This window comes from Nitrospirota bacterium, from assembly GCA_016235245.1.
In the GTDB taxonomy this organism is placed as follows: Bacteria; Nitrospirota; Thermodesulfovibrionia; order Thermodesulfovibrionales; family UBA6898; genus UBA6898.
Window position 1 is genome coordinate 1 of sequence record JACRLO010000004.1, and the last position, 57671, is coordinate 57671.

Here is a 57671-nt window from a genome sequence, read left to right on the forward strand (position 1 = left end):
ACGGCATCAATAAACTTCCGGATGGTGGTCCGTGATATATACATAGAAAAATATACGGGACGAGGGGGCCTGGGGCAACTCCCCAGCTCGGAAGTTTATGATGTCCTGCGTCTAAAGTTCCGAGCTGGGGAGTTGAACATCATGAGTTCACTCACCAGGTCTCCCTCTGTCCCTATTAAAGTAAGCATTGCCGGGCCGATTTCATCTGGCCGAGGGCATTATAAAAAATATATGGGTGGTATTACGCACAGGTGCAGATATACCACTATATATAGGAATGTCTCTGTTTTGAAAAAAGAGGGGAAAGTCATTGCCTTCCCCTTGAATTATTATAAGTCCTTTCTGTTTGATTTAGTTCCGAAAATCTGTCATCGGCCTTAAGCTCTTCTATAATGGCCTGTCTGCCGATCTCTCTTAATGGCCTTAGTTCATCTCCGAATCGGACGATTGCGAGCCGCTGCAGTTCCTCATTCTTCAGATTATCGTATGGCCAGCCCATAAGATTACCTCCTAATACGGGAATGCCCCGCCGTGGAGCCAGTCATTAAAGCGTTCGGCTATCGGCATGGCCACCTTCTTTTCGTCTATTGTTGCGTTATACTGTTGCCAGCCCTCGTAGCATGGAGCTATCTTGACGACGCCTCCGTTTGAGAGCCATACCTTCACCATTCTCTCGTGCCTTCTTGTCTGCCCTATGAACTGAAGATATTTGATATACAGATTCATAAGCACCTCAGTTTTCCGTGATTGCGGCATGAAGCGAAATATGCTTCTCCATGATCACCAGTGGCGGACAGGATTTCAATGCCTCGGTGCAGGCATTGTAAAAGCTCCACATAGTCCGGGGTCTGAAGTCGTCATAAGATGGGGTGAGCCATTCCTTCTTTACGACCGGCAACTGTCTCGGGGTCAAAATACCGTGACCGAACATCAGGCCGATCATCTTGAAAGCCTCGGTATTGTCGATCATCCTTCCCTTCAGTGTCTCTGAATCCTCTACGATCTTCCGAAAATTCTGCTGGCTCCGGTACAGCGTCGAGATTGCTGCGTCTTCCAGTCCCTGCCAGACGTTTGCGGTATGTTTTCGCATAATCGTGATGTCTCCTGTAAGGGCAAGGTTATCGCAGACAAACACCTGTGCGCCGATGGCAATACCGATTGCCATACTCTTGTCATAGGAATTCCTGAACCCTATCGAGAGCCCAAGCTCTGTATGGTCGTTTCTGAATGCCAGGACTCCGAACATCTGCTGCCCGTCCCTCGCAAGGGCATACTGCTCATTTGAGAGCGTGAATCCCTTGAGGATATCCCTTCCGATGGTCGAAAGCGTATCCGCAAGGTTGTTGTGAGGCACAGGGATATAGCTATCCGTTGCCTCTGGTACCGGGACGAGTGCAAGGTCGTCCCTTGTTACGATCTGTCCTCCTCTGTGAACAAGTAATGACATGTGAACCTCCTATCAGTGGATTTCCAGACAGAAATAGTCTGGGATTAGGGAAAGCTGGTTTTCATCAATTCTGGGGGCCTCTGTAATAAGAAGCCCCTCTTCCTTTACCTCTACCCGAAACCCTGAGACAGATAGCCTTGAGATGTTGTTTGCTTCAAGATACGTCGCTATCCTGAACTCAATATCAGGCAGTTCACCGGCAAGCCTTCGCCGGTGGTACAACTTGCGCACCAACCGGGACAGCTCTGTTCGTGTCATCGACTGCATCCTCCAATGCCTTCTGAATGATCTGGTTGACTAACCTGGTCATAGGAATCTTCATTTCCTTAGACCTTCTGTAGAGAACCGGGATGTACTGCTCGGATATTTTGGGGCTATACATTTTCACCTCGCTTTCTTTTTGGGAATTTATAGATATCCCTTTTCTTTGAGTGATACATATCCATCTCCAATGATCACGTGGTCCAATACCGCAATCCCGATAAGCTCTCCAGCCCCTTTAAGCTTTTCAGTTATCGAAATATCGTCACGGCTTGGAGTTGGGTCTCCTGATGGGTGGTTGTGGATCAGCAACACTGAGGCTGCTAACGAGAGCAATGCGGTTTTGAATACTTCTCTTGGATGGATAAGAGAGCCGGTCATTGTCCCTGCTGATACCCTGTCTATGCAGAGTATTCTGTTTTTAACGTCCAGGTGCAGGGCAATAAAATGCTCCTTTGTCTCCTGTTGCAAAAAGCTGAACATTGCAAAGACTGTTTGAGCATCGCTGATGGTTTTTGAAACATAGTGCTCTGTTCCCTCCTGAACTGTCAGCTTCTCATAGACTGCCTTGATTACCTTGAAGCGTGTGGTGCGGTTATTTTCTAAAAGAACTTTTGGCATACTTCCTCCTAATAGCAGCTGTGGCAATAGGTCTGGATTCTTCCTCCGCCTATTGATACGATGATGAGAGTGTTGGCCAGGTTATGGCCGACAGTACAGAAATGTCCGCAATCGAGCTTTATTCTGTTGCCTGCCAAAATCAGGGCAAGATCACTGGTTGCGATCTCTTTGCTCATGGTTTTCACCTCCTTTTTGGTTTTAATACCCTGATTGCCGGAGACAATATGAAGGAAAGGCGCAAACGTGCGTCGGCGTGGAATCAGACAATGAAGTTCCCTAAGTGTCAAGAGCAATCAATTGGCTCCGGCAATCAGAGTATTAGAAGGGGGTTATTGAAAAGGGTTTTGAATACGTCTTAGTTCATACTGCAGAAGAGGGGATTTTATTTCAGTTGGCGCTTGACAGGATTTTAGGCCTTAGTTAAAACGCCGAGGGGCGGTTAAAAAGTAAAATACTTTTTAACCGCCCCGTCAGACGGGTCCTATAGAACCTTTAGCCTTGAGAAAAGCCTTTTCTTGATCCTGCATTCAGGGCAGGTCCCGAGGAGACCGCTTTCATCATCCTCTGTCTTCCGCCAGATGCGTCCGCAATCCTGGCAGACGCCGGTTTTTGCTTTATTAGATCGATTATTGGGTTCTTGGCCCGCTTCACCGGATATTACCAGTGAAAGGGCCGAGGCTACTGCAGATTCCTCTGCACCCGCTAAAAGGCAGGTTTTTCGGAATATAGCACCAGTTTCCGAGACTGCCGGCGCATGGCCGGTGAAGTATCTGGCCGGATTGGCAATGTCCGGGGTCACGGTTGCCCGATAAAATGGCCGTCCGAGCATCTCGACCTGTTCGGTCCGGATGCATCCATTGGGGTGCTGCTTGTTAAAGAACATGAGCCTTTCGGCCACCGGGACTGTTTGTTTTCTTTTTGTTCCTGTTTTTGTCTTAGGGTTGTGTTCCTGAGACATAACATTTTGGGTTAATGATTAACTGGCCACAATAGCACATCGGTAATTTTTGTCAAGAGCAGAGGCATCAAAAGGAAGTTATAACATGCTATAATTCAACAATTATTTGTCTTAGGCGATGGTATTTGGAGGTTTAGGCATTGGTGACGAAGTATGCGAGGAGAGAAACCCCTTTTAAGCAGCCGAAGAAATTATACGGTTCGATAGTTCTGCCCCTTCCACTTCAAGAAATGAGAAAATTAATTATAGACCCCAATAACGCTAATAGCGGAAAGAGGAATATCACTCTGTGACAACAGTCCTAAATAAATCCAAGCTTAACAATCTAACGAATGAAATCTGGAAGTCTGCGGAGCGACTGAGGGGAAAGTTCAAGGCCTATGAGTATCAGAGCGTGATCCTGCCTATTATTGTAATCCGGCGTCTCGAATGTGTGCTTGTCGAATGGCGAAAAAAGAAGGCTGAGGAAATTCGCCTAAAACGTCCTAAAATCAGCGATAGCGAGCTTGAAGTGCTGGTAAAAAAACTCGAACTCAATCCGAAAGAAATACCCTTCTCTAACAAGACCAAGTGGACATTACAGGACATCACTAAAGAAGACCCTACTCTTATGGAGAAGAACTTTCGCGATTACATCAACGGATTCTCTGATAATATTCAAGACATAATTGAGCATTTTGATTATCGTGCGGTTATTGGAAAGATAGTCAAAAATTCGCGTCTCTCACCGATTCTCAATCAATATGCAACAGAGAAACTCGGGCCGGAACATCTTTCAAACCTTGAGATGGGATATGTCTATGAAGAACTTCTGCGGAGGTTTTCAGAGCAGAGTGGCGAAGAGGCTGGAGAGCATTTTACCCCGCGTGAGGTTATCCGTCTTATGGTGGAACTACTTGATATCCCGATGCCAAAGAAGCATATTTCTTTTTACGATCCTGCCAGCGGCACCGGCGGCATGTTGTCCGTGTCAAAAGAACACATGCTCGACAAGGCGAAAACTGATAAGGAAAGGGAAGATGTAGAACGCTTCGTAACTCTGCATGGTCATGAGCTGCAACCGGCAAACTATGCCATCTGCAAAGCAGACATGCTGATCAAGGATGACAAACAGGCTGAAATCTTCTATGGCAATTCGCTGATCCCGCACTCCAAACAGAGCCGGGAACCAGGCGACCAGCTTGCAGGACCAAACCATAAGTTCGACTATATGCTCAGCAATCCGCCTTTTGGCGTTACCTGGGGCGGCAAAGATGGTTATGAAACTGAGGCAAAGAAATTAAGCACTACACGCTATTCAGCCGGAATGCCGCGCACAAATGATGGTGCTTTATTATTCCTTCAGACAATGTTGGCAAAAATGAAGTCAAAGGAACAGGGCGGAAGCCGTATTGCCATTATCTTCAACGGCTCGCCGCTCAGCAATGGCGACTGCGGTTCTGGTGAAAGCGAAATTCGCCGTTGGATTCTGGAGAATGATTGGCTGGATGCCATTGTGATGCTCCCTGATCAGCTTTTCTACAACACCGGCATTTTTACATACATCTGGCTGTTGACCAATAATAAGCCTGCTTCACACAAGGACAGAGTGATGCTTATCGATGCCCGGCAGCAGTTTGACAAAGAACCGAAATCCTTTGGCAATAAGCGCAACCGTATTCTTGACGAGCACAGACAATGGATCGAAGAACGGTATCACAATGGCTGGGAAGATGGATATAAAGATGAAAACGTGAAGATCTTCAACACAAAAGATTTTGCCTATCATAAAGTTAGCGTAGTGTTCTGGCAGACTGATGAAAATAATAAGCCTGCTTATATCACCGAACCATATACGAAATCTTTTACACCCGCAAACATTAAGAAAGAACAGGAATTTTATGGAAGTGATCTCGATTTTCGCATTAAGCTAAAGTCTGATACTGCTGAACAGGAGATTGTCTTTACTCTTGCCCCCAAAGACGATTTCACAAAGCTTTTCGAAAAGAATATAAGAGAAGCCTTCGCAGATGAAATTAAGGCGTTGACTAAGGACATTAAAGAATCCAGCCATAAGAACAAGGTGATCAAGTCATTTATCAATACTCTGGAAGTTAATGCTGAATACACTCACAGGCACTATGTGTCGGACAATGAATACATACAGCATGGAGAAAATATTGAAGAGTTCCTAAAACGCGAAATCGGCAAGCAGATTATCCGCTGGCAGGACAGCCCACAGCTTGGTTATGAGATTCTGCCGAATAAGTATTTTTATAAGTATAAAGCTCCAGAAAAGGCGGAAATATTGCTCAAAGAATTTTGGGAGCTTGAGAAGGAAGCGACTCACAAGTTAGCAAGTCTCGGAGGGAAATGAGTATGCAGCAGGCTAATGACTTATGGATCGGTTCCGTTCCAAAGGAGTGGCTGTCTTTTCGCATTAAAGATGTTACACAGCTTTCACCCGGCCTTTCCAGCAAAGCCCCTCAATTAACTGAGCCCTGCACAGTGGTTCCTATGGAGTCTGTTTCGGAAAAAGGACAAATTGATACAAGCACAATTGAAGAATATGATTTTATATCAGGAGGCCTCCCTAATTTCGAAGCTGGTGATGTCATTTTTGCAAAGATTACCCCATGTATGGAGAACGGCAAAGGTGCGTATGTTGAAAGCTTGCCCACAAGATATGCATTTGGCAGCACAGAGTTCCATGTTCTTCGTCCAGGGTATAAGATTGATAGTAAATTTCTTTATTACTACACATTTAATTCAGTATTCAGAGAATACGCAGCGGTTAATATGACTGGTGCTGCCGGGCAGAAACGTGTTTCATCAAGATTCCTTAACTATACAAGAATATTTCTGCCTTCTGTTCCGGAACAGCGACGCATTGCCGCCTATCTCGACAAAACCTGCGTGGCAATTGATACAGCGATAGAAAAGAAGCAGAAGCAGCTTGAAACGCTCGATGCGCTACGCAAGTCAATTATTCACAAGGCTGTGACGCGCGGGCTTGATGATTTTGTGGAATTGAAAGATTCGGGGGTAGAATGGATTGGAAAAGTTCCAAAACATTGGCGAGTTGAAAAATTAAAAAGATTCCTTGAGCGTCCATTGATGTACGGCACTAACGAAGCGGCGGAATTGGACGACACGGAGTTTCCACGATATATTCGAATAACTGATTTTGATGATTATGGTTCACTGAGAGATGATACTTTTAAGTCATTACCACCGGATAAAGCTGAAGGCTATTACTTGTTTGAAGGAGATGTGCTATTTGCTCGAAGCGGAGCAACTGTTGGAAAGACCTTTTTGTTTAAGGGATACAATGGAAAAGCCTGCTTTGCCGGTTATCTGATTAAGGCACAGACTAACAAACATAAGCTCCTCCCCGAATACCTTTACTACTTCACTAAATCCCCTTCTTATGATTCTTGGAAAAGTGTAATTTTCACACAAGCAACCATTCAGAATATCAGCGCAACCAAATATGCTTACTTGCCTATTGCTGTGCCACCAATAACCGAGCAACGGCGAATTCTTGATTACCTTGCTGGTAAAATGAACATGCTTCATGTACTGCAAGAAAATCTGAGTGGCCAACTTTCTGCCCTTGAGCAATACCGAAAATACCTTATCCATGAATGCGTTACCGGCAAGCGGCGGATTACTGAGGCTCATCTGAAGGAGATAGAAGCTCATGTTTGAGGGGCCTGAGAAGAAATTTCAGAGACACATCTTTGAATACCTTGTCCGCAACCATAAATATGCTGTGCTCGAACAGGCTGAAATTACAAACACAGAATACTATTTTGCAGAAGATCACCTGATTGCTTTTATAAAGGCAACGCAGAAGGAAACCTTTGAGGCGCTGGAGCGTGACTATGGCACTGACGCACGAGATGAAATATTCAGGGCGCTGAAAGACGAACTTAAGGTTACTCCTTTATGGATGATTGTCCGCAATGGACTGAAGGTACGAGAGCTGGAGTTTAAGCTCTACTATCCAAAACCACGATCAAGCGAGAGCGTTGCAAATCTGCATTATGAACAGAACCGGCTTACAGTTAAGCCCGAACTTATTATCAAAGACGCCAAGCGCCCTGACTTTGTTTTTTTTCTGAACGGCCTACCGATAATTACCATGGAGCTCAAGCACGAGAAAAATCAGATCGTGCATGATGCTGTTAAGCAATACAGCGAAAGAGACCATAGCGATAGGATCTTTCAACTGCCTTTTCTTCATATCGCTGCTGATACCTCGGATGTCATGGTAGCAACTGATCCTACCAAAGAGAACAATTTTCGCTGGTACAATAGCGGACTTACTAACAAGGCGGATAATGAGAAAGAATATCCGATTGAATTCCTATATAAAGATGTGCTGTCAACAGTTTCAATTTTAGAGGCGATATCCTTTTTCCTCGTCTATGTACCAAAGCAGGAAGCCGAAGAAGACAAGCCGGAACACGCTTCCTTTACAATATTCCCGCGTTATCATCAATCACGCATGGTTCAGAAGGTGGCGCAGGATGCGCTTGACCACTTTACAGCAACCGGTGAATTGGGGAAGAAATACCTCATAGATCATTCAGCAGGCTCCGGCAAGACGCTATCTATATGTTGGCTCGCAGACCGCTTTCACAGCCTTTACAAGCCCGATAGCAACGAAAAAGCTCTTGATATGATCTTCCTCCTCTCTGACCGGAAATCCCTCGACAAGAACATCAGGGATGATTTCGACAAATTCACCCACTTGAAGGATGTTGTAGGCTATGCAAAGAAGGCAAGGAACCTGAAAGATTTCCTGAAGAAAGGCCAGTCGATAGTTGTCAGCACGCTTCAGAAATTTGAATGGATTCTCGGCGAAATAGAGAATGACCCCGAACTGAAGAAATTGAGGGTAGCATTCCTTATTGATGAAGCCCATCGCTCACAGGAGGGGAAGCTTGGCGTTGCAATCAGAGTGCCGTTTAGAAAACCTGATGAGCCTGATGAAGAACCCCCCGAAGCAGAAACTGACCCTGAGGAAGAAGTGGCACGGATCATCCGGGCACATGAGGGGAACCAGCTTTTTGTTGCCTTTACTGCAACACCATCGGCAGCAACAGTCCAGCTCTTCGGAAATCCTTTTGACTCCTATTCAGAGGCAGAGGCAATTGCTGAAGGTTATATTGTTGACGTTGCTACCAACATCATATCGTACAAAACACTTTATAACCTTCACTGCGTGTTTGTTCCTGGCGATGCTGAGGAGAAACTTTATCCCAAAGGCGTGGTTAGTAAGGCGCTCAAGAATGTTGCTTTTCAGGATGAGGGACTTATCCAATATAAGGCCGAGGTAATGATGAGGATTTTCGAGGAGAAAGTAAAGGCTCTCATCGGCGGACGGTCGAAGGCTATGATCGTTTCGACATCCCGCATTGCAGGGCTCCGCTATTTTCAGATCCTTAAGGATAAGCTCAAGGAAAGAAACTGCGACTACAAGGTGTTATATGCTTTTTCTGATTTTGTGCATCCTGAGACAAATGAGCAGATAACAGAGTATGCCGTAAACGGGCTGCGGCCGGGTGAACTTATAGAAGACAGGTTTAAGGGAGACGACTACCGTCTCATGGTTGTGGCAAGCAAATTTCAAACTGGATTTGACGAGCCTCTTCTTGCAGGTATGTTTCTCGATAAGGCGGTTATAGACCGCAATGCAGTTCAGACAGTTTCCCGACTAAACCGCTGTCATGAGAATAAGGACACGGTTGTCGTGGTCGATTTTACCAATAATGCTCAAGCCATTCTAAAAGCGTTTGCTAAATACCGCAAGGGAACTCCTTTTGAGAGCAGTGAACCAGATGAAAAGCAGTGTGTGAGGTATTATGAGGAGATTATCGCACAGGGCATTTATAGTCAGGCTGAAGCGGAAAATATTGTCGCACTCATTGCTGAAAACAATGACCCCCAACTGGCGTTTACGGTTAATGCTCTGCGCATAAAATTTCAGGAGCGCATTCAGGTGATGGACGACCGCAAGAAGTTTGTCTATCTCCTCGCGCGCTTTGTAAAGAGCTATCATTTCTTGTCCTGCTTTTTTCAATATCCAAAAAATATCGGCGTGTTTTCAGCCTTTGCTGAATACGTTGGCCCTCAGTTGATAAAACAGGGCTCTGTTTCGGAGTTAATGAAACAGATACGCCGGACAAGTGTTGTCAAAGCGAGCGTTAAGTACAAGGGCGAAGTATCAGCGCCCGGAACTGTAAAGCTCATAAAAGGCAAAAAGGGTGGCAGCGGGCCTCCTTTGAAGAAGGTCTCAGTGCAGGACATGATTGATGAGATTCGGAAAACCTTCACGATCTCGGACGATGAAGCTCTCTACATAAAACAAGTGACCGAAGAGAAGATGCATGATGAAGAAATACAGACAACAATAGCCACGCACCAGGGAGACGTCTTCTATTTAGAGAATACCTATTCCGGACAGGTAAACCATTCGATTCAGGATTCCTATGAAGAGAAAGGTCGTTATGAGGAACTTGCAGACTCGAAATATATTGACCCTGGCGCTATTTTCGATATGATGGCGCTGACGGTAATCTATTATGGTCTTCAACACGCAAAGGCTGCGAGAAGATAATGAGCAAGAATATCAAGCATCTGCCGGAAAAAGAGCGCCCCAGGGAGAAGCTTCAGCAAAAAGGCGCAGAGGCGTTATCTGATGTTGAATTAATGGCTATTCTTTTGGGCAGCGGGACCAAAGGCCATGATGTAATGAAAGTATCAGGACGCATTTTGAAGGTATTGGATGGCAATCCAAATCAGTTGAGCCTCGAAGAACTACAAAAAATAGAAGGTGTTGGCCTTGCAAAGGCTACTTTGATCGCTGCCTCTCTTGAATTTGCCCGGCGAAGAATTCGACCGGAAGGATTAAGAATTTCGACGCCTGCAGACGTACTTCCGCTCATTCAACATTATGCCGACCGAAAGCAGGAACATTTCATCTGTATTTCGATCAATGGCGCTAATGAAGTGATAAAGAGCCGGATTGTTTCTGTCGGACTTGTAAATAAGACCCAGGTGCATCCAAGAGAGGTATTTGCTGATCCTATTACTGATAGAGCCTCTGCAATCATAGTGGCTCACAATCATCCGGCTGGCTCCTTGGAACCAAGCGCTGAAGATAAGGAAATAACCGAGCAATTGAAAGCCGCCGGCGAGACCCTTGGAATCAGACTTCTCGACCATATCATTTTCAACCAAAAAGGTTATTACAGTTTCTTGGAGAAAGGGGAATTTAATTAAGGTCTGCCAATTACATTCCATGAATGCATTATGCATCACTGTGTTAGATAATAACGAATACCTGTACGGAGAACAAATAGCAACTCGATTTGTTCATTTATGAAAACTGAGGCAAGAATTAAGGAAAATGGAAAGCAAAACAGGAAAAAGTGATGACAAAATGACGACGCATCCTTTTTCGTCGGACAGGCCAATCTCTTTTAAAAAGGACGACCTGTTAGGCGTCGCCAGTTTCGCTGAATCATTGGCATCTGCAATAAAAGGCTGGAAAGGCAAGGATAGTCTTGTCATTGCCCTTTATGGGCCATGGGGCAGTGGGAAATCATCAATAAAGAATATTGCAATCGATGCACTCAGGGCAGAAAAGAGTGACTGTCCACTGATTGTTGAATTCAATCCCTGGCAATGGGCAGGGCAAGAACAGCTCGCACAGTCTTTTTTCCATGAAATAGGGGTTGCCCTAAAAAGAACGGGAAAAGGCGACACCGATAAGAAGCGCGCAGCCAACTGGAAGCGCTATGCCGCATATCTTAAAGTGGGCTCATTTCTTGCCGGCAGTATTAATAAATTCATTATAGGGCTATTGGTTCTAATCGGCATGGTAGGCATCGGCGGCGTTATTTCCAATCTGCCATGGTTGAATGCTGTGATTGTCATTGTCAGCTGTGTGGCCTTAGTCTTTGCCGGGCTCCTAAAATGGAGCAGCTCATTTGCGGAAAAAATAGCAGCACTTTTTGATACCAGATACGAGGCATCGATGGACGGCCTCTTTGATGTTAAGAAGAAGCTTTCGGCAAGCTTGGCCGAATTGAGAAATCCGGTTGTAGTTGCTATTGATGATGTTGACCGTCTTTCTGCGAATGAAATCAAATACCTGTTTCAATTGGTCAAGGCTAACGCTGATTTCCCCAATATGGTCTATTTGCTTTTATTTCAGAGGGATATCGTTGAAAAAAGTCTTCAAGATTCACCGATCAGTGGTCGGGAATTTATAGAGAAGATCGTTCAGGTCGGGTTCAATATCCCCCTGATGGAGCGCTCTCGCATGGAGAAAGTTCTTCTTGGTGGTCTCAATGATCTTCTGAGTGACAACGTGCTTGGACAGCGGTTTGAGCAGCAGCGCTGGGGGAATATCTTTATTGCCGGCGTGAGACATTACTTTGAGACACTGCGGGATGTGCATCGATTTCTTTCAACGTTGTCATTTCATATATCGCTGTTTCGCAATAAGGGCAGTTTCGATGTCAACCCCATTGACTTGATCGCCATAGAAGTGCTCAGAGTTTTTGAGCCTGATCTGTACAAGAAACTCTTTGAGGTTAAACATATCTTGACTGAACAGCGTGAACGAAGCAGTAGCACTGAAAATGAACATCGGCAGACGATTGAGACGATTATGCAGCTCGTGCCTGAGACCAAACGGCAATATGCACAAGAGATAATAAAACAGTTATTTCCACCTGCAGAATGGGTATTTGGAGGGCATGGCTACGGATCTGGCTTCGACGAGCGGTGGTATCGAGATTTAAGGGTTTGTCATCCGAACGTATTCGATCGGTATTTCCATTTTGCGATACCAGAAGGCGATGTTTCTCAAGCTGAAATTGACAAACTTCTTTCAATCACAGGCAACAAAGGCGAGCTGCTCACGGAACTGAAATCTCTGAATCAACGCAATCTTCTTGTTATCGCACTTGATAGGTTAGAAGCATATGCAGAAGGCATAACCATAGAGAAGGCAATACCATTTATAACAGCCCTGATGGACATTGGCGACGAGCTACCAGAGGAGCAACCCGATTTTTTCTCCTTTACTGCCGATAAACATATAGCACGAATAGTCTATTGGCATCTGAAACAGGAGAAGGACATCAGGAAGAGAGGAGCGATCTTAAAAGAAGCCTTGAGTCTCTCTGAGGGGCTCTACCTGCCCATAATGAGGATATCGTTAGAAGAAAGTAAATATGAAAAACAAGATGAGCAGGATTCGTATTTAGTTGATCGCGATGATTTCGAAGAATTGAAGAAAGTCTGCATTGAGAAGATTCGAAAGGCTGGCAATTCCTCCGTACTGAATAATCATCCTAAACTGTTAAGCATACTTTATCATTGGCTTAAATGGGCCTCTCCGGACGAGCCTAAGAAATGGGTTGAAGATCTGATTCAAAATGGTGAGGGGCTGTTGTTGTTTCTCACGAGCTTGCTGCATTCATCAGTGTCTCATAGCATGGGAGATCATGTTTCAAGGACGAACTGGAAAATAAGCATTAAAAACGTTGAAGACTTTGTTTCGCCTGACATGGTTGCTAAACAAATTATGAGACTTAATGTTGATAAGCTCTCTGAAAAGGAGCAGCGGGCAGTTAATGCGTTTCAGAAGGCTCTGAAGCGAAGGCAAGAAGGCAAACCTGATGATGAGTGGGGTTTTGATGAAGACTGATTCCGGTTGGTCGAATAATGAAGAACATCATTGCGGGCAGACTATCAAGAATAATGATAAAATTAAGATGAAGATATTCGGAGGCAGGGAATGAAAGAAACAATATATCTTGAAACTTCTGTCGTAAGCTATTACACAGCTAAGCCAAGTCGCGACATAATAGTACTTGCTCATCAGGAAATCACAAGGGAATGGTGGGACAGGGCGCTCAAAAAATATGATGCGGTTATTTCTGAAATTGTTATTGAGGAGGCAAGAGCCGGGGATATTGAAGCTGCGAAGAAACGGTTGGCAATATTAAAAAGGTTCGAGCATCTTGAACTTAACCCTATGGTAGATAAAATGGCCCAGATCTACTTGGACAAACTTAAACTGCCGATGAAGGCTTTCCGCGATGCTGTTCATCTTGCTGTTGCCTCGGTTCACAGTGTTGATTATCTTGTAACCTGGAATTGCGCTCATATTGCAAACGGAGAAATTATTAAAAAACTTATGAAGATCAATACTTCTTATGGCATCAGGACCCCTGTGATATGCACACCTGAGGAATTAATGCCCAAAATGAAAGGAGAATAATATTATGTGGAAAGATCCAATAGTTGAAGAGGTTCGCAAAGCCGGTGAAGAACTGGCAAAGAAATCGAACTATAATCTGCAGAGCATGCTTCAAAGCCTGCGGGACAGCGAAAAGAAGAGCAAGGCTAAAGTGAGACCCATGGTCAAGGCAAAGCTCAAGAAAGCAGGCTAACACGCCAATATAGGGAGCGTGCCCAGCGGGCTTGCCGCTTATTGATGGAGGTAAAGGTAGCTTTGACGAAACAAATAAATGAGACTATCAAGCTAAACACGGTTCCGTCTTCTGAATCATGGCTCTATAAGAATAAGAAGGCGTTGAAAAGCGTTAAGCTGGGGCTGAAACAGGCAGCCAAGGGCAAAGTTACAAAATTGGATCTCGACGAGCTTTAAATATTCCGTAGTATTCCCATGAGATACCGGAATGACCTGATCTGCTTCCCCCGACAGATATTATAGGCGTCTCGAATCTTCCATTCTTCTTTTTGCTGAAAGATCCAAAAACAATTTTCTCCGAAATATCCGGTCATTTCATCGGCCAAGACCTCCCATCCGGCCCGGTATTTTTTTGCGGCTGCCTGAAATTGGAAAGTCGCAATATTTTCTTTGAGCGATTTCATATGCGTTGATCGTTATTGTATTGCTCATCGAGCGGATGATAAGTCAATTCCTGTTCTTCAAATACTTTTTCCCGAAACTTGCAATGCTCATTCCGGCATACATAAACTATCCAGATTCCTCCGGGCTCTTCATCCTCGGATAATGCATACATGTAATAGCCGCACTGGGGGCAGATTTTACCTTGAACCATAGTTGACACCTCCTTTCATTGATGTATTTATGATCAAATTTTCCATTGGTGCGTTTTTCCTCCAATACTTGTTATAAGAAATTGGAAGAATAGATATATTTTTTGGAGCAATACTTTTTTCAGCTGTTTGGATATACCTACCGGACAGATTGGAGGTCGGGTCGCTCGCCAGCGTTGCCCGATATTTGATCTGTCCGCTATTGACGCATCCTCAACGAGAGAGTATCCAACTGAAGGCGTGGGAATCGAAGTTGCAGAGTTTTTGATTGTAGACGGAAGCCCTGAAAACCGACGTTATTGCATTGTAGGCCAAACAAAAAAACCTTACACACTTTACGATGGTGACTGTGCAAATATGGCAATTAGGAGCCACTGCTTGGCGATTAGCTAAGCTGATCACCATCGTAAAATGAATAAAGTTTTGTCCTAATTATTTCACTTGCACTATGGTCATTGTTTGAACTGTCTTAAATATAACAGGCCTTCAGAATCTGTCAAGAGGGGTTATCCACAGTGTCAACAGTGATAGGCTTAGAGTCAGTGCTATTTATGGACGGATGTTTTTAACTCTAATCCTAATTTTCCTTCATTTGTTTATTGGTAATTATGGTATATTTATTCATATATTCAGTGAAACTGATAATCGCATGATCATTAAATATGCCTGTAGCAAAAGCTCATACTGAAAGGAATACATGGCTATTTTGACCGTCGTGGTAAATACGACTCGTAAGCGGGAGAGTCATGCCTGACCCTTTGATATCAACTCCTGATACGGTTCTTGCGACCGGTGATCCGGGAGACGAAACTGCCCGCCGTTATTACTATCAATGGACTTACGCGGCTATCATTTGCTGCATGCTACTAGATGAGACACAAGAAGTTACAGAAGTTTTCTGTGAACACCATGAAGATGTGCTAATTAAGCATATGGATGGAATGTTTTCAGGTTTGCAAATAAAGACCCGTAGGTCAGATCAAGAAGTATGGAAAACTAGCGATGAGGCTGTGAGGGACTCCTGTGTTCGTTTCTCAAAGCTCGAAGCCGAGTTTCCCGGTCAGTTTCGTGCATACCACTTCCTTACGAATCATCCTCTGTACTCTTCTAAGAATGGTCAGGATCTCCGTCACCTTCTTCAATCAATCAAGGTAACAGCTTCTGTGAATGATCTTTCCGGGCCAGCCGCAAAATTTCTGAATCGTGTATCCAGCGAAGCTGGTTGCTCCGCTGAATTAGCATTTATCGCATTATCTAAAACTGAAGCCTCTGACGATTTGCCGAAGCTCTCTGATATAGAGACCCGCCTTGTGAGTACACTTGCGGGAGTGTGGGCTCGTGCGCGGGATTGTTCTCACACTGCTGTTGTGCAGGCAGCACGAAATCTAATATCGGAGTGCGGACGGGCATCATCCCTTGCCCATCAGGATATTCTGCCAGCCTATCTTCCTGCTACAGCCGATTATGTGACGGCTGAACTTACTGCACGCCTCGCTGCCAAGAGAATTAGTCGTTTGCACATTATAGAAATTCTTGATTCTGGCTTGAATGAGACTGCCACCTTGGTCGGCGATCCCGAAGCCTACGTATTACCAGGCACTGGAACGTCAGATCTTCTTCTCAAGAAGCTCGACGCAGGCGGCTTTTCCGCTGTCTCTCGCAACTCGGCGTTGGATCTTCGGGACAAAGCTGACTATTTAGGGATTGTCTGGACCAAAAAACATGGACGTGAATCGGGGCTTCAGAGATACGGACACGTGAGGTCAATTGTGCTTAATGATGCGGCAAGAGCCTTTGAGGTAGCTAAGAGCGAGGAGCGCAAGTTTGGACTCGAAATGCTTTCCGAAATTCGCTCCCGATTTCAACAACGACGGACAGACAGAAGTCAGTTATACGAATGCAGCAATGAGCATCTTGAAGGATTCGCATACTCCTTGACTTCAGAGTGCAAGGTTCAATGGAGCCTCGACCGCCCATGGGAGGACGAGTGACAGATTTCGTACAGGTGCTCGCCGACCTCGATCAGTCACCCAAGTTGCATGTGGCGCGAATCCTCATTCTTCTGGCTGCATTTGTGGAAGATGGCCAAGATGGGGCTATCGAAGGGCTGACGAAACTTGCCAAGTTGGATTTTCTGCTTCGCTATCCGATAATGCTTGAACGAGCACTTGAAGCTAAGAAGCGGTCTATCCGAGAGGTCCAGATAGAGGATCATGAACTCCATAGTGTGGAGTCTGAGATGGTGCGATACCGCTTCGGTCCTTGGGATCACCGATATCGTGAATTTCTGAACATTTTAGTAGCAAAAGGACTTGTATCTATTAGCATGGAAGGTCGAAAGGTCGTCATAACGACCACCGAGCAGGGCCGCATTCGAGCTCAGGAACTCGCTAATGATGAAGTGTTCAAGCCTTATGTCCGACGATCAAAGATTTTGAAGAGACACTTTGATATAAACGCAACTACCCTCATGCGCTTTATTTATGACACGTTTCCCGAAATTATTTCTTTGCGGGCCAATGCCCACATAACGATATGAAGATTTGCCTTCGACAGCTGGTCGTTCGCACCAGGAGGACCACTGAGCAGATCAACTTCTCTGAGGTCGTGACGTTCCTGCATGGTCCAGTGAGCACAGGCAAATCGACTGTCGCGCGTCTTGTGGATTATTGTCTGGGAGGGGATCTTGAACGCACCCCTGCTATCCAGCAAGAATTTATTGCAGCAGAGCTATCGCTGATCCTTGGAAGCTACAATTGTTTGATCGAGCGATCAGCCAATGACAACCAAAGCGTTCGGGTGACGTGGTCTGGACTGGAAGATGATACTGGATCAATCAATGCTCCACTCAGTGCTCAATCTGCGCCACTAATTAATGCAGAAGTTTATAGCCTGAGCGACTTGATCTTTTACCTCTGTGGAGTTAGCCCGATTAAGGTGCGGCAACGAAGCCGTGACCCAGAATCTCCGCTGATTCGTTTGAGCATTCGCGATATCTGGTGGTACTGCTATCTCGATCAAATGCACTTGGATTCTTCTTTTTTCCGCCTTGAGGACCCATTTCGAGGGAGGAAAAGTCAGGATGCTATGCGATTCTTTACGGGATTGCATTCCGAGCAGCTTAGCCAGCTCGAAGACGAACTGATGCGGATCATTGATGAGCAAAAATCAAAACGTGACGCAGTGCAGCAGATTCGTTCTTTTATGGCTCGCTTCGAGCTTGAGTCAGAAATAGATATGGTTGCTCAACTTCAGGCGGCGGAAGCTGAACTTGCCAATGCTGAGCAAAGACGAGCCGAACTTGAACGCACTCGTTCTGCAGAAACCCATCCGTCAGATACTCTCCGCATGGAGTTGCGACGATTAAGCTCAGATATTGAGAGCATAAGCCAAGCGATTGCCGATGAAAATGAGTCAATAGGGGAACAGAAGGCTCTTCGAGCTGAGTTTATTACCGCTAAAACAAAGGCTGGACGAGTTGAGCAAGCTGGGAGAATTCTTGAAGGGGTTAGCTATCAGCGCTGTCCTGAGTGTGGGTCTGATATATCAAACCGTCCTTCTACTGGAGATCGATGCCGTCTGTGTTGTAATGCTCAGATTGAAGTTTCAATTACGACTCCGATTGAACTGGAAGCATTTCGCCTGGATCTCAATGAGCGAATCGATCAGATTGCTGATTCCATAATACGCCGCGAACGTGAATTAAGCCGCATGGAACGTCAGTTGCTGCAGACTCAGAAGCAAAAAGCATCTCTTGATAGACAGTTACAAGAAGAACTTGATAGATACGATTCGGCTTTTGTAGAGAGTATCAGGGGATCTGAGAGGGACATCGCTACGCTGGTTGAACGAATTAGATCTCTGCGACGACTGCAACAAATGCCGATAGCGATTGATGCTCTTGAAGAGGAAGCAGGAGCATTGCAAGGTCAAATCGACCGCCTGCGAACAGATGTTACTGAGGAGAGACATCGGCTGCGCGCTGCCGATGCTAACATAGCTGCAATTGCTGCTGAGTTTAAACGTATTATGATAGCGGTTTCCTTTCCAGGTGTCTCCAATAATGACGAAGTTGTCATCGACCCTCGGAATTGGAAGCCGACTGTCCTCCATGGTGATCAGGAGTGGACCTTCTGGGATACCGGGAGCGGCGGGAAGAAAACGCTGTTCAATGTGTGCTATGCACTCGCCATTCACTCGGTTGCACTGGAACGAGAGATGCCTATCCCTGACATATTAATCATCGATAGTCCGACTAAGAATATTAGTGAGGACGAGAATCCAGAGCTTGTGCGATCGCTCTATGCGGAAATCTATAGGCTCGCTATGGGGCAAAATGGTCGCAGGCTACAATTTATATTGATCGACTCAGATCTTGTTGGGCCGAGTAGTGAACTGCGAAGCTTTTCAGAACGCCGAATGGCGGGAGTGCCTGATGCTCCCAGCTTGATACCGTACTACACAGGCCCATAACCTGATATCGGAACTAAAAGCCGCACGCTCTTGCCTTTTGTGGAGCCTATTTATTTCGGTGTATGGAAATAAAAAAGAACAGCCCATTTGAGAATGTACTTTTGATTTTACTTCTTCATTGCCATGATGAATCTCTAACGGTTGCCATTTAAGCGTGTCCTATAAAATTCCACCAACAAAGAAAATATCTGCTATACTTTTGCTGATTCTCTTATACTTAAGTACAACATGGGCATTAAGAATATATATGAACGTTTCATCTGGTTTGATGATCGGGTAAGACGGAAAAAATACCCGAATACGACAAGCCTTGCTCACGAATTCGAGATATCGGTAAAGACCGCCCAGCGGGACATCGAGTTTATGAGGGACAGGCTGAACTGCCCTCTGATTTATGATGAGAGTCTTAAGGGCTACCATTACGAGGACGAAACATTCTCTCTGCCACTCATGTATCTATCATCTGCTGAACTGTCCTCCCTTGTTGTTGCCCGTAAACTGCTTCAGGACATCAGCGGAAGCTATATTGCCGATGAGATAACCACGGCTGTCGATAAGATTACCTCAATCATAAAGAAACATGCCGTAAGCCCGGACAGCATGGATGATGTGATGTCATTTCATCTTATTGAGTATTCGCCGGCTCCTGAGGATATTTTCAGGACTGTGCTTGAGGCTTGCCTTAAGAAGAAAAGACTGTCATTCAATTACAGCTCTCCTGCAAGGAAAGAGGATACCACCCGTTGCATTGATCCCTATCACTTATTCAACTACATGGGCGCCTGGCATCTTATAGGCTACTGTCATTTGAGAAAAAACATGAGAGACTTCAAGCTCAACCGGATCAGGACACCCCAAATGCTTGATGAAGGCTTTAGCATTCCACGGGACTTCAGCGCCAAGCACTATTTTCAGTCATCCTTCGGCATATATAAGGGCAAAGACAAAAAGCAGGTTGTACTCCGCTTTACTCCGGATACGGCAAAATGGATCAGCGATCAGATATGGCACAGAGAGCAGCAGACAAAGACTCTCAAAGATGGTTCGCTGGAGCTGAGCTTTCCAGTCGCTGATTTCTCCGAGATAGCCCGTGAGATCCTCAAATATGGCTCAGGTGTTGAAGTGCTCAAGCCTGAAGTCCTCCGTCAGTTCATCAAAGCTGAAATAGATAAAGCCGCCAAGATTTATTAAAGCCATTCCAGACCCCGGTCACTCCATGGGGGAGGTCCCACTCTATAATGGAATATAGGGAGGAACTTCAATGTCGATGACTTTTGGCGTAATTCGTTGCGACGCGTGTGATTTCGGAACAAATACCATGAACAACTGGGGCGGATTCTTTTACGTGTTCTCTGACAAATATGAGCTATGGGTCAGAAGAGAATTGGGCTGGTGCTATACCTGCAACACTATCCAACCGATTGAATATCTGACGGATATTAATAAACTGATTGATGTCATCCCTTATCTGCGGAAGGAACTTGTCAAATTAACAGGACATGGCATCCTGAGATTTCTGAGACGGTACTTTGGAAAGAATAGGATAGAGATAGAGCTTCTCCAGGAAGAGATCATAAAAGCAGAGCGGTTTATTGCTCTTCTAAAAGCCAGACAAAGTCCTCCTAAATGCCTCAAATGTTCCGGCAGCAAGATTGCGCACTTTGATATTCCGGAGTTTTATGAAAAAAAGGAGCCACAACAAATATCATTTAGGCATCCGGGCTGCAATGGCCAGCTCTGGGTTGAAGAAAGTGGGTTGCGCATCGCGGCACAGATGAACAGTCGCTACTACACATTAGAGGGAGATTTCATATCCGAGGGTGATAATCAGTCCCCTCAAAGTTATTACAGTAAGAGACCAAAGGACCACCCGTTAGACACGATAAAAAGACTCTATTTTGGGTAGGAGAAAAAATGGACGAACAAACCAGATTTAAGCTGCTGTACGGCGGCATTTATGATGTCAATATCACCCTGACGAAATGCTACAGTTATGGCTGCCTCTATTTCCGGGTTTCTGTCGGGAATCAAAGTGTAGATGTAAAAGCCTGTAATACTACTGACTATTTCCCGGGCTTTATCCGTTGGATAGAGGCTATTGCTGTCGGAGTTGAAGAATGTGCGTTTGTGGCTGACGAAGAAGGAGGAATTGATAAGAAATTTGTTTATGAAAGAGGAAGAGATGGCATATTCATAATTATGAACTATGGGGATAAAGATGAATTATTGGTGGCGCCGGTAAATACCAAACAAATGGTAAAAGCCTTTTACGAAGGGCTAAGAGCATTTGCCACATCATCGATATATGATAGAAGGAGTTGGGAAGGGGACAGAATTGCAGATCGTCTTCTTGACGCAAAATTCCTTCCGGATAGCGCAGCCGAAATACTCGATCACATGCTGACTCTCAGTGTACAGGAGTTAAAAGAGCTTATTCATAAAGTAGCACCTATCTGCCTTCCATTTCCTGATCCTGGTCCCTGCAATCCGCCCGCTGAGTTTCATGAAGTCCTGTTTTCAAACCCTGATCAAGATAATCCCGGCAAAACAATTGATTATCTCGGAAGCTTTTGGTACTGGGATGTTCCAGGTGAGTATGACAGTTGGGATGTTGAAGCCAAACGAAAATATTTGATCGATACAATGAATGAGAAAGCGCCTTGGGAAGATGAAGGAACTATATTTGCCAACATCCACTCTGACATTATCGAACAATGGATAGATAAAGAAGAATAATTTAAACCTCGGACACGCTTTGGGGGAGGTCGTCCTTTATACTGGAATCAGGAAACAAAAAAGGTATTCAGGAGGGCGACATGAGCAAGGTATATTTTGGTATCGATCTCGGGACAAGCAGGTCATCTATAAGCTATGTAGTCGATAATCCCCGCGCAGGACAGGGTGTCTATCTGGAACCCGAAACAGTCAAGTTCAGTCCGCCTCCAGGCGCAACAGCATACCATCATCTGCAACGTTACCCGTCGGTAATTTATCTCGAAAGAAAACAGAAGAAGCTGAAAATCATCTCGGGGTTTGAGGCCGATGCTGCAGCCAGCGGGAAACTGGCAAAGCCTTTCGAGAGTCTCTTCGCATCCGCAAAGTCCGATATGGGCACGTTGAGAATATATGAGGATTCAATATCGCCTGATATATCTACCCCGAAGGAGGTCTCGGCTGAGATAATCAGGCAGCTTATAAGGGCAGCAGAAAAAGAGACCGGCATTTCGCCAAAGAACTGTAACGTTGTAATAACCGTTCCGGCTTCTTTCATGCATAACCAGCGAAAGGACACATTGGAGGCAGCTAAAATGGCTGGCCTTAATATCGATGAGGGAGACCTCCTTGACGAACCGATTGCAGCATTCATCCACATGGCCTGTCACCAGAAGCTTGATGCAAGACTCGACATGAAGACCTCGAAGAAGATACTTATGTTTGATCTGGGTGCCGGCACCTGTGACATATCACTTTTTGAGGCTGCCTATGATATAGAGCAGTTACAATCCGGCGTGGGCCTTCAGATAAAAAACAGAGCAATCAGCAACTACAAAAAGCTGGGCGGCGACAACATTGATCTTCACATAGTTGAAGAGGAGCTTTTACCAGCCTTCTGTGAAAAAAACGGTATAGACTTCAAGACACTCAAGGAGAAGACAAAGCGTGAAGTGCGGTTCAGGCTGAAGGCTGTGGCAAAACTTCTGAAGGAATCTCTCTGCAGGCAGCTCGACACTCATCGGACGACAAAAGAGGTGCGGCAGTCATGGGCAATAGATTCAATGGTCATTTCATCGTTTGACGAAAGGACAAAGAAAGTCCATGGCAATATGTCTTTGAAAAGGTTTATGGAATTAATGGAGCCTTTTGTGACAGATGATCTCGAAAGCTCTTATAAGGTTGCCGATGACTATTACACCTTTTCCTTCTTTGGGCCAGTCGTCAATGCCCTAAGGAAAGCAGGCTTGCGCATGGCTGATATTGACGGCTTCATATTTAACGGTGGCAGCTGCCATAACCCTGTTATAAAAAAGGCTTTTTCCGGATACTATCAGCTCTCGCATGCAAATTTCTTCGAAACCCCTGATCTCGATAGGTCGGTATCCCAGGGCGCAGCCATACACTGCTACCATCGCCATAAGAATGAAAGAATAATTGTTGCGCCTATCGTTAACACTGAAATAGGGATCTATACCTATGGCCTGAAAAGAGAGGCGTTGGTAAAGGCCGGAGCAGAACTCCCCTTCCCGCATGAGGGATATTTTATCAATGATAATTTCTGTGTGCCGAAGGACAATCTGGACAGTGTCGGCATATCCATATATGCGGATGATGGCAGGGTCATAAGCAACCTCAGACTCGCATTGCCTCCCCACACGGCAAAAGGGGAACCGATCAGTATTGGCATCAGCATAGACCGCAATAAAGTCATGAGTTTCACCGCTGCCCTGAAAAATGCACCTGATTCAAAAATGAAGGTGGAGATTAGTCATCCCTGGACCCATAATGTAAATACCCCTGAGGATATGGACGTCGGAAGGTGCTGGGAGCAGATTGCTGAAATGAGGATGAAGGGCTCGTCTGTCCCACATGATAAGCTGATCGATCTGTCAATTAAGGAACGCCTCAGGGGAAACTCAACAGCTGCCCTCGAAATACTTCAGCGGCTTGAGGATAAAGGTATTCAGACGGCGAGGATTAACAATGCGATTGCTCTTGCCTATGGTGATCTTGATGAAGAGGAAAAAGCCCTGGAATATTTTAAAAGGGCAGTCGAGCTGGAGCCACGGAATGCTGTTATGCTGGCGAACTATGGCAGTCAACTTGTGATGTGCGGTCAGGTCACTGAAGCAATCCCTAAATTAAGAGAGTCAATTGATATCGATCCGGATGAATATATTGCCTATAACTGGCTTGGACATGCTTATCGGCATATCGGAGAAGAAGATAATGCCCGCCAGGAGTTCAAAAAGGCCCAACAACTCCTGAGGGCAGTAAGTTCAAGGTATCCTGACAATGATTGGTATTTGAAATATATGGAGGGGGTGCACAGAGCTCTTGGTGAGTATGATGAGGCCGACAGGGCCAGAAAGCAACAGCAGAATGCGCGCAACACCAGGCTACTGAACGGAAGTCCCGAAGCCCTTGTTGCAGGGCCTGATTCAGGGATATGGGAGGAGGCTGATCTTTTTGAAAACAAATAAGAAGTCTCTCAAAAGAAAACCAAAAAATGTCTGGAACTCTGTCAGAAAGCTCGAAGGGTATCTCAAGAAGGCTGATATTCAGGCAAATGTCTTTATGGATTCGTTGCAGGAATTGAGAGATGAAATTACCCTTGAGGTTAAAGGCTGCATTGTCCGAGACCTCTGCAAGTCGGTCAATGGTGATATTCTGCATGAACTGTCGGAACATAAAAGGCGCAGGGAAGCAGGACGCCTTGGAAACAGCATTGAGCAGAATGCTGTGCTGGGCAGCATATTCGATACTCTTACAGACGTGCTTCAGCTCGCCCCTGTGAGAAATGTCGGAGAGCGCTTCAGTCTCAGCAGGACAACAGCGAAGGATTATGAGTTTGATGAACACCCCCAGGCGCTTGATGATGAGAAAGTGGAGCATTTTGAAGTTGAGGTATTGCGCTGCGGATGGAAGGTCGGGAGCAGACTGATAGTTAGGCCGATAGTATTTGAGGCAGGTCTCAAAAAGCCGTTCCGCTATGAAGAACCTGATCCTTTGGCAAATCTAATGTTTGTGACGAGTGAAGGAGACGGCAATGATCCCGGAAATTGATATCAAGATAAAAGAATGCAGCGAATTAGGTTATGACCTTTCAAGGCAGAGCAACTGGATTATTGGACAGGCTTATTGTTACGAATGGGATGCAACAAAGGAAGCGGCACTAAAGCAGGGTATCAATCTTGATAGTTTTCTGACTTTCCAGATCGGCTACCACTTAGCCATTAAGAACCCTAAAGGCAAATTTCTGGTATGGTATGTGCCTTTTGGCGAGATGTTTTTTTTGACCGTAACGCGAAAGGGCAAGACAATTCCAACCTGGATGGCTGACATAGCAGGATACCGAGAACAGGGCCAAGATTATCTCAAGGAGAATTCCAGACCATTCCTCTATTATGATGGCCTAAATGTAACGCGGGTTCATTTCGTGTCTGAAACTATTGAGCAGGACGCATACTATATATCTGATCTCGGCAATATGTTCGGACTGAACGTTGCGCGTACAGAAAAGGATAACTACGAAGACATCAGAGATAATGCCTCTAAATATTATGACTGCGCTGTAGTGTCATCTGAAGCCATACAGATCGCGGAATGGATGGGCAAAAAGATCGTGATTAATCATGCGTTCTGTAGGCTTGTATGAGCTCATGGCAAACGTGCTTGAACGAGGACAAGGTGTCAAAATGACTAACAGCCGGCTTTTGGTAATGGGTGATATTCATGGAATGTATGATGAATTGATGCTGTTACTCAATTCCAGCGGTTATGAGCCGAAAACGGATGAGCTAGTGGTTCTCGGTGATTATATTGACAGGGGTCCCCAGTCCAGAAGTGTTATTGAGTTCTTTATGGATCTCAAGGCCAGACATGGCTCAAGAGTAACGCTTCTCATGGGAAATCATGAAGAAATGTGCCTGAAGGCTCACAAGGGGAATAGGGACGCTCGCATTGCGGCAAAGTTTCACTGGCTGGCAAACGGCGGAGAGGCAACGCTGCAGAGCTTTGGTGGCGAGCTCCCTGCCGGTGTCATTTCCTTTATGAAAAAGCTGCTACTGTATGCAGAGACCGAACAGTACATCTTTGTTCATGCCGGAGCAGATCATTCATTGCCTTTGTCTGAAGCTGATCCTGAAGATCTTCTCTGGAGCAGTTCACCCCTGCCTCATTACAGCGGCAAGATGGTGATCGTTGGCCATGCCATTCGTGATGAGGTAAGTTTTCATGCCAGATCAAATACCCTTTATATCGACACGGGCGCATTCCAAAGTGTTTGGGGCAGAACAGGAAGATTAAGCATGGTAGACCTTGTATACAGGAAAGTCCACTGGATAAACACAGGTGGCCCCGATCATGGAACATACAGCGTGAATGAACTGATTATTGAGCCGTTGCGTTTGCATAGATAAGCAGAACGTCTGAAAATACTTCTTAGGAGAAATCAGCATGACCCCAATGAAAACAGTGTCAACATCCAAAGGAGAAGTTAAACTCTTTCCCCCCACAGTGGAGCTTCTTGAGTCCATCCGTTCTTTTTTACCTTTCGGAATAGCCCGCTATACTTCGACGTATCAAGGCGCTGACTTCGGGTTAGTCATAAAGCGCGGCGAGGACGAGCTCTTCGCTGTCAAGCAACAGCCCATTGATTACGATGAGGCGCAGAGCAACATCACACGCCAGGCCAATGCTATCCTTGTTGCGGAAAGTCTGCAGAGCTACCTCAGTCACGGCTTCTCTGGCCTGTTTATGCCATTCGCTTATCGCCGCACTAAAGACGCTGGGCGCTTTGAGACAGGGATTGCATATTTTGGAGCTCCATCCAAGCAAGGCCGTGAGTGCCTTGAGTATCCCTTTGACGCGGCTTACGACAGACAGTTCGGTCACGGTTTTACAACCATGATGGGCACCTTTATCCGAGCTCTTCAGCAGAGTTCGCGTGATACCGGCATCAGTCTTGACAGAATAATTGGTCTCGATGTGAGGTCTTTGCTTCAGCTTGGCTCATTCTCCTTCGGCTACATGCTTGTCGGCCCACACGTTATATGCCTTAAGACAGAGGTATCAGAGCGGGACCCAACATGGACAATTCTTAGATCCACGGGTATCTCGGAAGTATTTCATATTCCGAGTATGGCCGCAGTGCTTAAATCATCGGCGAGTACAAACTGAACATAGTAAAACGATGTGCTGAATGAAAACATCAAATCTTTAAGGGTGAGCGGTCTTCAATAGAAAAAAGGACACTCCATTTGGAATGTCCTTTTTGATTGTATCGTCTCACCATCCTGATGTAGCCCTGCAGGATGCAACAGGTTTTTTGCTATACTGTTCTGAGAGTCCTGAAAAAAACATTGTGAACATTCTTTATGACCTGTGTAATTGCTTCGTTTCCGTTAGTCATTAAGTTCACAAGTTTCAGATCGCTCAAGAGCCTCATCTGTTCCTGGGAAATGTACCGCAATCCGAAATTGCAGATTGCCTGTTTCCCTTCGCCTATAAGTTTCAGGCACTGAAGCATGTCAGTCGTGAAATAGACTTCCTGAGAAGGATCTACCCGATGGTAATTATACAAATAGAATTCTGGGTTGAAAGAGTGATGAAAAGCAGGTTTGGAGTCTTTCAGTTTCATTCCCCAGTAAGCGATTTTCTTTCCGCTTTCGTTATGAACCGTGAAAGCGATACAACCGCTCATCATAGTCTTGCCTTTTGGCTTTCCCACTCCGAGTTCCTTCGCTATCTCTGGAGAGATCACTCCTTCGAGCTGTTTCAGGTAATCAAGCTCGTAGTTAAGCGTTAACTCATTGGTTATTTTGGAAGTGGCTGTAGTTATTGCCTTTTCCTCAAGGAGCTTGGACGCTTCTTCCCACGAAAGTTTCTTAACTTCCATGGTTAAGGTTACAATCTGCCCGCTGATTTTGCATTCAGGACAGTAAAGAACATTCTTCTTTTCCCCGAATGATTTGATAACTGCCTGTTTGTCGCACTTGTGGCAAGGGTACTTTACGTATGCTCCCGACGGCTCTCCTTCTATTCCCAGTAAAGAAAGAGCTTTTACCGTGTCTACGGCGGTTATAAGGTCGGAATATTTCATTTAAATTTCCTCCTGTGGTAATATAATCAGTCTGTTTTCATTGGTGGTGGGTAGTGGTGGTGGAAAGGCAACAAAATCCCTCTTTCAGTCCAATCTATCCAATGTATCCATCAGACAGAATTGAATTAAATCAAGCAATTACGTATGCGCCTGTAGCTCAGTTGGATAGAGCAACTGCCTTCTAAGCAGTAGGCCACAGGTTCGAATCCTGTCAGGCGTACCATTTTATTGCTGAGATCAGTGAAACGATACGTAATTGGTGATAAGGTCCGGAGATGCTATGCTTTTCCCGGTTTTTTCGTTTATACTATTCACTGGTCACCAGCTTCAACATTAACGGTTTTTATTATGGTGGGTGTAGCTCAGTTGGTTAGAGCACCAGGTTGTGGCCCTGGTGGTCGGGGGTTCGAGCCCCCTCACTCACCCCATTTAACACTTGCCCGTATAAGGTGCGGGGTCATCAATCGGGTATTTGGTTTTGGCGTCTCATACGGTCTTATTCCTGATTGAATTTATAACGTTTTTTCATGCGCCTGTAGCTCAGATGGATAGAGCATCAGCCTCCGGAGCTGAGGGCCGGAGGTTCGAATCCTCTCAGGCGCGCCACCCAAATCCTGCTCTTGAAGAAGTAAAGAAAAGTTTTTCTTTAACCGGGCAGTTTTGGTTGACTCTGAAATTTATTTTGATTAATATATCGTTTCACTGGTTATTGATTACCAATCACTGTTTTTCAATGGACCGTTAGCTCAGTTGGTAGAGCAGCTGACTCTTAATCAGCGGGTCGCAAGTTCGAATCTTGCACGGTTCACCATTATAGACAAGGGTTTGCGGGTTTTCCTGCAAACCCTTTTTTCTTGCTTTGATCACTACCAAATCACTACATCCCTAAATAGTCTCTTGGTATGCTGAACTCAGGAAGTGTGTCAGAAAATCAGGAAGAAAGTTCCAAAAAAGACAGTTTTTCCCGCTCAGTCAATTAAATAACGCTGTCCATTCCTGTGATTATATTGATGCAACCAACTGATAATAAAGCAATTAAAAATAGATTTCGCTCTGCGCTTTATTTTTAAGCCAGTGGCATATATTATGCAATTATAATTCAGAGGATAAAAATATGGACAAGGGAAAAATGAGAATGCTGGTAACTATCCTGATGGACTCTTCTCTGTATGAGACAATGACGCATGAGGAGAAGATGGCTCTTCTGTTCAGATTGATAAAGGATTACCCTGCACTTATCAGTTAAGCCCGATTGTAAGCCAGAGTGGTATGGAAAAACTGGACAGTGTCGTAAGTGTTAACGCTGCGCTAAAGTAGGAAACCGTGGGGCTGTCAGAGGTCGAGACATCACATGATCACCCCCTGGGATAAGCGGCTCACCATTTGCCCTATAGGGGGTGATCCCGATTATTTAAGTTGACAACCATTTATAAGGGGAGTAGATTGGAATCAGAAGAGGCACACCAAGTGGTTGTTTTGCTCGCCTCAACTCAGCAGAAAGGTTTTAAATTCGTAGGACGTAAAGTACAGACGTAAAACTCTTATGCTGTATGTCTCAAGATGTTCAAACCGCTGAGCACTGAGGATGAGCAGAACACCACTTTTAGAGACAGAAGAAGTAAATACCTTGGAATGGGTTAAGTCTTAGAACTAAGTAATGTGGTCAGGAAGCGGGAGCAAGATGTGGTGAGCAGGCCCCCAGCATCGAGGGGGAAGCCTAAAGCATCTGCCAAAGCCTCCAAATAGAAAAATCTAAGCTTGCCCAAGACCCAAGGTGTTTCACTTCTTTTTTTATGAGTGATATCGAATAAACATACAAGTGTAGCCCCCTAAGCCTGCAGTTCTCCCGGAATTGACCCTCACATTCTTGATTGAGACTGCGTTTTAAGCTGATATCTGTACATGGGTCTTATTTTAGATCTGCGTTTATTGACACAGATACAAAAGAAAGGCACTCTTATCTCGTACTGTCCCCTGAGTATCAGGATATCAGGGCTTGTGATTTTCACAATTTCTTCAATAATCTGTGATATGTTTCACACATGACGGCTGTTTCGTTGCAGGTTATTTTGCATCCGCAAAATGGCCCGAATAATGGATAGAGAGAAGAGTGATTGCAAAAATATGGAACTGCATAGCATAGGGTGGGGCGGGTAACGACATAATGAATTTATTTGGGAAGATCTCCGAGTATCTAGGTCATAAGCCGAAGTCTTTTATCCTTGCAATCAATGCTGCCTTACTTCTTTGTACCGGTCTTGCTGATTATTTAACCGGCTATGAAATAGGAATATCGCTCTTTTATCTTATTCCTATAAGCCTTGCGGCATGGTTCGGAGGCAGAACTCTGGGCCTCTTATTTTCACTTATGAGTGCCCTGATAACCGCTGCCGTTGATTTTATGGCAGGAGAAGAATACTCAAATATTGTTATTGAGGGATGGAATCTTCTGATGCGTTTCGGCTTCTTCAGTATCTATACCGTTGTGCTTTCCACGGTAAAAATAGATTTGGATGAACGCAGGAAGCTGGTTGAAGAGCTTCAGCAGGCATTGAGTGAAGTGAAGCGATTAAGCGGTTTGCTCCCCACCTGTGCGTCCTGCAAAAAAATCCGGGATGATAAAGGCTTCTGGAATCGGATGGAAGACTATATTAGTGATCATTCCGAAGCAGAGTTCTCACATGGCATATGTCCTGAATGCGCCCAAAGACTGTATCCCAAGGAATATGCTTTTTTGTTAAGCAAACAGGGAGACAAAACGGATAAGGTTTAGCAAATGCAGTGCTTAATGATTACAACAGCATAGAGCAGATAAATGGTTTACCGCATATTCATGTGGCATTGGTGCAGCCCTGTCCGGTATGTCAACGTCTTTAAGAGTCTTCTGTATATCTCGATTGACGTTGATTCACAAATGTGTCCATAATACAAAACAATGACATGTTTAACGCACTAATAGTGAAGGAGATGCGATGGGCGATATAAAGTTTAGCGACAATTACAATGATCTTTGTCAGCAGCATGGTGTCAGCGCCGGCTTTCAGTTCGAATTCTACTGTGAACGCTGCAGTGACACCTGGCGGACCGAATTTGTTCCATACCGGGGAGGTCAGGCCTCAGGATGGCTTGGCAAGGCTGCCGGAATGCTTGGCGGCGTGCTCGGCAATGTCGGAGATGCCGTGGAGGGGCTGGCTCAGTCAGGCTGGGGAACGGCCAGGGACGATGCCTTTAAGAATGCCGTGGACCAGGCCAGGAAACACTTTCACCGCTGTGCAAAATGTTTTCAGTATAGCTGCGACGTATGTTGGAATAAAGATAAGGGCCTCTGCCTCAACTGCGCGCCTGATGCGGAAGTGGAGATCGATTCTGCCATAGCGGAGGGTGAGATCGCCGCCGTCCGCGAGAAGGCGGTGGAAGAAGGTATGAAGCGCGGCAAACAGAGGGATGTTACCAGGAGCCGGCAGCTTGTCTGTCCTGACTGCAATACGGAGACACACGGAGCAAAATTCTGTCCGAATTGCGGAAAACAGCTGGCAACTTCGGTAACCTGCCCGGGCTGTTCTTATGAGGCGTCGCCAGGCACAAAATTTTGTCCGGAATGCGGGAAGAAGATGGCATAATAATCGGATTTTGCGATTGAGTTTATTTACGCAGGTCGCGTAACAACCGCTGGAATTCCCTGGATTCCGTAAGTATCCGGCCTGCTGCAGCCCGCAGATTATCTACATCCTCAGGTGCCAGGGCGAAAGAAGTAGAAAGCCGCTTGAAATACCCGCGTTCTATTTCGTCCTGCAGCGCATCAAACTTGACCTCTACGATATAGAACTGCATATCTCCGCAGGAACCCGGATCTGTCGAGGCTGTTTTCCCGATGCAGCGCTGTGCGCGGACCTGCTCGGCCCATTCCTTCAGATTCTCCTTCAGAAGCGCTATGGTCTCGACATTGTACCGCTCTATGGCAATTGTCGAATAGGATTCAAGCATTGCGGCTAATGCCGGAGGACTCTCCATCCTATCCAATTTGGAATCAGGCTGGGTTTCGGCGTTGACCACAATGAAGATAACCTTGTGGACATTTTCATGATGCGTATTTCGTATCGTTTTCCAGAAGTCCCCTCTGAAGATTATCCTGTCAACAATTGCCCTGAGGCCCAGGTTGTCTGCAACGCCGCCGTCGATAAGATGGAGATAGGGTTTTCTTTCGGGATCAAGATAGGGCTTAATGCTATTGACGAGGTGGATCTGCCGGTCTGTTACATCGTGTTCCCTCAGAACGCGATCGACGGGTTCAGGGATTGTATAATTACAGCTCCCTGCATAATTCCGCACGGTCACGGGACTCAGGATAACGGGCACTGCCGAGGAGGCGGCAACAGCCCGTGCCACAGGAAAATTCGTAAGATCCGAGCAGATCATGTCGAACATGTCCTGGGTAAATCCGACCCTCACGCCGTATGTCATGTCGGTGGCATTAATGATAATCATCGGACCTTTCCGGGCCGCGATATCGCCGATGGTGCCTCCGTCGAAGATATACCTGTCGTAATACTCGGCGGCCAAATCACTGCGGTCGAAATAGGGTGAAAGAAGACGCGCCACGTTTACCGGGTTGAAAATTTTTGAGAGGATTTCTCCCTGAATATTTTTTTTCAGGAAACTGCCTTCAAAATCCTGGAAGATTCGATCGCCAAAAAGACCGTAATAACCGGCAGTGAAACTCCCACCGGAAACGCTCGATATGGTGTCAACTTCATCCAGGAGTCTTCGTTCTTTTCCCTCTGTCACGATTACGGTATTGGCAAGCACTTCAAGCACTCCGTATGAAAATGCGGCTGCCCTGGTTCCGCCCCCTGATAGGGTCAGAAAAATAAGCATGTCATCGGATTTTCCGGGCATTCTCATGCTTTTGGCCCGGTACCCGGCTGCCGGGTTATATTCCTTGAGAGGCTGATTTGCAGGATAATGTGCACATCCGGGGATGAGAATCGAGGCCAGAAGAGCGACAGCAAGGAAGTATATTACTCTCCCCTGCATAAACGCTCCCTGAGGAAAAACGCCGGTCTGTTCAAGGTGTTCTGTTCCGCCCGCTTTTCTGCATGGTACGGTTTTTTGCTTACGGTAAAGGCTGCTGCGGTATCGACCTCAGAAGGGCTCAAAACCAAACCGCTGGCCGCTTACGCTTGCCTCTGCCATGAATCCGGCGGTTGGAAGTATAAAGACCGCCACACCGTCCGTGTAGGTTCCTGCTTTCCCTACGCCTTCGGTTACGACTATGGCGGACAGTTGAGCTCCCATCTCGAAACGGCCATTTTTAAAGTCCTCAGCGCGGTCTTTGTCACGAAAAAAAACGATCTCCCGGTATGCCTGTCCGCCGATCTGGGCACCGGCGCTCAGCTGAGTAATGCTCACTTTTCCTATTGCTTTTCCGTTTTCAAAGAACCATCCCCTCCCATATCCTACGCCCCCTATGAAAGCGCCCTTGCCGACTGTCGGTAATACCGCATAGGCGTACGCCTTGTCAAAATATATTTGCAGGCTTGGATCGATCGACAGGAGCCGGCTTATCGTATCTTTTACGGCACGCTCTTCTTCCTCCCTGTCCCGAGGATCCCAACCGCCGTATGCGGACGAAAGAAGAAGAATTAAAACAAAAGCCATGCTTGACATGATGATTCTTTTCATTTTCCACCTCGTTATGAGAAATAAGTCTGCGTGACAGTCTGCACGTCACCTGCTTTTCATTATATGCTGGCGGCGGTGCGGTGTCAAAGCCGGCCTGCCAAAAAGTCTGGCATTCAGCTGCCCCTTTTCAGGTTCAGACGGCATAACAGCCTTAATTTCCCCTTACGGATAAGGGAAACGATGGCAGGTCCTGTTTAATGCTCTCTTGCTATTGAAACAATGCGTGATACAATGTGTTTAATAACCGAGTGAGGATGCTCCCTTGGTAATGTTACCAAGAGACGTTTTAGACGCCGGGGAGGTAGTATGAAGATACGCAGAGTCATAAATCGGTCAGTCTGTCTCCTTGTCATATTAATTCTTACACTGCCGCTGCAGTCATTGGCGCAGGATGCGGGGGGAGGAGCTCAATACGGGTCGTTCAGCAGGGAGCAGCTTGCGCAGATGCTGGCACCCGTTGCCCTGTTCCCCGATGCACTTTTGTCTCAGATACTGATGGCCGCCACATATCCACTCGAGGTGGTAGAGGCTGACCGGTGGGTGAAGAAGAATGCAGGTCTTGAGGGCGATGAGCTGGATCAAGCCCTTGTGGACAAAGAGTGGGATCCGAGTGTTAAGTCTCTCTGCCATTTCCCTTCTATTGTCAGTTCAATGAGCGATAAGATAGCACAGACAACCAGACTTGGCGATGCCTTTCTCGGACAACAGGCTGATGTTATGGCCATGATCCAGGAATTGAGGGAGAAGGCCCGCGAGACAGGGAACCTCACTTCCACGAAAGAGCAGAAGGTGACCGTCGAAAGAGAGACGATCATCATCGAACCGTCTACCCCCGAAGTGGTTTATGTCCCGTCATATGACCCTTATTATGTCTACGGACCCTGGTGGTATCCTGCCTATCCTCCCTATTATTGGTGGCCAGGACCTGCGGTCATAGGCGCCGGCCTGGTTTTCTGGCCCGGCATCTATGTCGGCATTTCTGCGAGTTCCTGGTGCTATTTTGATTGGTATAACCATATTATCGTACTTGACTGGGGCAGAACTCACAGGTTTCATCGTCACCGCGGCGATAGAGATGGTAGTGACAGGTGGCATCATGATTCAGAGCACCGCAGAGGCGTTGCATACCGGGACAGGGAGACGGCCAGAAAATTTGGCCAGGCTGCTGAACGATCCCGTGAGTCGAGACGTGAACTTCGCGGTTTTCCTGAACGCCGGATCATGGACAGTCAGACACGGGAGACGACCCGGAGGGATACGGAAAGAACTCCTTTGAGAAGCGGCGGGACAGTCCGCCCGGAAAAGGGCAGAGTCCGTGAACAAATTGACCGCGGAGTGAGGCCGGTAATCCCGAAGCGGGAAAATGTCTTTGATGGTGGCGGTGACGCAAGGAGAGAAAGTATGGAGAGCGAACGCGGCCGGAGCAGTCGTGAAGGCGCTGGTCAGAGCACGGGCGAAAGCAGGGGTAATGATGGCGGCAGAAGTCAGGGGCGCAGCAAGGGCCTGAACTCGGGGCAGGATGGCCGCGGAGAACTCAGGAGGATGGGAAGATGACGATATGCTCCAAACAGATACAGAACTCTGACACCTTTGCCTCAAATACCGCGATGATGCAGAGGCGAATGCGGTCATCTGCATCTGCATGGGCAGGTGTTCTGGTAATGGTATGTATTGCCTTTTTTGCAGGTTCTGCTTTTGCAAAGGCCGGTGTTGGCGCAAAACAGAGGACATTTGCATCACCCGATGAGGCAGCCAAAGCCCTGGCGGTTGCAGTCAAAAATAATAATAGCAAAGAATTGGTTGCTATTCTCGGACCCGGATCAGGAGATCTTATTTTTTCAGGTGATGAGGTTGATGACAGGATGAGAAAAGAGCGATTTATGAAAGCCTATGAAGAAAAAAACAACACAGAGCTGAGGGGAGCTGATAAAGCCCTGCTCCGTATCGGCAGCCAGGATCGTCTTTTTCCTATCCCTGTCATCAGGAAAAGAGACAGGTGGTTTTTTGATACAAAGGCAGGCAGGGAAGAACTCCTCTGCAGAAGGGTCGGCAGAAACGAACTGAATGTTATAAACGTGCTCCAGGCTTACACTGACGCACAGCGCGAATACGCTGTAAAAGATCGGGACAATGACGGTGTTTTTGAATTTGCCCAGCGCCTGATCAGCACAGAAGGCAAGCGGGACGGCCTGTATTGGGATGCAAAAGAAGGCGAAGAGGAGAGTCCTCTGGGGCCGTTGATCGCAAAGGCTTCAGGGGAGGGTTATAATAAGGCCCGCTCAAAAATGGAACCTTTTCATGGCTACTACTTTAGGATCATCAAGGCCCAGGGCCCCAGCGCAAAAGGCGGTGCCTTTGATTATATTGCCAAGGGACATATGGTTCTTGGTTTCGGTCTCCTTGCCTATCCTGCCAAATATAGCTCGTCAGGGATCATGACCTTTATGGTGAATCAGGAGGGCGTGATCTATCAGAAGGACCTTGGGGAACAAACAGCCAGGGCATCGAAAATAACCAGGTATGATCCTGATAAGACCTGGGAAAAGGTCGAGGAAGCGTCAAAACAGCAGAATTGATTTTTTATGCCGACAAGGGCATGACGGTGTTCTGGTCGTGCCCTTTTTGTCCGGGAAATTGCTTCAGGAGAGATCTTGCGTTCAGTACACAGACCGTATCCTGCCGGTCTTTCTGTCGAAGATGACCTTGTCAACCTGTCTGCTTTCCCGAAGCACCTGGGCCTCAATGAACCTGCCTTTATGAGAAATATGGCCCAGACGGTAGCCCCGCTCTTCGTAGTATTTGCTGAGCGACTGTATGGCTTCCCTGAGAGGAATAGACTCCCTGCATGCGCCATACACTGCGCAGTCCTTGCAATAAGCGCCATAGGGCGTAATCGGTCCCTCCCCTCCGGAAGAGAACGAAACGGCAGCCAGCACAATGAATGCCGCCAGCGCTGATCTGATGATACTGCGCAGAATTTTCATCATATCCTCTTTCTTATCCTATGCCGCGGTGATGAAGAAATTATGAAGAATTCTCTTCATGAGATATCCTCAACCCCGCTGATCTGCACCACTTTCCTTTTTGATGTATGCCCCCTGATGACCTTTATTTGTGATTTTTTTAGCTTCAATCCCTCAGCGAGCACCTCGATCAGCTGTTCGTTTGCAGCCCCTTCTACGGGCGGTGAGGTGAGTTTTACTTTCAGGACATTGTTGTCCATAACGCCTGCGATGCCTTTTTGCGAAGACCTTGGCTCAACCTTAATCTCGATCGTTATGCCGTTTTTTATCTTTTTAAACGGTATTTCCTTCATCTCTTATCCCTCGCGGTTTTCCGGAAGCCATATCCGGAACAGTGATCCCTTGCCCGCCGCACTTTTCACTTCTACGGTCCCCGCCATGGCTTCGACCAGCTCTTTGACAATGGCAAGTCCGAGGCCGATGCCATTGGACTCTTCCCCCCGGTAAAACCTCTTGAAGATGTCTTGCAGCCGGTCCTGCGCAATTCCCTTTCCCGAGTCAGCGACTTCAATATAAATTCCCTTGCCATCTTTGCCAAAATCGATCCGGATAGAGCCCCTATCCGTATATTTGAGCGCATTGGAAAGGATATTCTGCATGATCCTCTCCAGTTTTTCAGGGTCAGAAAATACGGGCAGGTCCTCTCTGTCCGATATCGTCATCTGAAGCCCTTTTTCCGCAGCGAGAGGAAGCATTCTATCCCGGATGCGCAAAAGAAATTCCTTAAGGTTAACCATCACAAAATTCTTTTTTGTAAAAAAGCTTGCTTCAGCCTTGGTGACGTCTTCTATGCCTTCCACGAGTCTTATAAGATTTTCTGTCTCTGCCCGGATATTCTCAAGCCCCTGTACCTGATCAGTGATGATGCCATCGTTTATAGCCTCAATATTTGCCTTCATGACCGCAAGCGGGGTGCGAAGCTCATGGGCGATATTGGATGTCAAATGCCTGCGCAGGGCCTCCTCACGCTGCAGGGCCTCAGCCATGTAGTTAAAGCTGCGGCTTAATTGACCGAGTTCATCCCCGGAGTATATCGGGACACGTACACTGAAGTCGCTCTCGGCAAGAGATTCTACGGCACCTTTCATCTTTTTCAGGGGCCGAGAAAGGAAGAGACTGAAAAACAGGGAAAGAAGGACAGCCCCGCCGCCTGCAATAGAGAAGGCTACGACTAGAAAATAGAGCCCCCTTTTTTTGAAGAGGGTTTCCTTCTCTTCAATGCCTGGCCTGCTGAGCTGCCTCACTTTCATCGTGCCGATCTCTCTTCCTTCCTGATACAGGGGATAGGGTTCATAGGCTCCTTTTGCAGAGCTCAGATCAGTGATTGCGAGCATCCGCTTTTGCATGGAGGGTGAGAGCATGGTAATGGCAGCCGCAGAACTCATCACTTCGTGGCCTTCCGCGTCCTCAATGGTCAGATCGAAGCCGAGCATGACAGCCCAGTGCAGGGCCTCATGCAGCGCAGCATGATCCCAGCGGCCAGCCTCATAACTGCCTTCAATGGACGCCATGATCCAGTAAAGCCTGTCTTCCCTTGCGCCGCTTACATATTCCTCAAAATCTCTCGTAATAAGGCGTTCATAGATGAGCCCCGAGATGAGCGAAAGGAGGACGACCGCAAGAAAAGAGAGAAAAAGCTTATTCCTCATCAGGTATGCCGATAAATTTATACCCGACACCATACACGGTCTGTATGAATTCGGGCGACTTCGAGTCTTCCTCGACTTTGTGACGCAGGTTTTTGACATGTGCGTCAATGGTCCTGTCATAGCCCTCAAAATCGAAGCCCTGAACAATATTCACGATCTGGTTGCGTGAGAGTATTCTGCCATTGTTTTCGGCAAGGGAGGTGAGGATCTTGAACTCCGTGAGCGTAAGCTGCAATGATTTGCCGCCCAACGTTATCTCATGGCGGTCGAGGTCAATCGTAAGCTTGCCCCTGTTGTAGCTGAGATGGTTCTTCTTTTTCTTTCCGGCCCGTCTCAAATGCGCCTTTATGCGCGCAACGAGCTCCTTGGGGCTGAAGGGCTTGACTACATAATCGTCTGCACCGATACCGAAGCCCCTGACCCGGTCTTCCTCGCCGCTTTTTGCGGTAAGCATGATGATCGGGACCTCTGAGGCTTCCCTGATTATGGAGCAGAGTTCTTCCCCTGCCATATCCGGAAGCATGAGGTCCAATATGATCAGATCCGGATTCTCCTTCAAAATGCCGAGCGCGGCAGACCCGTTTTCAGCCACCTTTATCCTGAAGCCTTCTTTCTCAAGGTATGCCCTGACAATATCAGAGATCTTCTTTTCGTCCTCAACGATCAGGATGAATTCTTTTCTGCCAATATCCATAATATGCACCTCCGAAAAACAGGGTTAAGACGGTCAGGATAATCCCAGCCAGTACATCTACCACATAATGATATCTGAGGTAAACCGTAGAAAAAATAAGTGCTGCAACGAAGGGCAGAAATGTCCAAAAGAGCCTCTTCTCAAATCTGAAGGCAAGGAAAAGTACGGTAAGTGCGATGCCGGTATGGCCGCTCGGAAATGCATCACGCTTTATGCCTTCAAGGCGGTTCAGCAGTTCCTGTATCGGCGCCGCAAGGATGAAGCCACGGAGTTCACTATTCTGCAGATGGTTTAGGGTGAAGCGCGGCCCGATTGCTGGGAAGAGCAGATACCCGGCGTATGAAAGATAAAAACAGAGCATGATCATAAAGAGAGCAGAGTCGAACTCCTTTTCACGTCTTTGTGCCAGAAGAACAATGCCGAGGGTGAACGGCAGAAGATAGTAGCTCGTATAGGCGATCTGGAGAGCATCGGTAAGCAGGGGGTGCATGATCCTCTCCATCATGACGGTCGGATGTCCGCCAAAGAGAAGGAAATCGAGCTTTATCAGAAACGGGTCTATGTCCACAGGATTTACGGCATGCACGACATATTCGAGGCTGTCGAAAATGGCGAGAATCGATATGGTCGGGAATATCAGATGATAGGACCAGTGCATGAACCGTCCTTTGTCCCGGAGCAGAAGCAAGAGCGCCTGAACAAGGAACAGACCGCAATAAAGCAGGATGAGAAATGCCGCATGGTCAATCTTATGGCTGAATATGACCGTGATAACGGTCAGTATGGTCAGCGAGAAAAAATTGAGGGTGTCCGCAGGTCTGAGCAGCACGAGAATGTTTCTGCTCATAGCCTATTGAGAACCCGTATGAGAGCTTTTTCTTTTCTTGACCGTTGTCTCGGGCTGCCTTTCAGTTTTTGTTCGAAGTCTTCTTCCTGCTCGTTATCATTGCTGCTGAAATTATTGCCGGCATGCTCAAGCAGGCTTGAGAACTGATCAGAAGGGACAGGCACTGAACCGCTTCTCCATGCATGGTCCGCAATCTCCCTGTCAGAACTGATCACGATCCACTCTTTTCCGCCCTGCCCCATTATGTCTTTGATCACCTCGTCTGCCTTGTCGCCGAGGCGGGAGTAGATAACACAAACCCCTCCGGTAATGGTCTGTTCCTGGTTATGGCCCCCTGATTTCCAGCCGTCAAATACGACGGTGATGTCATGGCCTTTCCGTTTTTTATATGCAGCAAGCTGCAGAATAAGTCTCTCCCGCTGCTTCTGGAGATCCCGGTGCTGTATGCCGATGAGATTGTAGCCGTCTATGATGAGCGAAGAAATTGCCGTCTCTCCTGATGTCGTTTTGCTGAGATAGTATAGCAGGTATTTTGGAGAGGATGAATCCCGGGGGTGATCACCTGGCGCCACAAAAGAGAGCGGCCGCCTCTTTTCCCGGAAGATCAGAGGCGACCGCTATGATTTTCGACCTATGCAGACAGGGTGATTCTATTCAGAAAGCGCAAAATGATCTCTTCGGTTTTTTGCCCAGCAGGATTCGCTGCTTTCTGTGCAGGCCGGTTTTTCTTCTCCATAGCTGATAAGTTCAATTTTTCCTGCCGGGATACCCAGTGTAACGAGATATTCTTTTGCGACCTTTGCCCTTCTGTCGCCCAGGGCAAGATTGTATTCGTTGGTCCCGCGCTCATCGGAATGGCCCTCGATGGTGACTTTTACTTTCTTGTTTTTCATGAGGATGTCGCCCAGAACCTTCGTCGATTGTTTTGCCTCGTCAGAAAGATCATATTTATCATATGCAAAATAGATGTCCTGCAGTTTTGCCTGCAATTCTCTGACATAAGCCGGTATCGTATCCTTCTTGTCCTTGTCGAGCGATGTCACGGACTCTGTCGGAATTTTCTTGGAATCGGCTGCAGTCTGTTTGTCAGAAGGGTTGCCTTGTGTTGCTGCCGGTGCCGAAGTTTGATCTACGGTCGACACTTTTTTCTGGGAACAGCCGGAAAATACAATAATACTTACGAGCGCCAGAACTGCCACTAAACCATTTTTCATGAATTCGTTCACCTTCCTCTAATGGATTGATTGTCCTGATTTGTCTATTTTTGGATCAACGTGTCTTCATTATAGTAATCATGTCATTTTGTGTCAAGAATTGTTACGACAAGTCCGATAAAATTGACAAGAGCAGCCTCTTCTATTAACATACAAACGCGTAACATATCAAATCAAATATCGGGTAATAACCGCCAAAATGAATCTCAGCGTAAAAAATGTCGCGGAACTTCTGAATGTCTCGGATAAGACCATTTATCGGATGATAAAGGACGAGACAATTCCCTGTTTCAGGGTTGGCGGTCAGTGGAGGTTTGACAGAAGAGAAATCGCTTCCTGGGTTGAGGATACCCGCGAATTTCACTATCATGCTTCGGACAAAAGTGCTCCGTCTGACGGAGAGTTCATCTCGGTCACGGAGATGTTGAGGAGGGGCGGTATTTACTATAATGTTGCCGGCAATGCGAAAGATGCTGCGATCATGTCGTGCCTCCGCAGCATCAAGACGGCGATTCCCCAGATTGACCTGAAAAGACTTTTCGACGCCATTATAGAAAGAGAGAACCTCTGTTCCACGGCAATCGGCAACGGCATAGCCTTCCCCCATCCTCGTCCTTTCAGGGAATTCACCGCTGCGCTGTCCTCTATAGCACTCTGCAGACTTGAGCGCCCGATACCGTTTGGCGCGCTGGACAATGAGAACGTGGACACGCTTTTTTACATTTTCCCAAAGAGCGAAAAGAGGTTTCTGAGGATTCAGGCCAAGCTTTCGAGACTCCTCAAGGACGATCAGGTTATTTCGGCAGTGCAGAGGAATATCCCGGCCGATCAGCTCTATGATATATTTCTTTCAAAAGAGACCGAGATATTCGGTTCAGGAAATGCGGAATGAATATTAATCCTATCGAGCTTGCTGGCGCCGCTGTCATTCTGCTTTTGGGATCAGCCGTTCTGTCGATGTTTCTGGACAGGGTTCAGCGCCTGCTTGTGGCCGTCAGCTTTTCCCTCGCATCGGTGGCATCCCTTTTTGCCCTTGTCGCCGGGGTATGGACAGTCAACGATAACATTACCAATCAGGCGGTCATGGCGATCGGCCTGCCTGACCTGCCGTTTCATCTGCGGCTCGATCCGCTTGCAGGATTTTTTCTCACGATCGTGGGTGCTCTCTCTTTCTTTGTTTCGATCTATTCGCTCGGTTATGTAAAAGGCATCATCGCTCAGCGGCCGGTCACAAGACTGGCTGTTTTTTATGCACTCTTTCTTGCCGGCATGTTCATGGTCATCCTGGCAGATGATGCCCTCTTCTTCCTTATCGCCTGGGAGGTGATGGCTGCAGCCTCATACTTCCTGGTGCTTTTCGAGGACGAACGCATGGAAAACCGGCGTGCTGCATTTCTCTATATTGTCGTTGCCCATGTAGGAGCAATTGCAATACTCCTCTCCTTTGGTGTTATGGCAGGCCTAGTGACGGGATTTGAAGGGTTTCATGGCTATACCTTTGATGCCATGCGGCAGGCAGAGTTTACGCCCGCATGGGCGACTGCTGCATTTCTGCTGGCGTTTTTCGGATTTGCGGCCAAGGCCGGAGTGATCCCGCTGCACGTCTGGCTTCCTGAGGCTCACCCTGTTGCGCCGTCAAATGTATCCGCCCTGATGAGCGGTGTTATGCTCAAGACCGCCATATACGGCATTGTCCGGGTGACCTTCGACCTCATACATTCTTTTCCCTGGTGGTGGGGAGCGCTGGTATTGATGCTGGGTCTGATCTCTGCGGTGATTGGGGTGCTGTTTGCGCTGATGCAGAATGACCTCAAAAGACTCTTAGCCTATTCTTCGGTAGAAAATATCGGGATCGTGCTGATCGGCATCGGTCTTGCCATGATATTTACGTCGTTTCAGCTTCCCCTGCTCGCAGCCCTTGCGCTTACCGCAGGCCTCTATCACGCCCTGAACCATGCCATGTTCAAAGGGCTTCTCTTTATGGGAGCAGGAGGTGTGCTGCATGCCGCACATGAGAGGAACATGGAAAAAATGGGAGGTCTCATCCATATGCTCCCCTGGACATCTGCACTTTTTTTGGTCGGCTGCGTCTCTATCTCAGGCCTGCCGCCCTTTAACGGCTTTGTGTCCGAGTGGCTCACCTTTCAGGCCTTTCTTCTTTCTCCTTCTCTGCCAAGCCCGTTGATGAAACTGCTGATCCCGATGGGTGCTGCGCTCCTTGCACTTACTGCCGCGTTATCCGCTGCCTGCTTTGTGAAGGCTTTTGGTGTTACCTTTCTCGGCCAGTGGCGCGGCCAGCGCGCTCCTCATATCCAGGAGGTGAACTGGCCGATGAAATTGGGAATGATCATGGCTGCGGTCTGCTGCCTTTTCCTGGGCATTCTGCCGACCCTTATAATCGACTGGATGGATACCGTGCCCGGGTATCTTGTTGGCTCGAAGATCAGCACCTCAGCAGGTGCGTTCGGCTGGATGTGGCTGACTCCGGTGGCTCGCGAACGGGCCTCATACTCGGGTCCGATGGTTTTCTTCGTGATACTTGCTGTCATCGTTATCGCCTATCTTCTGCTGCATGTCAGATCAGGTTCTATCAAGAGGGTTCCTCTCTGGGACTGCGGCTTTGAGAAGGTGACGCAGCGTATGCAGTATACCTCGACGTCTTTTGCGATGCCGATACGGAGGATCTTCGACTTTTTCTTCAGCATCAGAGAGCGGGTGAAGCTGGATCCCCAGGCAGCCCATAGGGCATTCCCCGGGAAGCTGTATCATTATCTCCGCATACGGGACCGTTTTTGGGGCTGGCTCTATAAGCCGCTTATTGATGTCAGTTTCTGGATATCGCGCAGGGTTGGCCTGCTGCAACAGGGCCGTATACAGACCTATCTTATCTATTCATTTGTGACTATTATATTTTTGCTGATGGTTACGCGGTAACCATGTACCCCTTTATAACCGAGATGCTCCAGATCCTGATCATTCTGGCCATAGCCCCAGCCTATGTCGGATGGGTCAGAACGCTTAAGTGCTGGCTCCAGGGCCGGACCACTCCTGGACTGCTTCAGCCCTATCGGGACATCATGAAACTCTTTGCAAAGGACGTGATCCTGGCTGAGAATGCTTCCTGGATATTCCGGTTCACCCCGTATATCGTCTTTGGCACGGCAACCCTTGCAGGAGGGATTATCCCGATGCTGTCGATCGATCTGCCTCTTGCTGCGTCTGCTGATGTTATTGTGCTGGTGGCCCTTTTTGCGATTGCCCGGTTCTTTACAGCCTTGGCAGGCATGGATATCGGCACCGCGTTTGGCGGCATGGGCTCAAGCAGAGAGATGACCATAGCTTCTCTGGCTGAGCCTGCCATGCTTATGGCCATATTCACGGTCTCCCTCGCAGCCAGGTCAACTTCGCTTTCGCAGATTGTTCAGGTTGTCTATAATGGCCAGTCTCTGCTACGGCCGTCACTTGCCTTTGCGTTTCTCGCCTTTGTGCTGGTGAGTCTCGCAGAGACCGGCAGGATACCGGTGGATAATCCTTCCACACATCTGGAGCTGACCATGATTCATGAGGCGATGATCCTCGAATATTCAGGCAGGCACCTGGCGCTTCTTGAATGGGCAGGTATGATGAAGCTTATGGTGTTTATGGCTCTTGGGTCGGTACTCTTCTTCCCCTGGGGCATTGATGCGTCAGGCAGTGTACCTGCTTCGGCAATGGCATTGCTCTATCTGCTGCTTAAGCTCGCTGCCTCCGGCGTTGTGCTCGTTCTGATAGAGACCGGTCTGGCAAAGATGAGACTATTCCGCCTGACCGAATTTTTAGGATCCGCATTCCTGATGGCAACCCTGGGCATGTTGTCATTTTTTATTCTGGAGTGAAATGGGGAAGAAGGGATTAGAGATTAGGACATGAACCTGCACCTTGCGGCACAGATTAACAGCTTTCTTGCAGCCCTGGTCCTCCTTACGGCATTCGGTATGCTGGTGCAGAAGAGGGTGTATGGCCTTATTCATCTTTTTGCCTGGCAGGGTTTCTTTCTTTCGCTCAATACCGCTATTGTCGGTTTTGTTGCGGACAAACATCATCTTTATATATCGTCCGTTCTGACCCTCTCTCTGAAGGTCTTCCTGCTTCCCTACATCCTCCATGTGCTTATCCATCGATTGAAGATCCGCAAAGAGGTCGAAACGATCGTGAATATTCCGATGACCATGATGATCGGCATTGCGCTGGTGATATTTTCCTATCATCTGACCGCGCCTGTCAGGGAGCTCTCCAATCTCATTACCCGTTCAACCATTGCGGTTGCCCTTGCAACTGTTATGTTAGGGCTCCTGATGATGATCACCAGGAAGCACGCAGTCACCCAGATCATAGGGTTTCTGGCGCTTGAAAACGGGCTCTTCTTCGCTGCAACAAGCGCAACCTATGGCATGCCCCTTGTTGTTGAGCTCGGCGTTGCCCTTGATGTCCTGATCGCGGCATTCATCTTCGGCATATTCTTCTTCCATATCAACAAGACCTTTGACAGCCTGGATGTTGAACAGATGGCGCGGCTGAAGGAGGGGGATTAGGTGGCCATGAACAGCAGCACAATGCTTCTGATCCTGCTGGGCGTTCCCCTCTGTGCGGCTGCGGTATTGGCCTTTGTCGGTGACAGGAAATTCGCTCCCGAGATCAACATCCTCGGTTCTGCTGCGACGCTTGCGGCTGGTGTCGGTCTTGCGCTTGAGGTATATATGCAGGGCCCTATGCTTGCAGGAGGGAAGTTCTTTTTTGTCGATGCCTTTAATATTTACCTTTCGGTGCTCACCTCGTTTGTCTCGATGACCACTGCCATGTTCAGCAGGGGGTACATGCGGAGAGAGCGGGAGCATGGCCGCGTCGGCCATGTTGGCATGCGGTTTTACCACGCCATGTTCCAGCTTTTCATTTTCGCCATGCTCCTCTGCCTTCTGACCAACAATGTCGGCGTGCTCTGGATAGCCATGGAACTGGCGACCCTTTCAACGGTCCTGCTTGTCTCTCTGTACCGCACACCCACAGCGATCGAAGCTGCCTGGAAATACTTTATCCTCTGCGGCGTCGGCATTGCACAGGCCCTGTTTGGGACCGTGCTGCTCTACTTTGCAGCGGAGAAGGTGCTGGGGGAAGGGGGCGAAGCCCTTCTCTGGACTAACCTGAGCCGGGTGAGCGGCAGCCTTGAACCGACCGTGCTCTCCCTTGCCTTTGTCTTTTTGATGGTGGGGTATGGGACCAAGGTCGGTCTAGTGCCGCTCCATAATTGGCTGCCGGATGCGCATAGCGAAGGACCTACGCCGATATCTGCAGTGCTCTCAGGACTTCTGCTCAATATCGCGCTGTATGCGCTTGTGCGCTGTAAGGTGCTTGTTGACGGATCAACCCATACGCACCAGGCTGGCAACATCATGATGGGTTTTGGCCTTCTTTCTATCCTTGTTGCGGCATTTTCGCTGCTTCGGCAGAAGGATATCAAACGCATGTTCTCCTATTCCTCCATAGAACATATGGGCATAGCGACCTTTGCCTTTGGCCTTGGCGGCCCTATTGCCACCTTTGGCGCACTCCTGCATATGCTCGTGCACAGTCTTGCGAAGTCGGCCATATTCTTTACGGTCGGTCATGCCTCGCAGATGCACCGGACCCAGGAGATGGACAGGATCAGGGGGCTTTTTAAAGGCAATCCCCTTGTCGGCTGGGGTCTTATGATCGGCGTAATGGCAATTGTCGGAATGCCGCCCTTCGGGATCTTTGCGTCCGAATTTCTTATACTGACGGCAACCATGAAGGATGCTCCCTATTTGACACCCTTTCTCCTTCTCGGCCTTGGTGTCACCTTTGCGGCGCTTTTCAGAAAAGTTCAGCCCATGGTCTCAGGAGATGTTCCCTCATATCAAAAGCCGGTTAAGGCAGCGCATCTGCCGGTGCTGCTGCATCTGGCGCTGGTCCTGATCATCGGTATTTACATGCCTGCCTTTTTGAATACATGGTTTCATACTGCGGTGGAGTTATTGAAATAATCATGCTGAAGGAAGCCATTATATCAGTTTTTGGAGAGGACGCACGGTTTGACCAGGGTCAGTATCCTGTTTCTGTTTCAACTTGTGTTGTACGGCGGGACAGATTTGCAGAGGCCGCCAAGGTGATGAAAAAGGCCTATGCGCTTTTGGCTGCAGAATGGGCGGCAGATGAGACCGCCTTTGAGAGGGGTTTTGGCATTTATGCCTGTTACCGGTGGGGGGCTGAATACCTGATTGTGAAGACGGAAGTGCCGTCAGACGATCTCTGGTTTCCGAGTCTTGCAAAAAAGTTCGTTCCTGCCTTCCGTTTCGAGCGGCAGATACAGAGCCTTATGGGTATCACGCCGATAGGGCATCCTGATATGCGGCCATGGATCAAATTCGAGGACTGGCCTGCCGATACCTGGCCCCTGAGGAAGACCTTTGATGCATCAAAACCGATGGCAAGAGTGCCGGGAGAATACGCCTGGGTGAGGGCAGAGGGAGAAGGAGTCTATGAAATACCGGTCGGCCCGGTCCATGCCGGTATCATAGAGCCTGGCCATTTCCGCTTCCAGGCCCTTGGGGAAGATGTGATCAACCTTGAAGCGCGTCTCGGTTATGTGCATAAAGGCATTGAGAAAAAATTCGAGTCTCTTTCCTGGAAAGACGGCGCTTTGCTTGCAGGCAGGGTTTCGGGCGATACCACGGTTGCTCACAGTATTGCATACTGCATGGCGCTTGAGTCCATGGCCGGCTGCAATCCGCCCCAACGTGCCCATTGGCTTCGGGCCCTGTTTCTTGAACGGGAGAGGATTGCAAACCACCTCGGCGATATCGGTGCCATCTGCAATGACGCTGCCTTTGCCTTCATGATCTTTCAGCTGTCACGGTTGCGGGAAATGATCGTCAGCACGAATATGAAGCTTTTTGGCCATCGGTTCATCATGGACCGGGTAATCCCCGGTGGCGTAACCGTGGATATCGATGCCGCCGGCAAGGAAGCGATATTGACTGAAATGGATATCCTCTCAAAAGATTTCGAAAAACTTGTTGTCATTTACGATGAGCATTCGTCCCTTGAAGACAGGGTGAGGGATACGGGGATACTCACCCCGGAGAGAGCACGGGAGCTTTGTGTTGTCGGAATCGTTGCGAGGGCCAGCGGCCTGAACCTTGACTGCCGTATATTCAATCCCTTCCCTCCCTTTGACCAGCACCACTACCTTGAGCTTGATGTGCCGGTGCTTATTTCGGGAGACGTGCATGCACGCGCCTGGGTCAGGATACAGGAGATACGGGAGTCGATCAGGATCATCCGGAAATTTCTCGAAGACATGCCTGAGGGAGAACTTTCAGCTCCGGTGGCGTTGCCGCGTCCTGATATGTCAGGCTTTGCTGCTGTGGAGGGCTGGCGCGGCGAGATCATATACTGGCTTCAGTCCGGACCTCACAGTGAAGTGAACCGCTGCATGGTCAGAGACCCTTCCAGCGTCAACTGGCTTGCTCTTGAACTGGCAGTGTTAGGCAACATTGTGCCTGATTTTCCGCTCTGCAATAAGAGCTTCAATCAATCTTACTCGGGGCATGACCTGTAATGATACGGATACTGCGGCAGATATTTCGGACCGGCATTGTGACCGAACCGCTCCAGCTGGATCTCGATGCTGAGATCCAGGAGGTCGGGACAAGGCTCGAAGAGGCTATCAGGAAAAGATTCAGAAGGAGCCTTTCGATCAGGCAGGTGGATGCCGGTTCCTGCAATGGCTGCGAACTGGAGATCCATGCCATGAACAACCCGATTTATAACTGTGAGCGGTTTGGTATGCACTTTACCGCATCCCCTCGTTTTGCAGACCTTCTGCTTGTTACCGGGCCGGTGACGCAGAATATGGAGATAGCGCTCCGGAGGACCTATGATGCAACGCCCTCGCCAAAGCTGGTCATAGCAGTTGGCGATTGCGGATGCAATGGAGGTATTTTCGGCCAGAGCTATGCTTCCCTGGGAGGTGTTGACAAGGTCCTCCCTGTGGATGCCTATATCCCTGGCTGCCCGCCCACCCCGACTGCACTCCTAAACGGCATATTGAAGGCGATTAGCTGAGATTATCTTGAATTCGATAGATTCAAGAAAGACTTCGGAATCCGGAAAAATAATCACACGGCCTTTTTTTTACTTGCGCCTATTGAGTTTTTTTGGCAAAATGAAGATAATAATCAACCCTCTGCTATATAAAATGTGGAAGAAGGAGGTAGCATTATGAGCAAACATTTAAAAAACATATTGGATGGAATGCGGCAGGCTCTTGTAATAAGCCCGTCCACCGGCTATGAACGACCGACCCGTGAAGGGTTCCATAAGGATAATAGAGCGTTGAAGAATGATTCTAAAAACGTCATCCGTGATCTACGTAGGGTGACGGAGAATCATGGCAAATAAGTCTACAACTGCAAGAGTAAACCGTCATAACGAGCTCACCCTTCAGCAGCATGAGACTGATAGTCCTATTATTCCTATCGCGCATCTTGAAAGACTGCAAGCTTTTAAACCGGAAGCAGTTGACTGGATAATCAGTCAGACTCAGATTGAAGCTGAACACAGAAGGAAAGAAGGTAAAAGAGTAAATTCTTTTGTATTTATTGAACGATTATTAGGGCAAATTTTCGCACTGATAATCGGTCTTGCTGGTATTGGTGTCGGTGGGTATGTCGCACTGAATGGTCAGCCTGCTGCAGGTGGAACTATTGCCAGCCTCGCCATAACGGGTTTAGCTGTCGTTTTTCTTACCGGAAGAAATAAAAAATCTTCGTAGCTTTTTGTGTCCTTTCCCCCATGTTTTCTAAAATAGAAAGGCCGGGATTGCTCCCGGCCTTCTTTGTTAAGGAGGCTTCATCATGGTACCACGCTCCTTAGGCAGTTGACAATATGCCGCAGCTCGTGGTAATTTTTGAGCTAACAGAGTAACATATTGCGGCCCCAATACTGCCTTATATTTGGGACCCAAAGATAAAGCCCGAGCCCTCGTAAAGTTTGGGCTTTTTCTTTGTGCTGAATTATCGTATCCTAAGATGTGATATGAGTCAAGGTAACAGTATAATACCTGTGAGTAATTCGTAAGAATCATCATGAGTAGTTTTACTAATGTTATCGACAACCTGATCACCACGCTTGAAAACGATGCCGCGCTTGCTGTATTCCGGATAAATGGCGAAAGAGCCTCTCCGTAAAAAAGGTTTTCAAGCCCAGTGCCGAGATAAACTTGTATGACCTGCTTCTTATTCTCATCACTATGCCCAACCTCAAGAAAGCCTTTCAATCCGGTGCCAGAGACGCCCACACTGTTCCCGTCTGTATTGCGGCTTCCATAAGCCGGACAGACGCAAAGCCTTGAACGAATTCGTAGAATTTGAAGAACTGATCGACGACGCGCTTGTAATATCAGAACCGGAAACGCCGGGAGCAGTGAATATACAACCCCTTGAATCGGCAAATGGGTGGACATCCTATCGTTCCTCATGTCAGCAGTGGGCGACTGTGGCTGTGACGGAGGTGCTTTCGATCAGAACTATGCTTCATTGGGAGGGATCGATCAAGTCATCCCTGTGGATGCCTGTATCCCCGGCTGTTCAGCCACCCCGACCGCACTCCTGACTGGGATATTGAAGGCAATCAGCTGAGTAAGTGAAAGTCGATTTCAGTATTGATAACGAAGCAAAACGGAAATGGGAGCTATGAAATCAGCCGATCCACTCCATTGTATGCTGCATAGTGTCAAAAAAATTCTTAGATGAAGATGGATAAGAGGCAATAAATTCCGTTACTTCATCGAGCAGGAGGAACTTGGCAATCCGCTCTGATGCGTTACCGTCGCCAAAAAGTGAGTACTTTCCAGTGGTAGATTGGGACAAGTAATTGGCTTGATAAAACCGTGCAAATTCTTTAATGATGTTTTCCTGATTGGCGCCTGTAAGCACCCCATAGTTAGTCTCAATGATCTCTGGCCTCTCGGTAGTGTCTCTCAGAATGAGCAATGGCTTCCCGAACAAAGGGGCTTCTTCCTGAATGCCGCCGGAGTCCGTTAAAAGAATTCTGACTCTTTTCATAAGATATAACATGGTTTGATAAGAAAGGGGGTTGGTCAGAATAATGTTGCTATAATCATTGCCGATTTCCTCAAACACAATATCCCTCACCTCTGGATTTAAATGCACCGGCCAGATAAACGTCATATTCTTATAATGCTGAGAGAGATGCATAATCGCACGACAAATTTGCCTTAACGGTTCACCGATATTTTCCCTTCTATGAACAGTGATTAATGCAAAGCCATCCTTGCTTTCCAGTTGTTCTTTATGAAGACGGCACTTCAACAGTTCCTGCAGAACTTCATTTTCATCAATAAGACGTTCTGCCAGTGCAACCGCATCAACAACAGTATTGCCAGTAATCAAAATCCTGTTACGTCTGAAACCTTCTGCCAGAAGATTCGCGCATGCTGTTTGAGTTGGCGCAAAATGCATCTCTGCAAAACAACTGACACCGCGTCTGATACCTTCCTCTGGAAAAGGGGAGAACATATTGTGAGTCCTCAACCCAGCTTCAATATGGAAGACAGGTTTTTTAGTTAAAAAACCGACAAATGCCACCGCATATGTCGTGAGTGTGTCCCCTTGCACCATAATTAGATCAGGAGCTTCTTTTTCAATAATCAGCCTTGCTTTATTTACAATGCATTCATAAAGATGAGGCAAATCAGGTATACCGGTCATGCAGTCAAAACTGAAGTCTGGCCTTATCCGAAAAAAGTCTAATACCTGTTGAACAAGTTCCATGTGTTGCCCGGTAGACATTATCCTAAGCACATGATTATCTTTCAGAGCATAGATGACAGGTGCAAGCTTGATCAGTTCAGGGCGCGTGCCGTAGACAATAAGTATCTTCATAATGACAAAACCTGTGCGATATTGATATTGTTCAGCATGTAACATTATGATATATTTCAACTAATTAATCCTGAATGTTTTTAATTATTGGTTGTTGTAAATATGGTGGGGGTAAGATGACCGAACCAAAAAAAATATGTGTTGTTGGAGATGTAACGAGGGATATCAATATCTATCATAAGCGCGGATTCAACCCGGGGATGAAAACATGGAACTGGGATCCCATAGAAGATGTTAAGGAAAGCTATGGTGGTGCCGCTTTTCTTCGTGAACTATTAAATGAAGTAAGCCCAAATATTGCAGAGAACCTGACTACTGACACTCAAAGCATGTCAACGTCTTATTCACTTTGGGTGCCCTATCCCAGTAAATCCTCAAAAAAGAAAGACACCAAGCAGGTTTGGCGAATGAAGGAGTTTTTTGGGCAGTGGGAACATAAACAAAACAGCTATAGTGCCCAAGGTTCAAAGCCGAATAGCAATCACAGCACTATGATTAATCCGAAACGTCTCCTTGTAATAGATGACGGGAGTATAACATTTCGAAATAGTGGATTTACACTTCCAGATAAGTTTTCGAAGCAAATTTTATTTAAAACGGTTTCACCATTTAAAGAAAATCGTCTTTTCAGCATCTTAGAGAAACATGCAACGCGGACGATAATCATTGTCCCTGCTGATCACTTGCGCAGAGCGAATGTCCAGATTAGCAGATCACTCTGCTGGGAAGATACTGTGCGGGATATCGTAAATTTGCTGACCAAGAATAGAGTGTCATCTTTTTTTGCTAAATGTAAGGCAGTTGTCGTAACGTTTGAAACTGCTGGTGCATTGATCTATTCGAATAAATGCATAAAATTGATTATTGACCCAGAACATATAGAAGGAACATGGGTGATACAATATCCAGGCAAAGTAATTTCCTATGCTTCTTGTTTTACAGTAGCAATTGCTACCTTGTTAACAAGTAGCTCTGGCAATAATTTTCATAATAACCTTGAATGTGGAGTAAGGGTTGGTATAGCTGCAGCCCGAAAACTGCACGAGATTGGCCATGGAGAAGTCAGACAAGCTGTCGATAATAAGCACCCACAATTCCCTATGAGTGAAGTTGCCGACCATATGAAGCTTTGCATGAAGGATTATAATGCCCGCACACTGGAAGAGAGAAAAAAGGTTTCTTTCCTTGCAGACATGGAAATTAATAATCCAATGGGCAATAAATGGAGCATTAAATCTCAAATATATAATAAAAAAAAGGAAATGATTATTGCTCGCAACATTGTTAAATTCGGGGTTAAGGCTGCAATACCCCGTTTGCCGCTTGGACAATTTGGGAAGATTATAGCACTTGATCCACAGGAGATTTCTCAATTCAGAGCTCTAAGAAAGCTCTTTATTGAGTACATAGATCAGGATGATCGGGAGTCGCCTCTTTCAATTGCTGTCTTCGGGCCGCCTGGTTCTGGAAAATCATTCGCAGTTAAAGAGATTGCAGCCTCTGCTGATCCCGATGGGAAAATTGAACATTTGCCAGCGTTCAATCTGTCCCAACTCAATAAACCTGAGGAGATGTTTCAAGCTCTTCATCTTGTTCGGGACTCAGCCTTAAAGGGAAAGATTCCTCTCGTGTTTTGGGATGAGTTTGATACCTCTCTCGGTGGCAAGAATGAGCTTGGTTGGCTTAGATATTTTCTTGCTCCTATGCAGGATGGCCAATTCCAACAGGGAGAAACGACGCATTCAATCGGAAGGGCTATTTTTGTTTTTGCAGGAGGGACAAAAGATAATTATTTGAAGTTCAGTAAGAATAAAAAAACTCAGAACGCAAAGGATTCAAAAGTCCCTGATTTTTTGAGCAGATTACGGGGCAAAATAGATATATTTGGGGTAGGTAACGGGCCCAATTCACCAAATGGCTTCTATCTCTTACGCCGGGCTATACTTCTGAGAGCGCTTTTAGAAAAGAAGGCTGCTGATCTATTCGATGAACTACTTCTTGATGATAAAGAATGGAATGCAGACTGGATGGGAAAATGGGAGTTAAACAAAATTGTCGATCGGGATATGATCTGTCACCGTTTGGGCGATTTTGAGGGACCAACGCTCAAAACAATTAATATTGAAGTTGGTATAGTCGATGCCTTCTTATCAGCCCCCAAATTCGAGTATGGAGCCCGTTCAATGGAAGCTATTATTGAGATGAGTCAGCTCGCGGGTCGAAGAGGCTTCGAGCGCTCCTCACTGCCATCTAAAGAGCAATTGAGTCTCCATGTTGACGCTGACGCATTCATTGATGCGCTTAATTCCTGACTCATAATCAATGAAAACATCGGAGTTTGTATCAGTTCAGCGAAACATCCATTGGCATCATCTGATAGCAGATGGCAGTCCAAGTTCAAACTATTTAGCTGAGCTTCTTGCTGATTATGAACGTAATATTCATCTTTTCTTTGATAGCAAGACGGGTGCTATTTGTGAAGCAGGCCGCGACGACGGTACTCCAGCCTTTCTCTATTCTGAATTAACCGGCCTTGCCATTCCAGACATGCTCGATCTTTTTGCACTCACAGGAAATCGTTCATATCTGTCAGCCTCTGAGCGAGCCGCAACGTGGCTCATTCAGCATTCTTTTTGTCAAGGATGGTTCAGGACGCGGTATTATTTCGAGGTGGATAAAGACCCTTCCCTTTCGCTTTATTCTTTCTTCGGAGGCAAATTCTTCAGCTTTGATAATGCCGTCTGTCTTATGGGAATAACAGCACTGTATGAGATTAATCAATCAGAAGAGCTTTATAACGTCGGTGCCCAAGTGGCTGAAGGACTTGTAAATCTTGTTCGTGAGGATGGTTCTGTTCCGGCTGTTTTTATGTCAGATGGTCAGGAGATCAAACTGGCTAATCCCCGGTGGTCACAACAGAGCGGTTGTGTTCATGCAAAAATCGCAGAGGCATTGGCAGAATGGATGAGGGTTACTGAAAACTATTGCTATGAGCTCATCTGTCGTCGTATTTGTACCTTTGCACTGGAATTTCAGCAGATGGATGGGCGGTTTATCACTGATAGAATTGCCGGCACTACTCAACTTCACCCTCATTGTTATGCCGCAGAGGGGCTTCTGCGCACTGGTCAAATATTAAGAGAACCAAAATATGAAGAGGCGGCGCTGAAGGCTACTTTGTGGGCTCTTCAGCATTCAAATAACGGCAGAATTTCGCAAGAATTCATTAACAATACCCCCCGATTAACTGCATGCCGTAATGATGCTCTTGCCCAAATACTTATCTTGGCTGCTCGGTTGACGAGCATGGGACGTTTGCCTATTGATGCGTGGGCTACTGTTACTGAAGTGGCTGAAGCACTTCTGATAAGTAAAGATTCAGAACAAGGATTCTTTAAGTATGGAGAATACGAAGACGGTACCGTATCAACTACCTTAAGTTATTGGACCAACGCTTTTGCCTTTCGGGCTCTGCGTCAATATGCCGCAGCTTGGCTTGCCCGCAACAGCATTGTCGTTATCCTTGCCGGTGGAGCAGGAAGAAGGGCTTGGCCAATTGCTGGAAGTAACCGACCAAAGGCCATAGTTAGAGGATTTCTCAGAGAAGGGAGTCTGCTCGAATCAACAGTGAACCGTTTCATCGATAGCGGCTGCGCTCAGCCTGAATCCATCATAGTGGTGACCTCGCAGACCGGATTGAAGATAGCTAATAAACAGCTAATTTCCTTTGGCGTAAAAAGTGAAAGCACATTGGCAGAGCCCGCACCAGAAGGGCCTGTGGCGGCATTAAAATGCGCTGACCAACAGATTGAGCAAAGCAAACGCTCATTCCTTATAGTGTCGATGGCCGATGACCTGATTGAACCAGTTTCTACTTTTGGTGATGCTTTGGTTCGCGGGGCGTTAACTGCCTTGCATTATCCTTCGACAATTATTACGCTTGGAGTAAAAACTGCAGGTTGGAATGAGCATTTCGGACATTCTTTTTATGGTGATTCCCTGAGTCCCGGTGTTCACAAGATTGAGGAGTTTATCGAGAAACCTGCTAAAGATGAATTCTGCTCTCGAAAAGACCTGCCGCATGCATGGGAGAGTGGTTGCGTTATATCTCGGACGGAAACTATTACAAATATCCTCATTCGGGGCACTACGAAGCAAAAAGATATTGCAAGGTCAATACTTGAACCTGCAGAGTTATCGCGGGCAGTATCTTTGTACTCGTCTGCTGTTAGCTTTGCGGATTTCGGAGCTTTGGGTGACTATATTCTCGATTTTTTCAAGGACACTTTCTTTGATCAGTCTGGGAACCGATGCTTTAGCGATGCCCCGGGTCGAATAGTGCTAGAAAGCGCTGAACGAAACGTAGTGCTTTCAGACCGCCTCCCAGTCAACGTCGTCGGAGTGAGCGATCACCTTATTATTGACAGCAGTGAATGTAACACTGCTTTGGTTTTGCCGTTGTCGGAGCATTCTCGTTGGACAGATTTATTTAAGAAATTGAGCAGAAGTTGTGAATTGCAGCCATATCTGCAGGGCGGTATCTCAGCAACGTCTGCCCTTCCTCTATGTCTGAATCTTGAATCTATGGGCGAATGTCGAGTTCAATCTCTGATGGGGTTCGTTGTGACTTTCCGTTGTGCAAATGTAAGCGTGGAACGTAACGCCTCAGGCCTGACAGTAGCACAGTTCTGTTAAACGGTATATTTGAAGATGATAAGCTGATGTTTATAAATTTAGACTTGCAATTCCTATTGACTTCACCGGCTATTTTTCGTACTTTATATCACAGCTTTCCGATAAATGAATCTTAAGATATTGTATGCAGCAGGCGCAGTTATTTATAAATACAAGGGGGGTCTTATGAAAAAAGTCATCTTTTCTGTCCAGTATGCAGTTCCCGTGATGCTCTTGTTCGTGCTTGTTCTTGCCGGTTCTGCCATGGGGGCGGGTTTTGCCCTGATCGAACAGAGTGTTTCCGGTCTCGGCAATGCGTTTGCCGGGGGATCGGCAGGTGCAGAGGATGCCTCAACGATCTTTTTCAATCCTGCAGGGCTGACCAGACTGTCTGGCACCCAGACTGTTGGCGGTGCCCACCTGGTTATGCCGTCGGCAAAGTTTCAAAATGAAGGATCTACGCATGCACTTCAGGGCATTACCGGCGTCCCTCTCCGCGGCGATAACGGCGGAGAAGGCGGTGTCAACGGCGTTGTACCCAACCTTTATTTCAGCACGAAGGTCAATAATAAGCTCTGGCTTGGCCTCGGTATCAACGCTCCCTTCGGTCTTTCAACTGACTATGACAATAACTGGGTCGGACGTTATCACGCCATCACTTCCGAGGTGATGACGCTTAATATCAACCCTTCCTTTGCCCTGAAAGTAAGCGACAGGCTCAGTGTTGGCGCAGGGTTCAATGCCCAGTATCTGAAGGCAAAGCTGAGCAATGCCATAGATTACGGCACCCTCTGCTTCAGCCTGGCAGGGCCGTCAGTATGTGCGCCTCAGGGTTTGATGCCCCAGGCCGCTGACGGGACTGTCGAGTTGAAAGGTGACAGCTGGGGCTTTGGATACAACCTCGGACTGTTGTATGAATTCAGCCCTGCAACGAGAATGGGCATTGCATACCGCTCTCATGTCCATCACAAGGTCGAAGGGGATGCAGATTTTTCGAACACCCCGGCTTTTATTGTCGGCGCGACAAGAGGCTGGTTTACCGATACTGATGTGAATGCTTCGGTAGATCTTCCTGCTTCTGCATCGATCAGCCTTGTTCATCAGATCAATCCGCAGTGGGAGATTATGGCTGATGTCACCTGGACGCAGTGGAGTATATTTGATGAATTGCGGTTCAAATTTGAGAGCGGCCAGCCTGATGGAGTTACAACCGAGAAGTGGAGGGACAATTACCGGTATTCAGGAGGTATTACCT

53 protein-coding genes and 4 tRNA genes (1 of these 57 running past the window's edge) are annotated in these 57671 nt (G+C 47.0%); 39 read left to right on the forward strand and 18 right to left on the reverse strand.

What is annotated here, in order from left to right:
• Positions 1-307: 307 nt before the first annotated feature.
• The 7 genes from HZB31_01410 to HZB31_01440 form a co-directional block, all read right to left on the reverse strand.
• Positions 308-499, reverse strand: a complete 192-nt coding sequence (locus HZB31_01410; GenBank protein MBI5846610.1) for a hypothetical protein — start codon at positions 497-499, stop codon at positions 308-310.
• Between the two features lie 11 nt (positions 500-510).
• Complete coding sequence (locus tag HZB31_01415; protein MBI5846611.1) at positions 511-726, reverse strand: hypothetical protein; 216 nt, start codon at positions 724-726, stop codon at positions 511-513.
• Between the two features lie 7 nt (positions 727-733).
• Positions 734-1447: a DUF932 domain-containing protein gene (locus HZB31_01420; GenBank protein ID MBI5846612.1), complete on the reverse strand. Its 714-nt coding sequence runs from the start codon at positions 1445-1447 to the stop codon at positions 734-736.
• 12 nt (positions 1448-1459) lie between these two features.
• On the reverse strand, positions 1460-1705 hold the full coding sequence (locus HZB31_01425; GenBank protein ID MBI5846613.1) for a hypothetical protein: 246 nt from the start codon (positions 1703-1705) through the stop codon (positions 1460-1462).
• Between the two features lie 150 nt (positions 1706-1855).
• Positions 1856-2329: a DNA repair protein RadC gene (radC, locus tag HZB31_01430; GenBank protein MBI5846614.1), complete on the reverse strand. Its 474-nt coding sequence runs from the start codon at positions 2327-2329 to the stop codon at positions 1856-1858.
• Between the two features lie 8 nt (positions 2330-2337).
• A complete protein-coding gene (locus HZB31_01435; GenBank protein ID MBI5846615.1) occupies positions 2338-2505 on the reverse strand; it encodes a hypothetical protein in 168 nt (55 codons plus the stop codon).
• A gap of 305 nt (positions 2506-2810) precedes the next feature.
• Positions 2811-3287: a hypothetical protein gene (locus HZB31_01440; protein ID MBI5846616.1), complete on the reverse strand. Its 477-nt coding sequence runs from the start codon at positions 3285-3287 to the stop codon at positions 2811-2813.
• 289 nt (positions 3288-3576) lie between these two features.
• Between HZB31_01440 and HZB31_01445 the strand changes: the two genes are divergently transcribed.
• From HZB31_01445 to HZB31_01535, 19 genes are all read left to right on the forward strand, one after another.
• Complete coding sequence (locus tag HZB31_01445) at positions 3577-5643, forward strand: N-6 DNA methylase (protein MBI5846617.1); 2067 nt, start codon at positions 3577-3579, stop codon at positions 5641-5643.
• Between the two features lie 2 nt (positions 5644-5645).
• Positions 5646-6977 (forward strand): restriction endonuclease subunit S, encoded by a 1332-nt coding sequence (locus HZB31_01450; protein ID MBI5846618.1) that lies wholly within the window; start codon positions 5646-5648, stop codon positions 6975-6977.
• Positions 6970-9894 (forward strand): type I restriction endonuclease subunit R, encoded by a 2925-nt coding sequence (locus HZB31_01455; GenBank protein ID MBI5846619.1) that lies wholly within the window; start codon positions 6970-6972, stop codon positions 9892-9894. Before HZB31_01450 ends, HZB31_01455 begins: the two co-directional genes overlap by 8 nt.
• Positions 9894-10559 (forward strand): DNA repair protein RadC, encoded by a 666-nt coding sequence (gene radC, locus HZB31_01460; GenBank protein MBI5846620.1) that lies wholly within the window; start codon positions 9894-9896, stop codon positions 10557-10559. Before HZB31_01455 ends, radC (HZB31_01460) begins: the two co-directional genes overlap by 1 nt.
• Positions 10560-10686: 127 nt before the next feature.
• Positions 10687-12999, forward strand: coding sequence for a hypothetical protein (locus HZB31_01465; protein MBI5846621.1), 2313 nt, complete (start codon positions 10687-10689; stop codon positions 12997-12999).
• A gap of 90 nt (positions 13000-13089) precedes the next feature.
• The gene (locus HZB31_01470) at positions 13090-13575 is read left to right on the forward strand and encodes a type II toxin-antitoxin system VapC family toxin (protein MBI5846622.1); all 486 of its coding nucleotides are present in this window, start codon (positions 13090-13092) and stop codon (positions 13573-13575) included.
• Positions 13576-13579: 4 nt separating this feature from the next.
• On the forward strand, positions 13580-13747 hold the full coding sequence (locus HZB31_01475) for a hypothetical protein (protein ID MBI5846623.1): 168 nt from the start codon (positions 13580-13582) through the stop codon (positions 13745-13747).
• A 62-nt stretch (positions 13748-13809) separates the two neighbouring features.
• Complete coding sequence (locus HZB31_01480) at positions 13810-13965, forward strand: hypothetical protein (GenBank protein MBI5846624.1); 156 nt, start codon at positions 13810-13812, stop codon at positions 13963-13965.
• A gap of 1162 nt (positions 13966-15127) precedes the next feature.
• On the forward strand, positions 15128-16372 hold the full coding sequence (locus tag HZB31_01485) for a DUF4297 domain-containing protein (protein ID MBI5846625.1): 1245 nt from the start codon (positions 15128-15130) through the stop codon (positions 16370-16372).
• Entirely contained in the window at positions 16357-16920 is a 564-nt protein-coding gene (locus tag HZB31_01490; protein MBI5846626.1) for a hypothetical protein, read from the forward strand. The genes HZB31_01485 and HZB31_01490 overlap by 16 nt, the downstream gene beginning before the upstream one ends.
• A gap of 68 nt (positions 16921-16988) precedes the next feature.
• Positions 16989-18854 carry a DUF3732 domain-containing protein gene (locus HZB31_01495; protein ID MBI5846627.1) on the forward strand — a complete coding sequence of 622 codons (1866 nt, stop codon included), beginning with the start codon at positions 16989-16991 and terminating at the stop codon, positions 18852-18854.
• A 228-nt stretch (positions 18855-19082) separates the two neighbouring features.
• A complete protein-coding gene (locus HZB31_01500) occupies positions 19083-20045 on the forward strand; it encodes a WYL domain-containing protein (GenBank protein ID MBI5846628.1) in 963 nt (320 codons plus the stop codon).
• A 70-nt stretch (positions 20046-20115) separates the two neighbouring features.
• Complete coding sequence (locus HZB31_01505; GenBank protein MBI5846629.1) at positions 20116-20760, forward strand: hypothetical protein; 645 nt, start codon at positions 20116-20118, stop codon at positions 20758-20760.
• Between the two features lie 8 nt (positions 20761-20768).
• Positions 20769-21590: a hypothetical protein gene (locus tag HZB31_01510; GenBank protein MBI5846630.1), complete on the forward strand. Its 822-nt coding sequence runs from the start codon at positions 20769-20771 to the stop codon at positions 21588-21590.
• Positions 21591-21670: 80 nt separating this feature from the next.
• Entirely contained in the window at positions 21671-24052 is a 2382-nt protein-coding gene (locus tag HZB31_01515) for an Hsp70 family protein (protein MBI5846631.1), read from the forward strand.
• A complete protein-coding gene (locus tag HZB31_01520; protein ID MBI5846632.1) occupies positions 24039-24635 on the forward strand; it encodes a hypothetical protein in 597 nt (198 codons plus the stop codon). The genes HZB31_01515 and HZB31_01520 overlap by 14 nt, the downstream gene beginning before the upstream one ends.
• Positions 24619-25227: a hypothetical protein gene (locus HZB31_01525; GenBank protein MBI5846633.1), complete on the forward strand. Its 609-nt coding sequence runs from the start codon at positions 24619-24621 to the stop codon at positions 25225-25227. The genes HZB31_01520 and HZB31_01525 overlap by 17 nt, the downstream gene beginning before the upstream one ends.
• A 40-nt stretch (positions 25228-25267) precedes the next feature.
• Positions 25268-25990, forward strand: a complete 723-nt coding sequence (locus HZB31_01530; protein MBI5846634.1) for a serine/threonine protein phosphatase — start codon at positions 25268-25270, stop codon at positions 25988-25990.
• A 37-nt stretch (positions 25991-26027) separates the two neighbouring features.
• The gene (locus HZB31_01535) at positions 26028-26750 is read left to right on the forward strand and encodes a hypothetical protein (protein ID MBI5846635.1); all 723 of its coding nucleotides are present in this window, start codon (positions 26028-26030) and stop codon (positions 26748-26750) included.
• Positions 26751-26901: 151 nt separating this feature from the next.
• On the opposite strand, the gene HZB31_01540 is transcribed toward HZB31_01535, so the two are convergent.
• Positions 26902-27672: a hypothetical protein gene (locus HZB31_01540; GenBank protein MBI5846636.1), complete on the reverse strand. Its 771-nt coding sequence runs from the start codon at positions 27670-27672 to the stop codon at positions 26902-26904.
• 146 nt (positions 27673-27818) lie between these two features.
• On the opposite strand from HZB31_01540, the gene HZB31_01545 reads away from it, so the two are divergent.
• From HZB31_01545 to HZB31_01570, 6 genes are all read left to right on the forward strand, one after another.
• Positions 27819-27895, forward strand: a tRNA-Arg gene (locus HZB31_01545).
• A 128-nt stretch (positions 27896-28023) separates the two neighbouring features.
• A tRNA-His gene (locus tag HZB31_01550) sits at positions 28024-28100 on the forward strand.
• A gap of 101 nt (positions 28101-28201) precedes the next feature.
• A tRNA-Arg gene (locus tag HZB31_01555) sits at positions 28202-28278 on the forward strand.
• A gap of 129 nt (positions 28279-28407) precedes the next feature.
• Positions 28408-28483: transfer RNA gene (locus tag HZB31_01560), tRNA-Lys, on the forward strand.
• 1353 nt (positions 28484-29836) lie between these two features.
• The gene (locus HZB31_01565) at positions 29837-30445 is read left to right on the forward strand and encodes a DUF4118 domain-containing protein (GenBank protein ID MBI5846637.1); all 609 of its coding nucleotides are present in this window, start codon (positions 29837-29839) and stop codon (positions 30443-30445) included.
• A 199-nt stretch (positions 30446-30644) separates the two neighbouring features.
• On the forward strand, positions 30645-31292 hold the full coding sequence (locus HZB31_01570; GenBank protein ID MBI5846638.1) for a zinc ribbon domain-containing protein: 648 nt from the start codon (positions 30645-30647) through the stop codon (positions 31290-31292).
• 22 nt (positions 31293-31314) lie between these two features.
• On the opposite strand, the gene HZB31_01575 is transcribed toward HZB31_01570, so the two are convergent.
• Both HZB31_01575 and HZB31_01580 read right to left on the reverse strand, forming a co-directional pair.
• A complete protein-coding gene (locus tag HZB31_01575) occupies positions 31315-32706 on the reverse strand; it encodes a patatin-like phospholipase family protein (protein ID MBI5846639.1) in 1392 nt (463 codons plus the stop codon).
• Positions 32707-32814: 108 nt separating this feature from the next.
• A complete protein-coding gene (locus HZB31_01580; GenBank protein MBI5846640.1) occupies positions 32815-33354 on the reverse strand; it encodes a lipid-binding SYLF domain-containing protein in 540 nt (179 codons plus the stop codon).
• Between the two features lie 306 nt (positions 33355-33660).
• Here HZB31_01580 and HZB31_01585 point away from each other — a divergent pair, with 306 nt between their 5' ends.
• Positions 33661-34908: a DUF3300 domain-containing protein gene (locus HZB31_01585; GenBank protein MBI5846641.1), complete on the forward strand. Its 1248-nt coding sequence runs from the start codon at positions 33661-33663 to the stop codon at positions 34906-34908.
• On the forward strand, positions 34905-35930 hold the full coding sequence (locus HZB31_01590; protein ID MBI5846642.1) for a DUF2950 domain-containing protein: 1026 nt from the start codon (positions 34905-34907) through the stop codon (positions 35928-35930). Before HZB31_01585 ends, HZB31_01590 begins: the two co-directional genes overlap by 4 nt.
• Before the next feature lie 81 nt (positions 35931-36011).
• On the opposite strand, the gene HZB31_01595 is transcribed toward HZB31_01590, so the two are convergent.
• From HZB31_01595 to pal, 7 genes are all read right to left on the reverse strand, one after another.
• A complete protein-coding gene (locus HZB31_01595; GenBank protein ID MBI5846643.1) occupies positions 36012-36341 on the reverse strand; it encodes a hypothetical protein in 330 nt (109 codons plus the stop codon).
• A gap of 53 nt (positions 36342-36394) precedes the next feature.
• Positions 36395-36670 (reverse strand): DUF167 domain-containing protein, encoded by a 276-nt coding sequence (locus HZB31_01600; GenBank protein ID MBI5846644.1) that lies wholly within the window; start codon positions 36668-36670, stop codon positions 36395-36397.
• Positions 36671-36673: 3 nt separating this feature from the next.
• On the reverse strand, positions 36674-38026 hold the full coding sequence (locus HZB31_01605; GenBank protein MBI5846645.1) for a HAMP domain-containing histidine kinase: 1353 nt from the start codon (positions 38024-38026) through the stop codon (positions 36674-36676).
• Positions 38016-38720 carry a response regulator transcription factor gene (locus HZB31_01610; GenBank protein ID MBI5846646.1) on the reverse strand — a complete coding sequence of 235 codons (705 nt, stop codon included), beginning with the start codon at positions 38718-38720 and terminating at the stop codon, positions 38016-38018. The genes HZB31_01605 and HZB31_01610 overlap by 11 nt, the downstream gene beginning before the upstream one ends.
• Entirely contained in the window at positions 38683-39567 is an 885-nt protein-coding gene (locus HZB31_01615; GenBank protein MBI5846647.1) for a phosphatase PAP2 family protein, read from the reverse strand. The genes HZB31_01610 and HZB31_01615 overlap by 38 nt, the downstream gene beginning before the upstream one ends.
• The gene (locus tag HZB31_01620; protein MBI5846648.1) at positions 39564-40139 is read right to left on the reverse strand and encodes an NYN domain-containing protein; all 576 of its coding nucleotides are present in this window, start codon (positions 40137-40139) and stop codon (positions 39564-39566) included. Before HZB31_01620 ends, HZB31_01615 begins: the two co-directional genes overlap by 4 nt.
• Positions 40140-40217: 78 nt before the next feature.
• On the reverse strand, positions 40218-40781 hold the full coding sequence (gene pal / locus HZB31_01625) for a peptidoglycan-associated lipoprotein Pal (protein ID MBI5846649.1): 564 nt from the start codon (positions 40779-40781) through the stop codon (positions 40218-40220).
• 199 nt (positions 40782-40980) lie between these two features.
• Between pal and HZB31_01630 the strand changes: the two genes are divergently transcribed.
• The 9 genes from HZB31_01630 (at position 40981) to HZB31_01670 (ending at position 50476) form a co-directional block, all read left to right on the forward strand.
• Entirely contained in the window at positions 40981-41673 is a 693-nt protein-coding gene (locus HZB31_01630) for a PTS sugar transporter subunit IIA (GenBank protein MBI5846650.1), read from the forward strand.
• Positions 41670-43715: a hydrogenase 4 subunit B gene (gene hyfB / locus HZB31_01635; GenBank protein MBI5846651.1), complete on the forward strand. Its 2046-nt coding sequence runs from the start codon at positions 41670-41672 to the stop codon at positions 43713-43715. Before HZB31_01630 ends, hyfB begins: the two co-directional genes overlap by 4 nt.
• 2 nt (positions 43716-43717) lie before the next feature.
• On the forward strand, positions 43718-44656 hold the full coding sequence (locus HZB31_01640) for an NADH-quinone oxidoreductase subunit H (protein ID MBI5846652.1): 939 nt from the start codon (positions 43718-43720) through the stop codon (positions 44654-44656).
• 30 nt (positions 44657-44686) lie between these two features.
• On the forward strand, positions 44687-45352 hold the full coding sequence (locus tag HZB31_01645; GenBank protein ID MBI5846653.1) for a formate hydrogenlyase: 666 nt from the start codon (positions 44687-44689) through the stop codon (positions 45350-45352).
• Positions 45353-45358: 6 nt separating this feature from the next.
• On the forward strand, positions 45359-46819 hold the full coding sequence (locus tag HZB31_01650; protein MBI5846654.1) for a hydrogenase 4 subunit F: 1461 nt from the start codon (positions 45359-45361) through the stop codon (positions 46817-46819).
• Positions 46820-46821: 2 nt separating this feature from the next.
• Positions 46822-48396 carry an NADH-quinone oxidoreductase subunit C gene (locus HZB31_01655; protein MBI5846655.1) on the forward strand — a complete coding sequence of 525 codons (1575 nt, stop codon included), beginning with the start codon at positions 46822-46824 and terminating at the stop codon, positions 48394-48396.
• A complete protein-coding gene (locus HZB31_01660) occupies positions 48396-48902 on the forward strand; it encodes an NADH-quinone oxidoreductase subunit B family protein (GenBank protein ID MBI5846656.1) in 507 nt (168 codons plus the stop codon). The genes HZB31_01655 and HZB31_01660 overlap by 1 nt, the downstream gene beginning before the upstream one ends.
• Positions 48903-49227: 325 nt before the next feature.
• Entirely contained in the window at positions 49228-49611 is a 384-nt protein-coding gene (locus HZB31_01665) for a hypothetical protein (GenBank protein ID MBI5846657.1), read from the forward strand.
• Positions 49612-50314: 703 nt separating this feature from the next.
• Positions 50315-50476 (forward strand): hypothetical protein, encoded by a 162-nt coding sequence (locus HZB31_01670; GenBank protein ID MBI5846658.1) that lies wholly within the window; start codon positions 50315-50317, stop codon positions 50474-50476.
• Positions 50477-50536: 60 nt separating this feature from the next.
• Here the strand turns inward: HZB31_01670 and wecB are convergent, their stop codons facing one another.
• Positions 50537-51802, reverse strand: coding sequence for a UDP-N-acetylglucosamine 2-epimerase (non-hydrolyzing) (gene wecB / locus HZB31_01675; protein ID MBI5846659.1), 1266 nt, complete (start codon positions 51800-51802; stop codon positions 50537-50539).
• A 56-nt stretch (positions 51803-51858) separates the two neighbouring features.
• Here wecB and HZB31_01680 point away from each other — a divergent pair, with 56 nt between their 5' ends.
• From HZB31_01680 to HZB31_01690, 3 genes are all read left to right on the forward strand, one after another.
• Positions 51859-54054 carry an ATP-binding protein gene (locus HZB31_01680; GenBank protein MBI5846660.1) on the forward strand — a complete coding sequence of 732 codons (2196 nt, stop codon included), beginning with the start codon at positions 51859-51861 and terminating at the stop codon, positions 54052-54054.
• Between the two features lie 10 nt (positions 54055-54064).
• Positions 54065-56437 carry a hypothetical protein gene (locus tag HZB31_01685; GenBank protein ID MBI5846661.1) on the forward strand — a complete coding sequence of 791 codons (2373 nt, stop codon included), beginning with the start codon at positions 54065-54067 and terminating at the stop codon, positions 56435-56437.
• 165 nt (positions 56438-56602) lie between these two features.
• Positions 56603-57671, forward strand: partial view of an outer membrane protein transport protein gene (locus HZB31_01690; protein ID MBI5846662.1) — the 5' portion only. 299 nt of this gene lie beyond the right edge of the window; 1069 of the gene's 1368 nt are visible here — the first part of the coding sequence; its start codon is at positions 56603-56605; its stop codon lies off the right edge, out of view.

Coding starts and splice junctions, on each gene's coding strand:
- HZB31_01410 (MBI5846610.1), bottom strand. CDS start 499: ATGGGCTGGCCATACGATAATCTGAAGAATGAGGAACTGCAGCGGCTC.
- HZB31_01415 (MBI5846611.1), bottom strand. CDS start 726: ATGAATCTGTATATCAAATATCTTCAGTTCATAGGGCAGACAAGAAGG.
- HZB31_01420 (MBI5846612.1), bottom strand. CDS start 1,447: ATGTCATTACTTGTTCACAGAGGAGGACAGATCGTAACAAGGGACGAC.
- HZB31_01425 (MBI5846613.1), bottom strand. CDS start 1,705: ATGACACGAACAGAGCTGTCCCGGTTGGTGCGCAAGTTGTACCACCGG.
- radC (MBI5846614.1), bottom strand. CDS start 2,329: ATGCCAAAAGTTCTTTTAGAAAATAACCGCACCACACGCTTCAAGGTA.
- HZB31_01435 (MBI5846615.1), bottom strand. CDS start 2,505: ATGAGCAAAGAGATCGCAACCAGTGATCTTGCCCTGATTTTGGCAGGC.
- HZB31_01440 (MBI5846616.1), bottom strand. CDS start 3,287: ATGTCTCAGGAACACAACCCTAAGACAAAAACAGGAACAAAAAGAAAA.
- HZB31_01450 (MBI5846618.1), top strand. CDS start 5,646: ATGCAGCAGGCTAATGACTTATGGATCGGTTCCGTTCCAAAGGAGTGG.
- HZB31_01455 (MBI5846619.1), top strand. CDS start 6,970: ATGTTTGAGGGGCCTGAGAAGAAATTTCAGAGACACATCTTTGAATAC.
- radC (MBI5846620.1), top strand. CDS start 9,894: ATGAGCAAGAATATCAAGCATCTGCCGGAAAAAGAGCGCCCCAGGGAG.
- HZB31_01465 (MBI5846621.1), top strand. CDS start 10,687: ATGGAAAGCAAAACAGGAAAAAGTGATGACAAAATGACGACGCATCCT.
- HZB31_01470 (MBI5846622.1), top strand. CDS start 13,090: ATGAAAGAAACAATATATCTTGAAACTTCTGTCGTAAGCTATTACACA.
- HZB31_01475 (MBI5846623.1), top strand. CDS start 13,580: ATGTGGAAAGATCCAATAGTTGAAGAGGTTCGCAAAGCCGGTGAAGAA.
- HZB31_01485 (MBI5846625.1), top strand. CDS start 15,128: ATGCCTGACCCTTTGATATCAACTCCTGATACGGTTCTTGCGACCGGT.
- HZB31_01490 (MBI5846626.1), top strand. CDS start 16,357: ATGGGAGGACGAGTGACAGATTTCGTACAGGTGCTCGCCGACCTCGAT.
- HZB31_01500 (MBI5846628.1), top strand. CDS start 19,083: ATGGGCATTAAGAATATATATGAACGTTTCATCTGGTTTGATGATCGG.
- HZB31_01505 (MBI5846629.1), top strand. CDS start 20,116: ATGTCGATGACTTTTGGCGTAATTCGTTGCGACGCGTGTGATTTCGGA.
- HZB31_01510 (MBI5846630.1), top strand. CDS start 20,769: ATGGACGAACAAACCAGATTTAAGCTGCTGTACGGCGGCATTTATGAT.
- HZB31_01515 (MBI5846631.1), top strand. CDS start 21,671: ATGAGCAAGGTATATTTTGGTATCGATCTCGGGACAAGCAGGTCATCT.
- HZB31_01525 (MBI5846633.1), top strand. CDS start 24,619: ATGATCCCGGAAATTGATATCAAGATAAAAGAATGCAGCGAATTAGGT.
- HZB31_01530 (MBI5846634.1), top strand. CDS start 25,268: ATGACTAACAGCCGGCTTTTGGTAATGGGTGATATTCATGGAATGTAT.
- HZB31_01535 (MBI5846635.1), top strand. CDS start 26,028: ATGACCCCAATGAAAACAGTGTCAACATCCAAAGGAGAAGTTAAACTC.
- HZB31_01540 (MBI5846636.1), bottom strand. CDS start 27,672: ATGAAATATTCCGACCTTATAACCGCCGTAGACACGGTAAAAGCTCTT.
- HZB31_01565 (MBI5846637.1), top strand. CDS start 29,837: ATGAATTTATTTGGGAAGATCTCCGAGTATCTAGGTCATAAGCCGAAG.
- HZB31_01570 (MBI5846638.1), top strand. CDS start 30,645: ATGGGCGATATAAAGTTTAGCGACAATTACAATGATCTTTGTCAGCAG.
- HZB31_01575 (MBI5846639.1), bottom strand. CDS start 32,706: ATGCAGGGGAGAGTAATATACTTCCTTGCTGTCGCTCTTCTGGCCTCG.
- HZB31_01580 (MBI5846640.1), bottom strand. CDS start 33,354: ATGAAAAGAATCATCATGTCAAGCATGGCTTTTGTTTTAATTCTTCTT.
- HZB31_01585 (MBI5846641.1), top strand. CDS start 33,661: ATGAAGATACGCAGAGTCATAAATCGGTCAGTCTGTCTCCTTGTCATA.
- HZB31_01590 (MBI5846642.1), top strand. CDS start 34,905: ATGACGATATGCTCCAAACAGATACAGAACTCTGACACCTTTGCCTCA.
- HZB31_01595 (MBI5846643.1), bottom strand. CDS start 36,341: ATGATGAAAATTCTGCGCAGTATCATCAGATCAGCGCTGGCGGCATTC.
- HZB31_01600 (MBI5846644.1), bottom strand. CDS start 36,670: ATGAAGGAAATACCGTTTAAAAAGATAAAAAACGGCATAACGATCGAG.
- HZB31_01605 (MBI5846645.1), bottom strand. CDS start 38,026: ATGAGGAATAAGCTTTTTCTCTCTTTTCTTGCGGTCGTCCTCCTTTCG.
- HZB31_01610 (MBI5846646.1), bottom strand. CDS start 38,720: ATGGATATTGGCAGAAAAGAATTCATCCTGATCGTTGAGGACGAAAAG.
- HZB31_01615 (MBI5846647.1), bottom strand. CDS start 39,567: ATGAGCAGAAACATTCTCGTGCTGCTCAGACCTGCGGACACCCTCAAT.
- pal (MBI5846649.1), bottom strand. CDS start 40,781: ATGAAAAATGGTTTAGTGGCAGTTCTGGCGCTCGTAAGTATTATTGTA.
- HZB31_01630 (MBI5846650.1), top strand. CDS start 40,981: ATGAATCTCAGCGTAAAAAATGTCGCGGAACTTCTGAATGTCTCGGAT.
- hyfB (MBI5846651.1), top strand. CDS start 41,670: ATGAATATTAATCCTATCGAGCTTGCTGGCGCCGCTGTCATTCTGCTT.
- HZB31_01640 (MBI5846652.1), top strand. CDS start 43,718: ATGTACCCCTTTATAACCGAGATGCTCCAGATCCTGATCATTCTGGCC.
- HZB31_01645 (MBI5846653.1), top strand. CDS start 44,687: ATGAACCTGCACCTTGCGGCACAGATTAACAGCTTTCTTGCAGCCCTG.
- HZB31_01650 (MBI5846654.1), top strand. CDS start 45,359: ATGAACAGCAGCACAATGCTTCTGATCCTGCTGGGCGTTCCCCTCTGT.
- HZB31_01655 (MBI5846655.1), top strand. CDS start 46,822: ATGCTGAAGGAAGCCATTATATCAGTTTTTGGAGAGGACGCACGGTTT.
- HZB31_01660 (MBI5846656.1), top strand. CDS start 48,396: ATGATACGGATACTGCGGCAGATATTTCGGACCGGCATTGTGACCGAA.
- HZB31_01665 (MBI5846657.1), top strand. CDS start 49,228: ATGGCAAATAAGTCTACAACTGCAAGAGTAAACCGTCATAACGAGCTC.
- HZB31_01670 (MBI5846658.1), top strand. CDS start 50,315: ATGTCAGCAGTGGGCGACTGTGGCTGTGACGGAGGTGCTTTCGATCAG.
- HZB31_01680 (MBI5846660.1), top strand. CDS start 51,859: ATGACCGAACCAAAAAAAATATGTGTTGTTGGAGATGTAACGAGGGAT.
- HZB31_01685 (MBI5846661.1), top strand. CDS start 54,065: ATGAAAACATCGGAGTTTGTATCAGTTCAGCGAAACATCCATTGGCAT.